Source organism: Oceanobacillus arenosus (assembly GCF_003369575.1).
In the GTDB taxonomy this organism is placed as follows: Bacteria; Bacillota; Bacilli; order Bacillales; family Amphibacillaceae; genus Oceanobacillus; species Oceanobacillus arenosus.
On the sequence record NZ_PIOC01000033.1, the window covers coordinates 115,343 to 156,379 of the forward strand.

General features: G+C 39.0%; 43 protein-coding genes, 2 tRNA genes, 1 other RNA gene, 1 pseudogene and 1 other annotated feature (1 of these 48 running past the window's edge). Of the genes and pseudogenes, 38 read left to right on the plus strand and 9 right to left on the minus strand.

Going from position 1 to position 41,037, the window contains the following annotated elements; translation table 11 throughout:
* Together gyrA and CWR48_RS19790 are read left to right on the plus strand one after the other, a co-directional pair.
* A protein-coding gene (gyrA, locus tag CWR48_RS19785) for a DNA gyrase subunit A (RefSeq protein ID WP_115775014.1) crosses the window boundary here: on the plus strand, positions 1 to 1,981 show its 3' portion. 527 nt of this gene lie to the left of the window's left edge; only the last 1,981 of its 2,508 coding nucleotides appear in the window; the start codon falls outside the window, past its left edge; its stop codon occupies positions 1,979 to 1,981.
* Between the two features lie 109 nt (positions 1,982 to 2,090).
* On the plus strand, positions 2,091 to 3,176 hold the full coding sequence (locus CWR48_RS19790) for an HD-GYP domain-containing protein (protein WP_115775015.1): 1,086 nt from the start codon (positions 2,091 to 2,093) through the stop codon (positions 3,174 to 3,176).
* Positions 3,177 to 3,486: 310 nt separating this feature from the next.
* Here the strand turns inward: CWR48_RS19790 and CWR48_RS19795 are convergent, their stop codons facing one another.
* Positions 3,487 to 4,458, minus strand: coding sequence for a YaaC family protein (locus tag CWR48_RS19795; RefSeq protein WP_115775016.1), 972 nt, complete (start codon positions 4,456 to 4,458; stop codon positions 3,487 to 3,489).
* 167 nt (positions 4,459 to 4,625) lie between these two features.
* Between CWR48_RS19795 and guaB the strand changes: the two genes are divergently transcribed.
* The 4 genes from guaB (at position 4,626) to CWR48_RS19815 (ending at position 9,912) form a co-directional block, all read left to right on the plus strand.
* Positions 4,626 to 6,098, plus strand: coding sequence for an IMP dehydrogenase (gene guaB, locus CWR48_RS19800; RefSeq protein WP_115775017.1), 1,473 nt, complete (start codon positions 4,626 to 4,628; stop codon positions 6,096 to 6,098).
* 235 nt (positions 6,099 to 6,333) lie between these two features.
* Positions 6,334 to 7,671, plus strand: coding sequence for a serine hydrolase (locus CWR48_RS19805; RefSeq protein WP_115775018.1), 1,338 nt, complete (start codon positions 6,334 to 6,336; stop codon positions 7,669 to 7,671).
* Positions 7,672 to 7,730: 59 nt separating this feature from the next.
* Positions 7,731 to 7,954: a binding site (T-box leader), on the plus strand.
* Between the two features lie 97 nt (positions 7,955 to 8,051).
* On the plus strand, positions 8,052 to 9,326 hold the full coding sequence (serS, locus tag CWR48_RS19810) for a serine--tRNA ligase (protein WP_115775019.1): 1,275 nt from the start codon (positions 8,052 to 8,054) through the stop codon (positions 9,324 to 9,326).
* A gap of 493 nt (positions 9,327 to 9,819) precedes the next feature.
* Positions 9,820 to 9,912, plus strand: a tRNA-Ser gene (locus CWR48_RS19815).
* A 59-nt stretch (positions 9,913 to 9,971) separates the two neighbouring features.
* On the opposite strand, the gene CWR48_RS19820 is transcribed toward CWR48_RS19815, so the two are convergent.
* Entirely contained in the window at positions 9,972 to 10,709 is a 738-nt protein-coding gene (locus CWR48_RS19820; protein WP_115775020.1) for a GTP pyrophosphokinase, read from the minus strand.
* Between the two features lie 226 nt (positions 10,710 to 10,935).
* Between CWR48_RS19820 and proC the strand changes: the two genes are divergently transcribed.
* Positions 10,936 to 11,748 (plus strand): pyrroline-5-carboxylate reductase, encoded by an 813-nt coding sequence (proC, locus tag CWR48_RS19825; protein ID WP_115775086.1) that lies wholly within the window; start codon positions 10,936 to 10,938, stop codon positions 11,746 to 11,748.
* A 33-nt stretch (positions 11,749 to 11,781) separates the two neighbouring features.
* On the opposite strand, the gene CWR48_RS19830 is transcribed toward proC, so the two are convergent.
* Both CWR48_RS19830 and CWR48_RS19835 read right to left on the minus strand, forming a co-directional pair.
* Entirely contained in the window at positions 11,782 to 12,456 is a 675-nt protein-coding gene (locus CWR48_RS19830; protein ID WP_115775021.1) for a deoxynucleoside kinase, read from the minus strand.
* A gap of 13 nt (positions 12,457 to 12,469) precedes the next feature.
* Positions 12,470 to 13,114: a deoxynucleoside kinase gene (locus CWR48_RS19835; RefSeq protein WP_115775022.1), complete on the minus strand. Its 645-nt coding sequence runs from the start codon at positions 13,112 to 13,114 to the stop codon at positions 12,470 to 12,472.
* A 141-nt stretch (positions 13,115 to 13,255) separates the two neighbouring features.
* On the opposite strand from CWR48_RS19835, the gene CWR48_RS19840 reads away from it, so the two are divergent.
* The 3 genes from CWR48_RS19840 to CWR48_RS19850 all read left to right on the plus strand — a co-directional run bounded on the left by CWR48_RS19840 (position 13,256) and on the right by CWR48_RS19850 (position 16,200).
* Positions 13,256 to 13,328 (plus strand) — tRNA-Arg (locus CWR48_RS19840).
* Positions 13,329 to 13,693: 365 nt separating this feature from the next.
* Positions 13,694 to 15,409 (plus strand): acetate--CoA ligase, encoded by a 1,716-nt coding sequence (acsA, locus tag CWR48_RS19845; RefSeq protein WP_115775023.1) that lies wholly within the window; start codon positions 13,694 to 13,696, stop codon positions 15,407 to 15,409.
* A 257-nt stretch (positions 15,410 to 15,666) separates the two neighbouring features.
* Positions 15,667 to 16,200: a hypothetical protein gene (locus CWR48_RS19850; protein WP_115775024.1), complete on the plus strand. Its 534-nt coding sequence runs from the start codon at positions 15,667 to 15,669 to the stop codon at positions 16,198 to 16,200.
* Between the two features lie 26 nt (positions 16,201 to 16,226).
* Here the strand turns inward: CWR48_RS19850 and CWR48_RS19855 are convergent, their stop codons facing one another.
* Positions 16,227 to 16,550, minus strand: a complete 324-nt coding sequence (locus CWR48_RS19855; protein WP_115775025.1) for a DUF4870 domain-containing protein — start codon at positions 16,548 to 16,550, stop codon at positions 16,227 to 16,229.
* Between the two features lie 172 nt (positions 16,551 to 16,722).
* A complete protein-coding gene (locus CWR48_RS19860) occupies positions 16,723 to 17,160 on the minus strand; it encodes an NO-inducible flavohemoprotein (RefSeq protein WP_342772485.1) in 438 nt (145 codons plus the stop codon).
* Here CWR48_RS19860 and CWR48_RS19865 point away from each other — a divergent pair.
* A pseudogene (locus CWR48_RS19865) lies at positions 17,128 to 17,373 on the plus strand (RrF2 family transcriptional regulator); the annotation flags it as partial. The gene CWR48_RS19860 and the pseudogene CWR48_RS19865 overlap by 33 nt on opposite strands.
* 72 nt (positions 17,374 to 17,445) lie before the next feature.
* Positions 17,446 to 17,961, plus strand: coding sequence for a type 1 glutamine amidotransferase domain-containing protein (locus CWR48_RS19870; RefSeq protein WP_115775027.1), 516 nt, complete (start codon positions 17,446 to 17,448; stop codon positions 17,959 to 17,961).
* A 45-nt stretch (positions 17,962 to 18,006) separates the two neighbouring features.
* On the opposite strand, the gene CWR48_RS19875 is transcribed toward CWR48_RS19870, so the two are convergent.
* Both CWR48_RS19875 and CWR48_RS19880 read right to left on the minus strand, forming a co-directional pair.
* Positions 18,007 to 19,293 (minus strand): glycoside hydrolase family 18 protein, encoded by a 1,287-nt coding sequence (locus tag CWR48_RS19875; protein WP_115775028.1) that lies wholly within the window; start codon positions 19,291 to 19,293, stop codon positions 18,007 to 18,009.
* A 68-nt stretch (positions 19,294 to 19,361) separates the two neighbouring features.
* Complete coding sequence (locus tag CWR48_RS19880; protein ID WP_115775029.1) at positions 19,362 to 19,895, minus strand: cysteine hydrolase family protein; 534 nt, start codon at positions 19,893 to 19,895, stop codon at positions 19,362 to 19,364.
* Positions 19,896 to 19,971: 76 nt separating this feature from the next.
* Here CWR48_RS19880 and tadA point away from each other — a divergent pair, with 76 nt between their 5' ends.
* The 18 genes from tadA (at position 19,972) to rsmI (ending at position 31,945) form a co-directional block, all read left to right on the plus strand.
* A complete protein-coding gene (gene tadA / locus CWR48_RS19885; protein WP_115775030.1) occupies positions 19,972 to 20,430 on the plus strand; it encodes a tRNA adenosine(34) deaminase TadA in 459 nt (152 codons plus the stop codon).
* Positions 20,431 to 20,487: 57 nt separating this feature from the next.
* An RNA gene (gene ffs / locus CWR48_RS19890) (signal recognition particle sRNA large type) lies at positions 20,488 to 20,753 on the plus strand.
* A 149-nt stretch (positions 20,754 to 20,902) separates the two neighbouring features.
* Positions 20,903 to 22,591, plus strand: a complete 1,689-nt coding sequence (dnaX, locus tag CWR48_RS19895) for a DNA polymerase III subunit gamma/tau (protein WP_115775031.1) — start codon at positions 20,903 to 20,905, stop codon at positions 22,589 to 22,591.
* Between the two features lie 104 nt (positions 22,592 to 22,695).
* The gene (locus CWR48_RS19900) at positions 22,696 to 23,010 is read left to right on the plus strand and encodes a YbaB/EbfC family nucleoid-associated protein (RefSeq protein ID WP_115775032.1); all 315 of its coding nucleotides are present in this window, start codon (positions 22,696 to 22,698) and stop codon (positions 23,008 to 23,010) included.
* 139 nt (positions 23,011 to 23,149) lie between these two features.
* Complete coding sequence (gene recR / locus CWR48_RS19905) at positions 23,150 to 23,746, plus strand: recombination mediator RecR (RefSeq protein ID WP_115775033.1); 597 nt, start codon at positions 23,150 to 23,152, stop codon at positions 23,744 to 23,746.
* 83 nt (positions 23,747 to 23,829) lie between these two features.
* A complete protein-coding gene (locus tag CWR48_RS19910) occupies positions 23,830 to 24,051 on the plus strand; it encodes a YaaL family protein (RefSeq protein ID WP_115775034.1) in 222 nt (73 codons plus the stop codon).
* Between the two features lie 123 nt (positions 24,052 to 24,174).
* The gene (locus CWR48_RS19915) at positions 24,175 to 24,438 is read left to right on the plus strand and encodes a pro-sigmaK processing inhibitor BofA family protein (RefSeq protein ID WP_115775035.1); all 264 of its coding nucleotides are present in this window, start codon (positions 24,175 to 24,177) and stop codon (positions 24,436 to 24,438) included.
* Between the two features lie 67 nt (positions 24,439 to 24,505).
* On the plus strand, positions 24,506 to 24,697 hold the full coding sequence (locus CWR48_RS19920) for a sigma factor G inhibitor Gin (RefSeq protein ID WP_115775036.1): 192 nt from the start codon (positions 24,506 to 24,508) through the stop codon (positions 24,695 to 24,697).
* 90 nt (positions 24,698 to 24,787) lie between these two features.
* The gene (locus tag CWR48_RS19925) at positions 24,788 to 26,290 is read left to right on the plus strand and encodes an aminotransferase class I/II-fold pyridoxal phosphate-dependent enzyme (RefSeq protein WP_115775037.1); all 1,503 of its coding nucleotides are present in this window, start codon (positions 24,788 to 24,790) and stop codon (positions 26,288 to 26,290) included.
* A gap of 13 nt (positions 26,291 to 26,303) precedes the next feature.
* Positions 26,304 to 26,939, plus strand: a complete 636-nt coding sequence (gene tmk, locus CWR48_RS19930) for a dTMP kinase (RefSeq protein WP_115775038.1) — start codon at positions 26,304 to 26,306, stop codon at positions 26,937 to 26,939.
* Positions 26,940 to 26,985: 46 nt separating this feature from the next.
* Positions 26,986 to 27,315 carry a cyclic-di-AMP receptor gene (locus CWR48_RS19935; RefSeq protein WP_115775039.1) on the plus strand — a complete coding sequence of 110 codons (330 nt, stop codon included), beginning with the start codon at positions 26,986 to 26,988 and terminating at the stop codon, positions 27,313 to 27,315.
* A 21-nt stretch (positions 27,316 to 27,336) separates the two neighbouring features.
* Positions 27,337 to 27,771, plus strand: a complete 435-nt coding sequence (locus CWR48_RS19940; protein WP_115775040.1) for a YaaR family protein — start codon at positions 27,337 to 27,339, stop codon at positions 27,769 to 27,771.
* A 44-nt stretch (positions 27,772 to 27,815) separates the two neighbouring features.
* The gene (gene holB / locus CWR48_RS19945) at positions 27,816 to 28,805 is read left to right on the plus strand and encodes a DNA polymerase III subunit delta' (RefSeq protein ID WP_115775041.1); all 990 of its coding nucleotides are present in this window, start codon (positions 27,816 to 27,818) and stop codon (positions 28,803 to 28,805) included.
* Positions 28,806 to 28,812: 7 nt separating this feature from the next.
* Positions 28,813 to 29,646: a PSP1 domain-containing protein gene (locus CWR48_RS19950; RefSeq protein ID WP_115775042.1), complete on the plus strand. Its 834-nt coding sequence runs from the start codon at positions 28,813 to 28,815 to the stop codon at positions 29,644 to 29,646.
* 6 nt (positions 29,647 to 29,652) lie between these two features.
* Positions 29,653 to 30,009 carry a DNA replication initiation control protein YabA gene (yabA, locus tag CWR48_RS19955; protein ID WP_115750588.1) on the plus strand — a complete coding sequence of 119 codons (357 nt, stop codon included), beginning with the start codon at positions 29,653 to 29,655 and terminating at the stop codon, positions 30,007 to 30,009.
* Between the two features lie 59 nt (positions 30,010 to 30,068).
* Complete coding sequence (locus CWR48_RS19960) at positions 30,069 to 30,815, plus strand: tRNA1(Val) (adenine(37)-N6)-methyltransferase (RefSeq protein WP_115775043.1); 747 nt, start codon at positions 30,069 to 30,071, stop codon at positions 30,813 to 30,815.
* Positions 30,802 to 31,095 (plus strand): GIY-YIG nuclease family protein, encoded by a 294-nt coding sequence (locus CWR48_RS19965; protein ID WP_115775044.1) that lies wholly within the window; start codon positions 30,802 to 30,804, stop codon positions 31,093 to 31,095. The genes CWR48_RS19960 and CWR48_RS19965 overlap by 14 nt, the downstream gene beginning before the upstream one ends.
* Positions 31,073 to 31,945: a 16S rRNA (cytidine(1402)-2'-O)-methyltransferase gene (gene rsmI, locus CWR48_RS19970; RefSeq protein WP_115775045.1), complete on the plus strand. Its 873-nt coding sequence runs from the start codon at positions 31,073 to 31,075 to the stop codon at positions 31,943 to 31,945. The genes CWR48_RS19965 and rsmI overlap by 23 nt, the downstream gene beginning before the upstream one ends.
* A 179-nt stretch (positions 31,946 to 32,124) precedes the next feature.
* On the opposite strand, the gene CWR48_RS19975 is transcribed toward rsmI, so the two are convergent.
* A complete protein-coding gene (locus CWR48_RS19975) occupies positions 32,125 to 32,400 on the minus strand; it encodes an AbrB/MazE/SpoVT family DNA-binding domain-containing protein (RefSeq protein ID WP_115775046.1) in 276 nt (91 codons plus the stop codon).
* Between the two features lie 417 nt (positions 32,401 to 32,817).
* Between CWR48_RS19975 and metG the strand changes: the two genes are divergently transcribed.
* The 8 genes from metG to CWR48_RS20015 all read left to right on the plus strand — a co-directional run bounded on the left by metG (position 32,818) and on the right by CWR48_RS20015 (position 40,991).
* Positions 32,818 to 34,845 (plus strand): methionine--tRNA ligase, encoded by a 2,028-nt coding sequence (gene metG, locus CWR48_RS19980; RefSeq protein ID WP_115775047.1) that lies wholly within the window; start codon positions 32,818 to 32,820, stop codon positions 34,843 to 34,845.
* Between the two features lie 89 nt (positions 34,846 to 34,934).
* Positions 34,935 to 35,717: a TatD family hydrolase gene (locus CWR48_RS19985; protein WP_115775048.1), complete on the plus strand. Its 783-nt coding sequence runs from the start codon at positions 34,935 to 34,937 to the stop codon at positions 35,715 to 35,717.
* 254 nt (positions 35,718 to 35,971) lie between these two features.
* Positions 35,972 to 37,201, plus strand: a complete 1,230-nt coding sequence (locus tag CWR48_RS19990) for a resuscitation-promoting factor (protein WP_115775049.1) — start codon at positions 35,972 to 35,974, stop codon at positions 37,199 to 37,201.
* Positions 37,202 to 37,731: 530 nt separating this feature from the next.
* The gene (rnmV, locus tag CWR48_RS19995; protein WP_115775050.1) at positions 37,732 to 38,301 is read left to right on the plus strand and encodes a ribonuclease M5; all 570 of its coding nucleotides are present in this window, start codon (positions 37,732 to 37,734) and stop codon (positions 38,299 to 38,301) included.
* Positions 38,291 to 39,172, plus strand: coding sequence for a 16S rRNA (adenine(1518)-N(6)/adenine(1519)-N(6))-dimethyltransferase RsmA (rsmA, locus tag CWR48_RS20000; protein WP_115775051.1), 882 nt, complete (start codon positions 38,291 to 38,293; stop codon positions 39,170 to 39,172). Before rnmV ends, rsmA begins: the two co-directional genes overlap by 11 nt.
* Positions 39,173 to 39,274: 102 nt before the next feature.
* A complete protein-coding gene (gene yabG, locus CWR48_RS20005; RefSeq protein ID WP_115775052.1) occupies positions 39,275 to 40,141 on the plus strand; it encodes a sporulation peptidase YabG in 867 nt (288 codons plus the stop codon).
* 232 nt (positions 40,142 to 40,373) lie between these two features.
* Positions 40,374 to 40,640, plus strand: a complete 267-nt coding sequence (gene veg, locus CWR48_RS20010; protein WP_114914833.1) for a biofilm formation stimulator Veg — start codon at positions 40,374 to 40,376, stop codon at positions 40,638 to 40,640.
* A 168-nt stretch (positions 40,641 to 40,808) separates the two neighbouring features.
* Complete coding sequence (locus CWR48_RS20015) at positions 40,809 to 40,991, plus strand: small, acid-soluble spore protein, alpha/beta type (protein ID WP_115775053.1); 183 nt, start codon at positions 40,809 to 40,811, stop codon at positions 40,989 to 40,991.
* Positions 40,992 to 41,037 lie beyond the last annotated feature (46 nt).

A 41,037-nucleotide genomic window follows, 5' to 3' on the forward strand; every position in this document is an offset into this window, starting at 1 on the left:
AGTTGGGATGGCAACGAATATCCCACCACATAATTTAAGCGAAACGATTGATGCAGTGCTAGCGGTTAGTAAAGACCCAGAAATAACAGTTGATGAGATAATGGAAAACCACATTCCTGGTCCTGACTTCCCAACTGCGGGAATCATCATCGGTAGAAGTGGTATTCGGAAGGCATATGAAACTGGTAAAGGATCGATTACGATTCGGGCAAAAGTAGAAATTGAAGAACATGCAAACGGTAAGTCAACGATTCTTGTTACGGAATTGCCTTATCAAGTCAATAAAGCAAGATTAATTGAAAAGATAGCGGAGCTCGTTCGTGACAAACGGATCGAGGGGATTACCGATTTACGTGATGAATCAGACCGTAATGGGATGCGTGTTGTGATGGAGTTACGCCGTGATGCCAATGCAAATGTCATATTAAATAATTTATATAAACATACGTCCATGCAAACAACATTCGGTATTAATATGCTTGCCCTTGTTGACGGAAGACCTAAAGTGTTAACAATCAAGCAATGTTTAGTACATTACCTAGATCATCAAAAGGAAATAATCCGTCGTCGTACGGAGTTTGAACTTCGAAAAGCAGAGGCACGTGCACATATTTTAGAAGGATTACGAATTGCCCTGGATCATCTTGATGAGGTAATTTCATTAATTCGTAATTCAAAAACAGCCGATATCGCAAGAACCGGGTTAACCGAGCGCTTTAATTTATCTGAGAAGCAAGCACAGGCTATCTTGGATATGCGTCTCCAACGATTAACTGGTTTAGAGCGTGAAAAGATAGAAAATGAATACAATGAGTTACAAGCTTTAATTTCAGAATTAAAGGCGATTTTAGCGGATGGAGAGAAGCTTTTGGAAATTATTCGTGAAGAGCTTCTTGAAATTAAAGAACGCTTTGGTGATGATCGTCGTACGGAAATTGTCGCTGGTGGAATTGGCTTCTTTGAAGATGAGGATTTAATTCCTGTAGAGGATATTATTGTTACCCTTACACATCAAGGCTATATTAAACGTCTTCCAGTATCGACCTACCGTACGCAAAAGCGTGGTGGCCGCGGAATTCAAGGAATGGGAACGAATGAAAATGACTTTGTGGAGCATTTATTATCCACTTCGACCCACGACACGATCCTTTTCTTTACGAATAAAGGGAAGGTGTATAAGGCGAAGGGATATGAAGTACCTGAATTTAGTCGTACTGCCAAAGGGCTCCCAATCATCAACATGCTGCAAATCGAAAAAGGAGAATGGATCAATGCGGTTATTTCTGTAAATGAATACAGAGATGATGCATACCTCTTCTTTACTACAAAAGAGGGAATTACAAAGCGTACCTCATTATCGATGTTTGCCAATATCCGCAAAGGTGGAATTATTGCTGTTGGCCTGCGCGAGGAAGATGAGCTTATTTCCGTAAAACTAACGGATGGTACGAAGGATATTATGATTGCAACACAGAATGGTTACCTCATTCGCTTTGAAGAAACACAAATTCGTTCAATGGGACGAACAGCTGCAGGGGTAAAAGGTATATCGTTACGCGGTGATGATGTCGTTGTCTCCATGGAAATTATCGAAAAGGATTCGAAGATATTACATGTTACAAGTAATGGATTTGGAAAACAAACGCCAGAATTAGAGTATCGCCGAATCAACCGAGGCGGTAAAGGTGTATTTACATGTAAATTAAATGAGAAAACCGGTCATGTTGTCGCAGTTAAAGCCGTAACAGGCGACGAAGACTTAATGCTTATTACGATTGCCGGTGTGTTGATTCGTATTCCAGTAGCAAGTATCTCAGAAACGGGACGCAGCACAATGGGTGTCCACCTTATTCGCTTGCAGGACGGCGAGGAAGTAGCAACCGTTGCGAAAATTGAGCATGAGGAAGAAGAAGAGGTCCTTGCTCCGAATACAGAAGAAACGTCAGATACAGTAGTAAATCAAGAAACAGAAGAAGAATAAGATTAATGGATAAGGTGGCTTACTGAAGGGTAGTCACCTTATCTAATTTTGTAATGAATGTTAGTTGAACAGAATCGGGATTATTCCGGGATAAACTGGGGGAAATAACATGTTAGTAGCACCATCACAACTTGTTCCAGGATGCGTTTTATTAAGAGACGTGAAGGGGAAGTCAAATCGACCAATCATACCAGAGAAGACAGTCTTAACGGAGGAACATATCATCATTTTGCAGAAATACTTAATTCCAATGGTAGACGTTGCTACAAAACTTACGACAGGCGATACATATGTACCAAAACAGGTTGTTGTAGAGGAAGTAATGAAGCAAGGAACGAAGCAGACGCTATCCTTTAGCAATCACTATAAAGAAGTTGTTGGAAAGTATAAGAAGCTATTTATGCAGTGGCAAAATGGGATGCCAATTGATATATCAGCTGTAAGAGAATTGATTATTCCACTGTTAGAAAGAATCGATGATATTAGTTCAGATGCATATTCACTCCATCATGAAGCAACGAAAACAGAATATCTTTATTATCATAGTGTGGCGGTTGGCATATTGTCCGCCTATATTGGGAGGAAGCTGAAGCATCCAAAGGGTGTATGGTTACAAATCGGTCTTGCTGGATTTCTAAGTGACTGCGGAATGGCAAAAGTAGATCCAGCGATAATTTCAAAAGCGGGCTCTTTGACCAATTCTGAGTTTGCAGAGATTAAAAAGCATCCAACATATTCATATCGCTTACTAGAGCATGTTCCAGCAATTACTCCTTCCGTTAAGCTCGCGGTTTTGCAGCATCACGAACGTTTAGATGGTAGCGGCTACCCACTCGGGATAGCACAGGATAAAATCCATCCATATGCAAGAATTATCGCAATTGCCGATACGTATTATGCGATGACGAGTGAACGATTATATCAAGAAAGAAAGTCTGCATTCCAAGTAATAGAGGAGTTACAAAAGGAACAATATTCGAAGTTAGACCATCAGATTGTTAACGTCTTTATTCATCACTTGGTTAATGTTTCGGTTGGCACAAGGGTTGTGTTGTCTAATGGGCAGGCTGGCAAAATTGTCTTTACTAATTCTGATAACCCGACACGACCAATGGTGCAATTAGACGCAAATGCTGAAATTATCGTCTTAAAGGATACACCAGATTTATATATTGATGAAATAACAAAGAACTAGCCTGATGGTTAGTTCTTTGTTATTTTGAGCTCTCTCTTATTGTTTGTTGCTATTTATATAAAGTGCGATGTAACTTAATTGGGAGCTTCCTCTCAGGCCAGTCGCTCTAGAAATACACTTCGCGCACCTTAGGGGAGCTGTCGAGCCTTCTTGTTCTATCGCATTTCGAAGTCTCGCCTAGGCTCTTCTTCCCGCAGGAGTCTCCGTGTATTTCTTCCGCTGGGGTTGTGAAGAACCGTATATAAAAGAGTGGCTTATCACTTACAAATGTTGTTAATTGAAGTAATACAATCTAACCTTTTGCATATGCTCAACTAATTATTTCCTTGCCGTTCGATTGATTTGTAAAGAGTTCATGCTCGAGCATCGTTGGTATTTTCTCTGCTGTTGTTTGCAGGAAATGTGTGATGAATGGATAATCCAGATCAGGCTTTAGTTGTAATAACTCTCCCCACCACTCTGTTTCATAGCGGCTTAACATACTTAGGTTGTATAAAAGCAAGTAGTGAATGGTGATCTCAGAAATTGGATAAAACGATTCCCGATGGATAGGAAAGTAAATGGTTTCATCGTACATATGCAGGAAAAAGGGTCCCATTTCTACTTGTTTAAGCAATTCCGTTAATTCGATTTGGATGGTCGTTCTATCATGTGTAATCTGTTTAATCAGAGGCAAATGGGACTGAATGCGCTGTACAAAGGCATTCAGCGTTAAATGGTATGTATCTAATAAATCCATTGGAAATTGTAGATATGGAGAATTGCAAGAGCCAACCCCCACCATTTTCTTGTGTTTTCCATAAGCAAATAGAGGTGTCATTTCAGGGATTAGTGCAAGCAGTTCCCCCATTTTAATTTTTTCAAATGGCAGCTTTTTCATAGCAAATAAATGCTCTGCAAAATATGGAAGCAGCCCGTGATGCTGAACCTTTACTTCATCCTCCATAAAGCTATAATTCCTTTTCTTCCGTTTTCTAGTTGTGACACCATGTGCTAGATGGCTCGTAGATTCAGGATAATTCGGTCGCTTTGTTAATAGGCATGCCTTCAGTAAATGAGTCATTCCATAAAAGTATAAAATTGGACGTGCAAAGAGATCGACCTTTTTCCCACTTTCAAAGAACTGATTCCCATGGTCAAGATAATATATAAATGGATTGCAATTTTCATAGCTCTTTGCTTCTGCATCGATGATTCCAATTTTTTTATAGCTTTGAAGCAGATATTTCTGTGCCGTTTGCTGTGATTGTAAATAGGTATAAAAACTATTTGATTTATTCATCAATTTACCTCAAGTTGAGATTTCTGAATCTATTTTCTATTTAGTTTCCACCAATCTCTAGTTGAAAAATAGGGTGTATTGGCGTATTGTATATAAAAATAGATATACCTACCTAGTTTAAGCTTTATACTTAATTTACATACATAAAAATAAAAGGAGGATGAATCATGCGTGAAGATAAGTTTACGAAAGAGGGATTAACTTTTGATGATGTGTTGTTATTACCTGCTGCATCAGAGGTATTGCCAAGGGATGTTGACCTTAGCACAGAGTTATCACCAAACCTGAAGTTAAAGACACCATTTATTAGCGCGGGGATGGATACTGTTACAGAAGCAGAAATGGCGATTGCGATGGCCCGTCAAGGTGGCCTTGGTGTGATTCATAAGAACATGACGATCGAGGAGCAAGTAGAACAGGTTGATCGTGTGAAACGTTCAGAGAGTGGAGTAATTACGAATCCATTTTTCCTAACTCCAGAGCATCAAGTGTATGACGCGGAACATTTAATGGGGAAATTCCGGATTTCCGGTGTGCCGATTGTAAATTCAATTGAGGAACAAAAATTAGTAGGTATTTTAACCAACCGGGATTTACGATTTATCCAAGATTATTCTATTTCCATTGCCGAAGTAATGACAAGTGAGAAACTTGTCACAGCCCCAGTAGGAACGACATTAGAAGAGGCTGAAAATCTTCTACAACAATATAAGATTGAAAAGCTTCCGTTAGTGGATGATAATAATATTCTTAAAGGGTTAATCACAATCAAGGATATTGAAAAGGTAATTGAATTCCCAAATGCAGCAAAGGATAAACAAGGGAGACTAATTGTTGCAGCAGCGGTTGGTGTTACAGGCGATTCGGTGAAACGAATTGAAAAGTTAGTTGCCGCTGGAGTAGATGCGATTGTTATTGATACTGCACATGGACATTCGAAGGGTGTATTGGATCAAATTAAAGCGATACGCAATACGTTCCCTGATTTGGATATTATTGCAGGAAACGTGGCTACTGCTGAAGGTACGAAGGCTTTAATTGAAGCTGGAACAACGATTGTAAAGGTAGGAATTGGACCTGGATCAATCTGTACGACACGTGTTGTTGCAGGTGTAGGAGTGCCGCAAATAACTGCTGTACATGATTGTGCTGTCGCTGCAAGTGAATATGGCGTTCCAGTCATTGCTGACGGGGGAATTAAATATTCAGGCGATATCGTGAAAGCATTAGCAGCCGGCGCACATGCGGTTATGTTGGGCAGCATGTTTGCAGGAACTACTGAAAGCCCTGGTGAAACGGAAATTTACCAAGGAAGAAAGTATAAAGTATATCGTGGAATGGGATCACTAGGAGCGATGAAGGCAGGCTCGAAGGACCGTTACTTCCAAGAGGAATCCGATAATAAGAAACTTGTTCCAGAGGGGATTGAAGGAAGAGTTCCATATAAAGGATCTATTGCCGATACGGTGCATCAATTGGTTGGTGGACTTCGCTCAGGAATGGGTTATTGTGGGACAGGTACAATCGAAGCATTACGTAATGATAGCCAATTTATTCGCATTACAAATGCTGGTTTACTTGAAAGCCATCCACATGATGTTCAAATTACGAAAGAAGCGCCAAACTATTCCATTCGATAGATTAACAAAAGCGCAAGCGCCCGTTTAGCGACGTACGGAGGTGAGGAAAGTCTCGCTAGTCGCTGGAGCTGGACGTGGCCTATCCTATCATAGGAATTATAAGTAAAAGTTTTTCTTAATTGTCATAAAGTAGATGGGGGATTTTCGACCTCCGTCTATTTTTTTGCACCTTTCTATGTTAAAATAACATGGTGCATATTTTTACTGTACAAAAAATTGTTGGAGGTACGGGAAGTTGAAACAAACTATCAAGAAGGGACTGTCATTGTTACTTATTTCTTTAGTTATAATGACGTCATTAATCATACCATCATTTTCTGCACAAGCAGCAGGAACGGTCGATTTGAATGCAGAATCGGCAATATTAGTAGATGCGAAAACAGGGAAGGTTTTATACTCTAAAAATGCAGATGTAGCTCTTCCTCCAGCGAGCATGACAAAAATGATGACAGAGTATCTTGTACTTGAAGCAATTAATAATGGGGATATTAGTTGGGAGACGACAACACAAATAAGTGACTATCCATTTAAAGTCTCTGCAAATCCATCCTTTTCAGGTATTGGATTAACGCAAGATAAGGACTATAAGGTTCGTGATTTATATAATGCCATGGCCGTTTTCTCTGATAATGGTACGACGGTGGCACTTGCAGAACTGGTTGCAGGCTCTGAAGCTGAATTTGTAAAATTAATGAATCAAAAAGGGAAAGAAATGGGTCTTCCTGAATATAAATTCGTCAATGCAACAGGGATCGATAATGCTGACCTTGTAGGCATTAACCCAAATTTAACAGATGAAAATGGCAGCAATTTGCTATCAGCTAAATCAGCTGCACTATTAGCATTCCACTTAATTAACGATTATCCTGAGGCATTGGACATATCGAAACAAACAACAGTAGAATTTGAAGGTTATACAGTAGAAAATCTTAATTGGATGCTTCCACATGATGCAACTAATTTTAAGCAATATTATTATGAAGGCATGGATGGTTTAAAAACGGGCCATACTATTTTAGCAGGATATACGTTTACAGGAACATCTGAACGAAATGGCAACAGGTTAATTTCAGTTGTCATGAAAACAGCTAGTGAAGATGAACGCTTTAAAGAAACAGCGAAATTGATGGATTATGGTTATACTGGTTTTCAATTAACAGAATTATTCCCGAAAGGCTATAAACTGGAAGGTGAATCCGCTATTCCAGTTGCAAAAGGGAAAAAAGATACGGTTCAAGTTTCCTTAAAGGAAGGCGTAACATTACCAATTAATCCGGATGATGCAGACAAGTATCACATCGTATACAATATCGATAAGGATAAACTGAATAAGGAAGGCGAATTGACGGCACCAATTGAAAAAGGTGCAGTAGTCGGTACAGCAACCCTTACATTTGATGGAGAAAATGACTTTGGTTATATTTTCCCGGAAAACGGATCTACAATCGATTTAGTAACAGATAATGCAGTAGAGAAATCAAATTGGTTCATGCTTACATTAGGTGCTATCGGAGACTTCTTTGCAAATCTATTTACGACATCTGTCGATTGGATTAAAGGTTTATTCAGCTAATATTAGAAACACACTTGCATTCGACTAGAAAAACAATTAAAATAGACTGTAATTATAGGTAAACAGTATTGATAGGAACTAGTAACAGCATCTCTATCATGAGAGAGTCGGTGGTTGGTGCAAATCGACGTTAGAATGTTGTGAATCCATCCTTGAACTGGTTTATGGAAAAGATCATATCTTAGTAAATAAACCCGGTGTTGTACCGTTAAAACAATTGAGCCGGAAGAGATAATCTCTTCAACAAGGGTGGCAACGCGGGAAATATACTCTCGTCCCTATTTTTAGGGACGGGAGTTTTTTGTATGCAAATTGAGAGGTAATCATGCGCTCACTTTATAAGTGCCACTAGTTTAAAAAATAGTTAAGGAGGAATTTCTATGTTAGACATGAAGTATTTACGTAATAATTTTGCTGAGGTAAAGGGCAAGCTCACACATCGTGGGGAGGATTTATCTGAGCTCGATCATTTCGAGGAACTAGATAGCAAACGAAGAGAATTGATAGTTCAAACGGAAGAGTTAAAGGCGAAGCGCAATGAAGCAACGAAGCAGATTTCGGCATTAAAGCGTGAGAAAAAAGATGCAGAGCCAGCAATTAAAGAAATGCGCGAAGTTGGTGACCAAATTTCCGTACTGGATCGCGAGTTAAATGAAATTGAAGAGCATCTTCAGCAAATCATGCTGTCTATTCCAAATATCCCGCATGAAAGTGTACCTGTTGGTGAGGATGAAGATGATAATATTGAAATCCGCAATTGGGGTGAAAAGCCTGCGTTTAATTTCGAGGAACAAGCGCACTGGGATATTGCGTCTAAGCTGGACATTCTAGATTTTGAACGAGCAGCAAAGGTAACCGGCAGTCGCTTTGTATTTTATAAAGGACTTGGTGCGAGACTTGAGCGCGCGCTGATTAACTTTATGATGGAATTGCATGCGGATCAACATGGTTATGTGGAGATGCTTCCACCAACGATCGTGAATCGCGCGTCGATGACTGGTACTGGGCAGCTTCCGAAATTTGAAGAAGATGCGTTCAAGCTAGAGGGTTGGGATTACTTTATGGTTCCGACAGCAGAGGTTCCAGTAACAAATTATCATCGCGATGAGATTTTGGCTGGTGAGAATCTACCGATAAAATATGTTGCATTTAGCAGCAGCTTCCGTTCTGAAGCAGGTTCTGCTGGACGCGACACACGCGGATTAATTCGCCAGCATCAATTCAATAAAGTAGAGCTTGTTCATTTTGTAAAACCAGAGGATTCTTATGAAACATTGGAAATTCTTACTGGTCACGCTGAAAGGGTATTGCAGCTTCTAAACTTACCATACCGTGTCATGAGCATGTGTACAGGTGATCTAGGCTTTACCGCAGCGAAGAAATATGACATTGAAGTTTGGATGCCAAGCCAGGATAAATACCGCGAAATATCTTCTTGCTCTAATTTCGAAGCCTTTCAAGCAAGACGTGCAGGCATTCGCTTTAGAAGAGAAGCAAATGGTAAACCAGAATACGTTCATACATTAAATGGATCAGGTCTTGCACTTGGTAGAACCGTTGCGGCCATCTTAGAAAATTACCAACAAGCGGACGGTTCTGTAATCGTTCCAGAAGCATTACGTCCATATATGTGTGGTAAAGAAGTCATTAAATAGTTTGAGACAAGGTAGAGAGCAGAAATTGCCCTTTACCTTTTTTTCTATACAGGGAAAAAGGTTTTATTCCTAATTAACTGGCTGTAAGACCCCCACTTAATGAAGTTTCACTTTATAAAAAAGTGTTGCTTTAGGCAGATAAGGCAAGACGTGCGAATGATTAGTTGATATATAGTGTGGACTATGGATAATTTGGTTTCAGATCTTTAGAGAAGTTGAAATCGCTCAAAAGGTTATATTGCTTTACTTCAATTAACATCGTTTGTAAGTGGTAAGCCGCGCTTTTATATTTGACTTTTTACAACCCCAGCGTAGTGTATTTCTGGAGCGACTAGTCCGAGAGCTTTAAGCACTAAACTTAGTCCGCACTTTATCTAAAATACCAACAAGTATAACAGAACAATCCATTCAGAAAGTGAATAATGACGGGAAATTTGTCGGAAATAACATTGACAATCGAAATTGAGAATGATATATTATAACTTGTCGCTACGGAGGTATACCCAAGTTCGGCTGAAGGGATCGGTCTTGAAAACCGACAGGCGGGTCAAACCGCGCGGGGGTTCGAATCCCTCTACCTCCTCCATTAAACGAATTTAATTAGTATATTATAGATGAAAAACCGCTACAATTGTAGCGGTTTTTTTACTGTCTATCTTTTAATAATGAGTCTAAAAAATGATCAGGTATTTGAAATCCCCCTTCGCCAATTCCTAGGGGATTTACAGCGTAATTTGACGTTTCTTGTTCTTTAATATAGGTTACTTCTTTATACAATCGCTCCATTTTCAAATCCAATTCATTTGCAGCAGTTGCTGCATTCGTTAATTCTTTCACTAGATGCTCGGGAATTGATTTATTGTATTTATAATAAATTTTATGCTCGAGGCTTGCCCAGAAGTCCATTGCAACCGTGCGAATTTGGATTTCAACATATACCTGTTCCTCCCTGTCAGACATAAACACAGGAATAGCCAACACTAAATGCAGGCTCTTATAACCATTTGATTTTGGATTTTTAATATAATCCTTGCATTCAATTAACGTAATATCCTTCTGCTTTAGGATCATGTCACTTATCTTATAAATATCTGCCGTAAATGAGCAGACAATTCGAATGCCAACGATGTCCCTTATATTCTCTTTAATCGAATCTAACGACATCTCAATATTTTTACGAAGCATTTTTTGCAAGATGCTTTCTGGTGATTTGATACGTGATTTTATATGTTCGATTGGATTATAATCGTGGAAAAGCTGGAATTCCTCTTTTAAAATCGTTAACTTTGTATCCATTTCGCGCAAGCCAAATTTATATGTCATCATGAATCGAGTAATTTGATCTCTGATTTCCTTCATTTGTTGTACCTGATCCTTTTCCATAGCAAGTATTCCTTTCTAACGACTAGTATCGAAACAAGTAAATTATAACAAAAATCCTAAATAAATGACTGGTTTATCCTCCTTTTCACCTTGACAAAAAGGTAACGAGATAATATAGTTCAAAATAATTCGTTGGATAAAACATTAGAATGGAATAATTTTTTTGGGACAATCGAGGTAATACCTATTGAGGAAAGTTTTACATATGGAAGAGGGATTATACTTAATGAATAAAATGATAGCCTTTTTAGGGGCTGGATCTGTTGCAGAAGCGGTTATTTCCGGAATGCTGCGGTCCGAAATGGTAAATAGAGAACAAATCATTGTTACAAATCGAAGCAATCAGGAACGACTAGAAAAAATGAAATCCAAGTACAATGTTCAATGTATGAAAGATAAAGAAAAGGCATTTAAACATGCTGATATTGTCGTGCTTGCTGTAAAACCAAATAATGTTGATGAATCGCTTGAATCGATTAAAGCATATTTGAATCCGAAACAATTAATCATTTCCATCATTGCCGGAGTGACAACAGAATCAATTACGAATAAAATTGGCATCGATGTCGCTGTTGTGCGCGTGATGCCTAATACATCAGCATCAATTGGCTATTCAGCAACAGCAATTACTGCTGGACAATTTGCCACGGATGAACAGGTTGCGCTCGTTGAGGCACTCTTTAAATCAATTGGCATTACATCGATTGTAGCCGAAGATGACATGCATATTGTGACCGCTGTATCTGGAAGTGGCCCAGCATATGTCTATTATTTAGTAGAAGCGATGGAGAAGGCTGCGACGGATGCAGGATTAGATAGTGCTATTGCGAATCAATTAATTACGCAAACGATAATTGGTGCTGGAGAAATGTTGAGGCAATCAGGGGAAACGGCAGTCGAATTACGGAAGAAAATTACAAGCGCTAAAGGTACAACTGAAGCGGGAATTAAGAGCCTAGAGGAAGCTAATTTTCAAACAATTGTAGTTGAATCGTTGAAGTGCGCACGTGACCGATCAATTGAATTAGGAAAAAATTGAGAAAAAAATAGGTATTCCTTGTTAAAGGAGCACCTATTTTTTCAATGTTAGCTTTCTTGATTGTTGAATTAAATGTCCAACCTTTTTTAATACGGGCTCAATTGAATTTTCTTCTTTTATTAAATCATAGTCAGAAATATTGATTCTTAGGACTGGACAAGCATTGAAATTATTAATCCAATTGTCATAACGTCCGTACATTTCCTCCCAATAGGCTGTTGGCGTTCCCTTCTCCATATCACGTCCACGTATTTGAATTCTGTTCAAGATATCATCGAGGGACCCTTCTAAGTATATTAGTAAATCAGGGTGTGGAAAATATGGGGTCATCACCATTGCATCAAATAAATTCGTATAGGTATCATAATCAGTTTGTGACATTGTCCCATTATCATAATGCATTTTTGCAAAGATTCCTGTATCTTCATAGATGGATCGGTCTTGAATGAACCCACCACCATATTCGAAGATTTTCTTCTGTTCCTTAAAACGTTCTGCTAAAAAGTATACTTGCAAATGAAAGCTCCAACGTTCAAAGTCAGCATAAAATTTTTCTAAATAAGGGTTCGTATCTACTTTTTCGAAAGAGGTTTTAAAGTTTAATGCTGTTGCTAATGCCTTTGTCATGGTCGACTTACCGACACCAACAGTACCAGCGATTGTAATCACGCTATCGCTTGGTATTTGATATTTCTCACGGAAATTCATTGTTATTGCTCCTTTATTCATAGTGGCTAGTTTTCTCGTCTAGTTTCTTGCTCACTGAGGATATAATTTGATTTAAATCTGTTTGATGTCGTATAAAGTCAACTTTGTCTCCATTAATTCGGATGATGGGAATGTTAGGATGGAGAATCTCAAATTCATTCATATACTGCTCATAGTCCCTCGATAGCTGCTCTAGGTAGCTAACTTCGATTTTCTGCTCAAATTCCCTTCCACGCTGCTGAATTCGATTTAAAATCGTATCTAAGCTAGCATGCAAGTAAATCATTATATTTGGTGTCGGCATATCTTCCGTTAAAATACGATAGATTTTCTCATACTTCTCAAATTTATCTTGATCCAATGTACGTTTTGCAAAGATCATGTTTTTGGATATATGATAATCGGCAATGACCGGCTTATTCATTTTCAAATATTGAGTCTCAATATCCTCTAATTGCTTAAATCGATTGCACAGAAAGAACATTTCCGTTTGGAAACTCCATGCTTCGATATCATCGTAAAACTTGCTAAGGAATGGATTCTCCTCGACAATTTCTTGTAATAAATGAAATTGGAAATGGTTAGAAAGCTTCGTTGCAAGTGAGGTCTTGCCAATCCCGATTGGACCTTCGATTGCAATAAAAGGAACTTCTACCATACCCGCACCTCCAATCAATTCGTCATCTGAAATCAACGCTAAATATCTTACCATAGTTCGACAAGATATTCTATGAGAAAAAATGACACTTTCCATTAAGCGACTTTTTCTGTATAATATAATCTATCGTTGGAAAAATATGGCCTCGTAGCTCAGGGGATAGAGCATTGGTTTCCTAAACCATGTGTCGCAGGTTCGAATCCTGCCGGGGCCACTCTTTTAGTGCACGACTATTTATGAAAAGGAAAGTACAGAACGCTTAAATAACTAGACAGACCAGCCCTAATCCAATGGCTGGTCTGTTTTGTATTGTAAGATTGTATCCTCTGCTACAGAAGTGAACGCCCCTAGTATTGCATATATATCGCTGTTGATTGAAGTGGAAATCAACATTGCAACTAGAGCGGTTGCCTAAAAGTATCGCTAAGCTAAAATTTTCTAGGCAAAAGGGTTTATCTTGAAAGCAAATACTTTGAATTTGTCACGGAATGTTCTAAAATAGATAATAGTTACCGAAATGTTTTTATTATTTCGGTTAATATGAATTGTAATCGATTTCAAATTGGATGGAGTGATTGGATGGATATGCAGGTCATACCAGCAAGAGAAGGAAATCATAATTTACAAGACTACGATAACACTAGAAAAGACTTTTCATGGGAAGATATGAAAAAGAATTTTAGCTGGAATGAAACAGGGAAGGTGAATATGGCGTATGAAGCATTGGACCGCCATGCAGAGGACCCAACTAAAAGGGATAAGGTTGCACTATTATATTCTTCACCAGAGCGTGAAGAAAAAGTAACATTTGGAGCGTTGAGCAAGGAAAGTAACAAGTTTGCTAATGTACTAAGGAAATATAATGTCAGTAAAGGTGATCGTATATTTTTATTTATGCAGAGAAGTCCAGAGTTCTATGCTGCCTTCTTCGGCATATTGAAAATCGGAGCGATTGCTGGTCCACTATTTGAGGCATTTATGGAGCAAGCGGTAAGAGATAGGTTACAAGACAGTGAAGCAAGTGTACTCATTACGACACCTGATTTGATTGACAGGGTGCCACAAGCAGAATTGCCCAATCTAGAAAAAATTATTATCGTGGGCGACAATGTTGAGAAAAATGACCGATATATCGATTATAAACGGGAAATGGAGTCCGCATCTGAAAAATTCGCAATTGAGTGGGTTGATTTGGAGGATGGAATGATCCTTCACTATACATCTGGATCAACTGGAAAGCCAAAAGGGGTGTATCACGTACATCATGCGATGATTCAGCATTATGCAACAGCCCAGTGGGTGCTTGATTTAAAAGAGGATGACGTTTATTGGTGCACGGCAGATCCAGGTTGGGTAACGGGCACAAGCTATGGAATATTTGCACCTTGGTTGCTCGGTGTAACAAATGTAGTCCGTGGCGGAAGGTTCACACCAGACGATTGGTATCAAACATTGGAGAATAATAAAGTAACGGTCTGGTATACTGCTCCAACCGCACTACGACGTTTAGTAAGCTATGGGCAAGAGGTACTGGATAAATATGATCTGTCATCATTACGACATCTGCTTAGTGTCGGGGAGCCACTTAACCCTGAAGTAATTTCGTGGGGAATGAAGGCATTACATTTGCGCATCCATGATACATGGTGGATGACGGAAACGGGTGCACAGCTTATCGTAAATCTCCCGGCACTCGAAATTCGCCCTGGATCAATGGGCAAACCAATTCCTGGTATCGAAGCATCGATTGTTGATAATGAAGGAAATGAGATTCCGCCAAATCAAATGGGGAATTTGGCGATTAAAGCACCATGGCCAGCAATGATGCGGAAAATCTGGAATAACCCGAGTAAATATGAAAGTTATTTTATTAATGGCTGGTATGTTTCAGGCGATAGTGCATATAAGGATGAGGATGGTTACTTCTGGTTCCAAGGGCGTTTGGATGATGTCATTAATACTTCTGGTGAGCGTGTTGGTCCATTTGAAGTTGAAAGTAAATTACTCGAACATCCTGCTGTTGCTGAGGCAGGTGTAATCGGGAAGCCAGATCCAGTGCGTGGGGAAATCATTAAGGCGTTCATTACGCTTAATGACGGCTATGAGAATTCAGAGGAATTACTGGAAGATATTCGTAAGTTTGTTAAAACGGGACTCAGTGCACATGCTGCACCGCGAGAAATTGAAGTGAAGGATTCTATACCGAAGACGCGTAGTGGCAAGATTATGCGTCGATTACTTAAATCTTGGGAGCTAGGATTACCGACAGGAGATACGTCCACACTCGAGGAATAGCATGGAGACAATTGACTTTCGCTTAAACGTAAGCGGGAGTCAATGTCTTTTTAGTAGTTAAGAAAGTATATAATTTGGCTGAAGTATTTCTTATGCTGAAACAACCACGTCCAGCTCCAGCGAGACTTCCCTCTAAAGTGAAGGGGCATGTTTCCTTTATCTCCTACAGCTAAAGGCCTGGAAGTACACAGCTCAAACGGGCGCTTGCGCTTTTGTTAGTATGATAGTAATGAGTAAGAAATTGAGGTGAATAGGGGATGACTGATACAAATAAGATGGAAAAATTGCTAAAAACAGGTGAACCTATTCCTCTCTATCCAGACACATCCATCCCGATGATTCCCGGTGATGTGCTCTATTCGCATAAAAGGGCACTTTCCTCTTTTCTTGTCGGTCATGTTGGGTTGATAGGCGAAGATTACCGGGTTTATCATGTAAATCGCTGGGGAAATAAAGGCCACGCAGACAGTATGCCGATTTATCTTAGCAGACATAAAAAGGGAGAAAAGCTCACGATTTTAAGGTTTTCTAACCAAATCATTGCGAGGGCAGCAGCGGATTGGTCAATGGCTAATATCAGTAGTATTGATGCATATAAATACACAAGGGATTTGACCGACATTAAAAATAATTACTGCTCAAAATATATTTGGCAGGCCTATTACTTTGGAACGACTCCGAATGTAGATCTACTGGCTAATGATCTGGATGCAGAAAAGAAGCGGTATATTATGCCCTCTGGAATCTTCCGGCGTTTAGAAGTAGTAGGGAGCTTCCGGACAAGTGAATAAAAGAAAAAAGCGCTGAGCCCAGCACTTTAGCTAAAAAAACGTATGGAAAGAGGAATTTGGTAATATTCTCCGTTATATGACTTTAGTGCGGCGAGTATCGTAAATACAAACCCCATAATTCCGAGAATTGGCAGTAATACGATTCCAATCAATACGAAGACCAATATCCATGCGATAACTCCATAAATTGCATACGAAATGAAAAAGTTAAAGTAAGCTTTTCCGTGGAAATTAATGAAATCAGACTCATCCTTTTTAATTAACCAAATAACGAGTGGTCCTATAATTGCAGATACAAAGCTAAGTAAATAAATGAGAAGTGTGAGCGTTCTTTCTTCACTTGATGGCATTTGTGCAATCCCTCCTTGATGAATTTGGTTTTTGTTGACCATGTATTCATTTTAGCAAAGATAGTTAGGTGCTTAAAGTAATTTTATGAGTATTAAGAGAAAACATGAAGAAGTTTTTTAATTATCAAGGAAAAAAAGGAGATCGATAATAATTTCGATCTCCTTTTGCCTTTTACGCTGTAATATCAGCTGCTGGTCCAAATACTTCGAAGTGTATATCTGTAGCTGCTACATTATATTCCTTCAAGTTTTGGTATGTTGCACGCATGAACCCTTGTGGTCCACAGAAATAATATACTGCATCATTTGTCGGAAGAATGGTTGCTAACCAATCATAATCAATATATCCAACTTTATCACATTGTACGCCAGCTTCTGCAATGTCATATACGGTGTAGCTTGTTACGTTTTTATGCTGTTGCACAATCTCTTGTACGCGGTCTTTCATCGCGTGGAATTTGCTTGATCTTGCTGCATGGATAAAGATTACGTCACGACTTGGTTGTTCTTTAATTACCGTTTCAAGCATGCTAATCATTGGTGTTAAGCCAACCCCACCGCTCAGTAATATTAATGGATTCGTTTGGCGAGGTCTGCAGAAGAAATAAATGTAGGATTAGTCGTTAGAAGTCTAGAGAATGATTTTAATGTATTGGAATGCTTTGATCGTGGGGCAAATCATTGTGTAATATCCCCTGCATGTACGTTAAAGCATGCATTTAATAAGGCATTACATGCGTTTTTCCAAGTGCTCGAGCAATATACGGTACAAGATTTAATTAATAATGAGGAAGAATTGCGAGCGTTAATGGGAATAGAATAAGCCTGTTTTATTTTTTCCTAAGAGGGAAGAATCACTAATATATCTACAATAAAAAAGGAGAGATTCTTACTAATGGGTAAAAAAATAGCAACGGTTATTACAAATATGTTTGAGGACGTCGAGTATACAAGCCCTGCGAAGGCCTTTGAGGATGCCGAACATGAAGTTATTACAATCGGGGACGAAAAGGGAAAACAAGTAGTAGGGAAGAATAAGGAAGCAACCGTTACAATTGATCAAGGAATTGGTGATGCAGATCCAAATGATTATGATGCATTGTTTATTCCAGGTGGTTTTTCACCGGATCAGCTACGTGCAGATGACCGATATGTAGCATTTGCAAAACATTTCATGGATGAGAAAAAACCTGTTTTCGCAATTTGCCACGGGCCACAGCTATTAATTACTGCGAAAACGTTAGAAGGTCGCGATGCAACAGGGTATAAATCAATCCAGGTTGATATGGAATATGCGGGCGCGAAGGTAGTAGACAAGGAAGTTGTTGTTTGTCAGAACCAGCTCGTTACAAGTCGCCAGCCAGATGACATCCCAGCATTTAACAGAGAATCATTAAATCTTTTGAAATAGATAAAAAATTGCGCTATGACTTATTGTCATAGCGCAATTTTTCTCTTATAATTTTGTGATCTCAAATTGATCATTCAATAATAGCCAATTTTGTGGAAAGGCTAATCCGAGCTTCCAATAGGCAATCCCGCGTAAATTTACTTCACGGATAAGGTCAAACTTAGCTTGAATGGAGCGCGCATCCTCAAACCAAACTTCATGAATCTTGCCATCGTTCGCTGTGTATTGAAAGAATGGTGCCTGTGCTCTGGTATTATACTCAATCGCCACGTGATGCTTCCTTGCAATAGCGATTGCTTGTTGTGGACTGACGGCACGCGCGGCAGCTCCTCCTTCGACAAAAGGAAGGGTCCAATCATATCCGTATAAGTTTTGCCCTAATAGAATCTTCTCTGCTGGCATTTCTGTCAGTGCATATTCGACGACCTTTTTCACTTCAGGTAGTGGTGATACAGCCATTGGCGGACCATAGCTATAGCCCCATTCATAGGTCATTAACACAACAAAATCGGCTATTTTGCCAATTGCTCCGTAATCATGTGCTTCATATAGTGTGCCAGTTTGTGTGGCGCTTGTTTTTGGTGCAAGTGCGACAGATAGGAGTAATCCAGCCTGTGAGAAACGCTCCTTTGTCTTACGTAGAAAAGTAATATAGGCCTCACGATCTGCAGGAGGAATGAATTCGAAGTCAAAGTGTACGTCGGTGAATCCCCCTTTTGTCGCTGTGTTGACAATATTATCGAGTAGCGTATTCTGGACTGCCTGAACGGTTAGGATGATATGCATCAAATCTGAGTTAAAGGAGCCATCCTCCAAGTTTGTCAACACCAACATTAGTGCCGTATTATTTCTATTAGCAATGGTCTTTAGGTTTCCAATCGGTGGCGCATTCAAACTGCCATCACGATTGACGCTATAACTAAAATGGGCGAGATAGGTTAAATATGGCGTCGTTTTCGTTGCTGCATTTTCCAATGTCGTCGAAACTGTTTCACCAGATGGCTCAATATATGCGTTGGATGTAATGGCACGTTTAGGTAAGGGTGGAATATATAATCGAAATCCGACTGAGAGCGGATTGTTAACCCCAATATTATTAATCCGTGCTAATTCCTGAACCGTCATACCGAAGCTGCTTGCAATGGAATACAATGTATCGCCAGGTTGAACAAAATAAAACTGACCCACAATCGGAATAACTAACGCTTGACCAACGACGAGCTCACTTGGGGTATCCAGTTCATTGGCAGCGATAATACTATTGACAGATGAATGATATGTATTGGCAATTTCAAATAACGTATCCCCCCGTGCTACAACATGAATTTGCAAGATTATCCCCCCTTTTTTTAGGAATCTTTTACTATCAACTTATGATGCAGGGGGATAAGATATACCAGTTAGAATGCGTCAATATTTGCCTTCATTACAGATTTCATTAAATTCAATGCGTAACGATTATTATCCTTGTCCTCCGATGCCATGCAATTCTCAGGAATCGACATCGTGAATTTATACATATAGGCATCCTTCGCTGTAAACAAAACACAGATATCACCTGCAATACCAGCAATAATTAAATGGGTTCTCCCCAAATCGGAAAGCAAGGATTGCAATGGCGTTTGGAAAAATGCAGAATGCTGTGGTTTAATTAGGAAATAATCATCATGATCAGGTCTGAGTGTTTCAATTATTTCCCGGCTTCGGTCATTTTTACAATGCTCAATGATTTTATGAAAGTCTGCTTGCCATATTCTATAATGATCATTAACATAAATGAGAGGGAGATTATTTTCCTTTGCAAACTTCTTTAGTTTCATGAGATTTGGTAAAATTTCTTTGGTATTACGTAGTAAATTATTGCCACCATCGAAGTCAAAGTCATTGATAATATCGATAAATAAGACGGCAGAATTTTCAAGTGAAGTATTCATATATTTCTCCTTTTATTAGAAAACTTATATCTATAACTATTTCCTATAAAAACTATAATGAAACGTTGGGATACAAATGAATGATGAAAAATTTATGCGGGCTGCAATCGAAGAAGCAATGAAAGCAGAAAAGATTGACGAGGTTCCAATTGGAGCCGTGATTGTGTATCAGGATGAAATCGTTGCGTCTGGATATAATATCCGCGAAACATCGCAAACAACCTTATCCCATGCAGAACTGATTGCAATCCAAGAAGCGAATCAAAAAATGGGCAGTTGGCGGTTAGAAGATTGCACTCTTTATGTGACCCTTGAACCTTGTCCAATGTGTGCAGGTGCGATTGTTCAGTCGCGGATCAAGCGTGTTGTGTTTGGAGCACCTGATCCTAAGGCTGGATGTGCAGGAACGTTGATGAATTTACTGGATGAGTCAAGATTTAATCACCAGGTTGAGCTTACGAGTGGAATACTTACGGAAGAGTGTGCAATGTTGTTAACGAATTTCTTCCGTGAACTAAGAAAAAGGAAAAAATAGTCGAAATCCGGTTATTTCCATTGCAATATTTTTTCAATATGGCTATAATGGAAACTACCGTGCTAAGCGGGGAGGTAGCGGTGCCCTGTACTCGCAATCCGCTATAGCGAGGCTGAATTCCCATCTTAGGTGAGGCGATTTTATGGTCTGCCTTAAGGAATTGGTGTTGACGCTCAGGTCCTGCGCAATGGGGACCCATGAATCCTGTCAGGTCCGGAAGGAAGCAGCAGTAAGTGGTCATCTCTGTGTGCCGCGGGATAGCCTAGGCCGAGCCATGAACTTAAGTAACGCATAGGATCGTCACATCGACGATGGGTGCACGGCATACATAGACTTTTAACCTCTTTGTCATTTCATACATTGACAAAGGGGTTTTATTTTACAAATAATTAATTGTTTTCATCTAGGCAGTTCACATTCATAGTAAAAATCGGGTATAATTAGAAATAGATCATAGAGGAGAATTTGTAAAATGAGCTATCAAGCTTTATACCGCGTATATCGCCCTAGACAGTTTAAGGATGTTGCAGGACAATCACATATAACACGTACATTACAGAACGCAATTGTGCAGGAGAAATTCTCGCATGCTTATATTTTTTCCGGTCCAAGAGGGACGGGAAAAACGAGTGCAGCGAAGATTTTTGCGAAGGCAATTAATTGTGAGCATGCACCGGTAAAAGAACCATGTAATGAATGTGATGCATGTCGTGGTATCCAGGATGGTTCTATTTCGGATGTTATCGAAATTGATGCTGCATCTAATACAAGTGTGGATGATATTCGTGAAATTCGTGAAAATGTTAAATATGCCTCAAGTGTCGTTCCTTATAAAGTATATATTATTGATGAGGTACACATGATCTCGAACAATGCATTTAATGCGTTGTTAAAAACGTTAGAGGAACCACCGAAGCATGTCGTATTTATACTAGCAACGACTGAGCCACATAAAATCCCACTGACAATTCTTTCGCGATGTCAGCGTTTTGACTTTAAACCAATCTCGAATCAAGCGATTGTTGACCGAATGCAAACTGTTATTGATGCGGAAGAGGTTTCGGTAACACCTGAAGCGTTAGAAACAATTGCGATAGCGGCCGAGGGTGGAATGCGTGATGCACTAAGTATTCTTGATCAGGCGATATCATATAGTGATGATACCGTTGAATTGGATGACGTATTAGCAGTAACAGGCGGCGTCTCCCAAGGTGTCTTAACAGATATTGTTAAAGCAATGTATGAGAAAGATGTCCAGCATTCAATTGAACTATTGAATAATATTATCCAAGGTGGGAAAGATCCGGGACGTTTTGTATATGATCTGATATACTTTATGCGTGATTTATTGTTATATAAAAGTGCTGCCTCTTTAGAAAGCTTACTTGAAAGAGCAAGAGCAGATGAGCATTTTCAAGCGTTAGCGGAATCAGTATCCATTAGCTGGATTCAGGATGCGATCATGCAATTGAATCATTGCCAGCAAGAAATTAAATGGACGAATAGCCCTAAGGTCTTTATCGAAATCACAATACTAACAATTACGAATCGTTATCATGAACAGGATCAATCCGATACAATCGTTCATTCTGATGTTGTAATGAAGCTTACACAGAAATTGACTCAGCTTGAAAAAGAACTAACCCAATTAAAGGAAAATCCAGTTGTTTCTGCACAACCAGTGGAAACACGGGAAAAGCGAAGAGCGCCAGCAAGATCCTCGAAAAACGGTTATAAGATTCCGTTTGAAAGAATCCGTGAAGTACTAAAAGATGCCGAAAAACCAGCATTGAAAGATGTGCAGTCCAACTGGGCAAACTTCTTAAGTAAATTAAAAACGATGAATGCACCTGCACACGCAACGATTCTCGATAGTAAACCTGCAGCGGCCTCGTCCAGTGCACTTGTCGTTTCTTTTAAATATGAAATCCACTGTTCCCTTTTCCTAGAACATCGGGAAACCGTTGAATCTGTACTAGCGAGTGTATTGGATAAGCAATTAACAATCATTCCAATTCCAGACAGGGAATGGACGGAGTTACGCAATGATTATATTAACAATCATGAGAAACCAACAGAACAAAAAGAAAATGAAGCCGACCCCGTAGTGGACGAAGCAAGAAAGCTGTTTGGTGAGGATTTAGTAGAAGTACATGAATAGAAGAAAAGTATAGCGGGCTTGCCCATGTGAAACTAGACAGGGAAAAGTAAACATGCTTAATAACAGAAATAAAATATATGTATATATAAAAGGAGGTATTTTCCATGAAGGGAAATATGAATAACATGATGAAGCAAATGCAAAAAATGCAAAAGAAAATGATGCAAGCACAGGATGAGCTTCATGAAATGGCATTTGAAGCATCTGCTGGCGGCGGAATGGTAACAATTTCTGCTAACGGAAAGAAGGAAATAACAGATATTCAAATTAAAGAAGAGGTTGTTGATCCAGACGATATCGAAATGTTGCAGGACCTTATTGTCGCAGCAGTAAATGATGTAATGAAGCAAGTAGATGACAAAACAAATGATACGATGGGACAATTCACAAAAGGACTAAATGTTCCTGGAATGTTCTAATCTAAGGATAGGATTGGGCTGATAGCTGTAGAGATACCATTATCAGCCACATATCGTGTTAGGCGCCAAGCGGCAAATGCATCTTGCATACATTTGCTGCTGTCCAGGCGTTTCTGCTTTACAAGTAGGAGGCATATGAATGTATTATCCAGAACCAATTTCAAAACTAATTGATAGTTTTACAAAGCTGCCAGGGATTGGACCAAAAACAGCCGTCCGTCTGGCATTTTTTGTAATAAACATGAAAGATGACGATGTGTTCGATTTTGCGAATGCATTGGTAAATGCAAAACGCGAACTAACACATTGCAGCGTATGTGGCAATATTACTGACCAGGATCCATGTTTGATTTGCCAGGATAATTCTAGGGACAATTCGATTATCTGTGTTGTTCAAGATCCGAAAGATGTGATCGCTATGGAGAGAATGAAGGAATTTCGTGGGAAATACCATGTGCTTCACGGTGCGATTTCACCGATGGATGGAATTGGACCAGAGGATATTAACGTTCCTTCATTGCTTAATCGCCTAAAAGATGAAGAAGTGAAGGAAATAATTTTGGCTACCAATCCGAACATCGAAGGGGAAGCGACTGCGATGTATATTTCCCGTCTCGTGAAACCATCTGGAATCAAGACAACAAGAATTGCCCATGGTTTACCAGTAGGTGGGGACTTGGAATATGCGGATGAAGTAACATTATCGAAGGCATTAGAGGGAAGACGAGATTTGTAGATGAATAGAAGTATCCGTACAATTTGGGCTGTCGCCTAAAGCTTTTAGACAGCTAAGTTTTTTAAAAGTTAGGTGAAGCTTACATGGCTAGGAAGAAAATAAAGAAAAAAGATGTCGATGGGGAATTATTAGATGCTATTGCTATGTTGGAAAAGGAATGGAAACATATCGAGTCCATCTTTGAAATGAGTATTGAACCAACACAGAGCGGTCTTCAAAGTGTAAAGCTTGCGCAGGCAAAATATTTATTCTTACTGCGTGAAGCTAGATATCGGAGAGTTAGTGCGTTTAGAACGCAGCAATAGTTTAGTAGAATCGTCTATATAAACAATCGGAACTAGGGCCAGCCTCGATGCTGGTTTTTAGTTCTTTTTTCTCCGTCTTGCTCATATGTACTAAGTAGGACAGGAAAAGGGAGTTGATATACGATGGTTTCTATGATTGTGATTGGTATAAGTATTGCATTAATTATGATTTTACTCTTTGTTGGTACACCTCTTAAACCAATGCGATTTATTGGACAAGCAATTGTAAAGCTGGGGATTGGTGTTTTACTATTATTTTTCTTTAATGTGGTTGGCGGTTACCTCGGTCTTCACATCCCTATCAATCTATTTACCGCAGTCGTTTCCGGATTCTTAGGGTTGTTCGGCGTCGCATCGCTTGCAGCAATTCATTTGTTTATTCTATAAATTCCCTTATTTTTTGTATAGATTCCGTTAGATTAGGAGATACTGTTTTCTAACGGAGGTGGGGAGAATGGAACAATTGAATTCCATTAAACGCTGTGGGATTTGCGAGGAAGAGAAGCGGGAAGGAATCCATTTATACAATTTTTTTATCTGTAGTGAATGTGAGCATAATATGATTCACACGGAGCCAAGAGAAGAGAAGTATAATTACTATCTGCAAAAATTAAAGAATATCAGTCAACCGACATTATTTTCATAGAATATCCGGGGTCTTTGCTTGCAAAGGCTTTTTTTCTTGCCTAGATAACGTTAATATAATGGTACATAAAATTGAAGGGGATTTTTTAAATTGCACTTGGATCAAAATAAAGTACCACTTTTTCATCGATTGAATCAATTTAAGGCAAGGAATCCAATTTCCTTCCATGTTCCAGGACATAAGAATGGGACGGTTTTTCCAGATTTTGCGCGAGCTTCATTTGACTCAATGTTAGCGATTGATTATACAGAGCTTTCAGGACTGGATGATTTACATGCACCAACAGAGGCGATTGCTGAGGCAGAGACGTTGGCCGCCGATTTCTTCCAAACAGATCAAACCTTTTTTCTTGTTGGTGGAAGTACCGCGGGAAACTTGGCGATGATATTAGCAACATGTACAGCAGGCGATAAAATCATCGTTCAACGTAATTGTCATAAATCCGTTATGAATGGGTTGGAATTAAGTGGTGCCAAACCAGTGTTCATTGCACCGATATATGACGAGGCAGCCCGCCGTTATACGAGTCCAAGCATTGCTACCTTAGAGGAAGCGCTGAGGCAGCACTCTGATGCAAAGGCAGTTGTGCTTACCTATCCAGACTACTTTGGGAAAACCTATGATTTAAAGCAAATGATTGACATGGCCCATCAGTATCAAATCCCAGTTTTGGTTGATGAAGCACATGGGGTTCATTTTTCATTGGGAGATCCATTTCCACAATCAGCACTAACACTTGGAGCAGATGTCGTTGTCCAGTCTGCACATAAAATGGCACCAGCAATGACGATGGCCTCTTTTTTGCAATTTCAATCATCGCTTGTTTCCAAGGAAAGAATCGCCCATTATTTACAAATCATCCAGTCTAGTAGCCCTTCCTATCCGTTGATGGCTTCTTTAGATGTTGCCCGATATTTTTTAGCGACGTTATCTGAGGAAATGATGGAAGCAACGATGCAAAGTGTCAAATTAGTAAGGGAGATTCTGAATGATTCTGAATACTGGGATATTTTACCAATTACGAAAAGTGACGATCCTTTGAAAATCACGTTCCACGTGAAACATTGGCAATCTGCAAAGGAAATTGCTACGTTTTTCGAAAAGGAACATATTTACCCAGAGCTTGTGACACATAATCAAATATTGTTTATTCACGGACTATCACCATTCAAGGAACTATCACGATTGAAGGAAGCGGTAAACCTTGTGAACGAGCAATTAATAGGAAATTCAAGTACAACTGATAACGTACAATATACAAATGAAGCCAATTGGTTTTTAAGTGGACCTCACTGCAAAAAAGTATCAAACCATGCTACAATAGATATAACAACAAAGAATATCCATTCGATTCAAGGGCTGGAATTATCTTATCAAGCAATGAATCAATTACAATATGTGCAGGTTCCTTTTATGAAAGGAATTGGCGAAATAGCTGCGGAGGCTGTTATTCCATATCCACCAGGGATACCTCTGATCCTTAAAGGGGAACGGATTACAGCAGAGCATGTAGAAATAATCGAGCAATTACAGAATCAGGGTGTCCGGATCCAGCAACGGGATCAAGGCATTAAGATATTTGGCAAGAGATAAGGAGATTTAATACGTGGACGGACACTTTATTACATTTGAAGGCGGCGAGGGTGCTGGGAAGACTACCATTCTTCACACCTTAAGCAACAAGCTACAGGAACAAGGACATGACGTAATTGCAACACGGGAGCCTGGTGGAATTGATATTTCCGAGCAAATTAGAAAAATCATTCTCGATCCGCAAAATACGAAGATGGAAGAGCGTACAGAAGCATTATTATATGCAGCCGCCCGCAGACAGCATTTAACGGAAAAGGTCCTTCCAGCATTAGAGCAAGGTAAGATTGTATTATGTGATCGATTTATCGATAGTAGCCTTGCATATCAGGGCTATGCAAGAGGGCTAGGCATTGATGAAGTATATGCAATCAATCAATTTGCGATTAAGGATTGTATGCCAACATTAACTTTATTTTTTGATATTGCACCAAAAAAGGGATTAGAGCGCATCGCGTCGAATAAAGATAGAGAAAGAAATCGATTGGATTTGGAGAATCTTGCATTTCATGAGCGAGTTTATGCAGGATATCAAATGCTTATCCGAAAATTTCCAAATCGAATTTCAACCATTAACGCTGATCAATCGTTGGAAGATGTGGAACGCGATACATTAGCAAGGATTGATGCATATCTTAAAAAAGTAAAATAGATTGAAGATATAGGTTTTACAACTATTCAAAGGGAGATGATGGAACGTGAAATTAATCATGGCAGTAGTCCAAGATAAAGATTCAAATCGCCTTGTGAACGCATTAGGGGAAGGGAATTTCAGAACAACGAAACTTGCAACAACAGGTGGGTTCTTAAAGGAAGGGAACACCACATTGATGGTTGGATGCGAAGATGAGAAATTGGACGATGCATTGAAAATTATCAAAGATAATTGCTCACAGCGTGAACAAATGGTTGCACCAATCTCACCAATGGGTGGCAATGCAGATTCCTACATTCCACAGCCTGTTAAAGTAGAAGTAGGCGGAGCAACAGTATTTGTTCTACCAATCGAATCATACTTTCAGTTCTAGAATAGAAAGGGGACTGTCCATATGAAAATCACGAGTGAAATGCAGACAAAGACAGAGCCAAAATATATTCGTCAGACTGCAACGGATACACAAGCATTTAACAAGATGGTACAGTCCCAAACAACGAATTTAAAGCAACAGGAATTAGAACGGTTAGTGAAGGATATAACCTTACAAGGAAACAAGCTCGCTCGCTTCCGTACATTTCGCGATTTAGCAAAATTTAAACGAATGATTAAGGATTTTCTAGGAGAGGCCGTATCAAATGGGTTAGAGCTTCAAAAAAAGCATAGCTTCGGTTTAACTGGACATAATCAAAAGTTAACAACTGTAAAAGAAATTGACGAAAAATTACTCGAACTAACGGAGCAAATAATGAATCAGGAAAGAAAGACAGTAGATATCCTTGGACTGATTGGTGAAATTAAAGGGTTACTGATTAATTTATATACGTAATAGACAATTGTTGAGATACATGGAAATATTGAGGACGGGTACTTATGAAAACATGGTCTGAAGTTGCTGAAGTCCAACCACTTGCAAGTAAAATTATTACGAATAGCATCAAGAAAGGCCGCATTTCTCATGCTTATCTACTCCAAGGAGAACGTGGAACAGGTAAGGAAGCAATTGGTTTATTGATTGCAAAGGGCCTCTTTTGTGAACATAAAGTTGGCGTTGAGCCTTGTAACGAATGTACAAACTGTAAACGAATCGACTCGCATAATCATCCAGATGTCCATTGGATTGAGCCAGATGGAGCATCAATCAAGAAGGAGCAGGTGGAGAACTTACAAAAGGAGTTTGCCTATTCCGGACTTGAATCCAATCAGAAGGCATATATCATCAAGGATGCAGATACTTTAACCGTCAATGCATCGAATCGAATTCTAAAGTTTTTGGAAGAGCCTAGTAAACAAACGACTGCCATCATGTTGACAGAGAATGGTCAATCGATTATTCCAACGATCAAGTCTCGTTGTCAGGTGATTGAATTAAAGCCTTTGAATCCTCGCTTATTTCAACAACAATTAATTGAAAAAGGGATGGCAAAGGAGACGGCAATTCTCATGAGTGCATTGACAAATAATTTGGATGAAGCCATCTCTTGGAATGAAGATGCATGGTTTGCAGAAGCAAGAAAGTTAATGGTACAATTGATTGAAATATTTACAGGAAAGCATGAAGATGTTTATCTATTTATCCATAGTCATCTACTGCCGCATTTTAAAGAGAGAGCGGAGCAGGAAAGAGGACTAGATTTATTGCTCTTAGCTTTAAAAGATATTCTTTACTTCCATATTGGAAATGAAGCAGCGATGGTGTTCTTTAGTCCGAATGATGATTTGCTTGAAAGGGCATCTATGACTTTTTCACAGGAGAAACTAATAGAAAGCTTAGATGCTGTCTTACATGCAAAGCGGAAATTGAAGCAAAATGTTCAGCCAACATTAGTAATGGAACAACTGATGCTTCAAATACAGGGGTGAAAAGTTAATGATAGAGGTTATTGGTGTCCGCTTTAAAAAGGCGGGTAAAATATATTATTTTGATCCAGGATCAGGCAATATTGCTTTAAATAGCTATGTAATTGTTGAAACCATCCGTGGTGTTGAGTTTGGGAAAGTTGTGGTTACGAATAAGCAAGTAGATGAAGAAGATGTCGTTCTTCCTTTAAAGAAGGTCTTACGAGTTGCCGATGATAAGGACAAACTTGTAGTTGTCGAGAATCAAGAGCAAGCAAAGAAGGCATTCCAGGTTTGTACCAATAAGATTGGCGAGCATAAGCTGGATATGAATCTAGTAGAAGTAGAATATACATTTGACCGCAATAAAATTATTTTCTATTTTACTGCAGATGGTCGTGTTGACTTCCGTAATTTAGTAAAAGACTTGGCATCAATGTTCAAAACACGTATCGAGCTTCGGCAAATTGGGGTTCGTGATGAAGCGAAGATGCTAGGCGGGATTGGTCCTTGTGGAAGAATGCTTTGTTGTTCCACGTTTTTGGGCGATTTCGAACCCGTATCAATTAAGATGGCGAAGGATCAAAATCTTTCCTTAAATCCAGCAAAAATTTCCGGATTATGTGGTCGTTTAATGTGTTGTTTGAAATACGAAAATGATGATTACGAGACAGCAAAACGAGAATTGCCAGACATTGGGGAAGCAATTAAGACTCCATATGGCAAAGGAAAAGTTGTTGGTCTCAATATTCTTGAAAGACTCATCCAAATTGAAGTGCCTGAAAAGGAACGGGTGATTGAATATACACTAGACGAACTAATTGAAGAAGGAATAGTAGCTCAGGGCCACAAAATGAAGAGGTGAGTGGGCGTGAACAACAGGCAAATATTTGACCAAGTATCTGATATGGAGAAGCAAATTGGTGAATTATATGAGCAGCTTGGGGATCTCAAGGGGAGACTTAGTGCTCTACTTGAGGAAAACCATCGATTAGCCATGGAGAACCATAATCTTAGAAATCACTTGGATCATATCGAGGAAAGTAAGATAGATACGGCGAATGATGATAAAGCGCCTGCGAAAAAGAATAAACTTCCGAGTGAGGGCTATGATAATTTAGCAAGATTATATGATGAAGGCTTTCATATTTGTAATCTGGAATTTGGTAGTCCACGTCGAAATGAAGATTGTATGTTTTGTCTTGAATTCTTTGATAAAACGAAATAGAATGTTTAGCTGTCTCATGGGTATGAGGCAGCTTTCTTTACATAGAACAGGAGAATCACATGGTACAGTTATATGATGATGAACGATTAGATTATTTATTAGCAGATGAAAGCATGCAAATCATCCAGAGTCCTACTGCATTTGCCTTTTCCCTTGATGCGGTGCTGCTTGCAGATTTTGCCTCCATACCGTTAAAGCGAGGCACCATTCTAGACCTGTGTACAGGTAATGGTGTTATTCCATTGCTATTATCCAGGAGGACGGTGGCAACTATCACCGGTGTTGAAATCCAGGAACGTATATTCAATATGGCAGAAAGAAATATTGAACTGAACGGGTTAAATGATCAATTACAGGTGATCCATGGTGATTTGAAAGAGATGCAAGCAGTGATTGGACAGAGCTCATTTGATGTCGTCACATGTAATCCACCTTATTTTCAGACGCCATCAGCAAATGAATATAACCATAATGAATATTTAACGATTGCACGACATGAAATCTATTGTACCCTTGATGACGTAGTAAAGGCATGTAAGCTCCATGTCAGGCCTGGTGGCAAGGTTGCTATGGTTCACCGACCAGGAAGACTCGTTGACATTATTAACGCTTTCAGGCAATATCGAATTGAACCGAAGCGGCTGCAGCTCATCTATCCGAAAAAGGGAAAAGAAGCGAATATGCTATTAATTGAGGGAATTCGCGATGGAAAGGCAGATTTGAAAATTCTCCCCCCATTATATATATATAATGAAGATGGAACATATACAAATGAGGCAAAGGAAATTATATATGGAAGAAAATAAACATATTGTCTATATGTTGCGATGCAAGGATAATACACTTTATACAGGATATACCAATGATTTAGAGCACCGGCTCAAGATGCATACAGAGGGGAAAGGTGCAAAGTATACTAGAGGACGTGGACCGTTTAAGGTTGTTTATATTGAGAAATACGACGAGAAGGAAAAGGCAATGCAACGGGAATACCAGATTAAACAATTAACCCGAAATGAAAAAATGCATCTCATTCGAAATTGGCTGAAAGAAGTGATACAAAATGAAAATACAAAAGAGCTTTGATGATGAAACATTGGGGACAATCTATGTTGTACCAACACCAATTGGAAATTTGGAGGATATCACTTTTCGTGCATTAAAAATATTAAAAAGTGTAACGATCATTGCTGCCGAGGATACAAGGAATACAAAGAAATTGCTAAATCACTTTGAGATTCAGACGCCACTTATTAGTTACCATGAGCATAATAAGCTATCAAGGGAAGATCAATTACTTGTCCGAGTTGAAAATGGCGAATCGATTGCGATTGTAAGCGATGCAGGAATGCCAGCTATTTCTGATCCTGGGTTTGAATTAGTTGAAGCAGCAATCAAACGGGATTTAAAGGTTGTTGTCTTACCTGGGGCAAATGCAGCATTATGTGCATTAGTCGGTTCGGGATTGCCAGCGAGTGAATTTTATTTTTATGGATTTTTACCACGGAAGAAGAAGGATAAGGAATCAGAATTAGAGCGATTAAAGCAATTAAAAGCAACCTTGTTATTTTATGAATCACCATATCGAATAAAGGATACATTGACGGCAATTAGTGATACGCTTGGCAATCGACAGGTCGTGCTTGCTCGTGAATTGACAAAGCGATTTGAAGAATTTGCACGTGGTACTGCAGGAGAACTCTTTACATGGGCAAGTGACCATGAATTAAAAGGGGAATTTTGCATTGTTGTCGAGGGCAATGATGCGGATACGGAGGAAGTGACGGACATTTGGTGGAGTCACTTATCTGTCTTGGATCATGTCAACTATTACATCGATGAGAAGCAATTATCGAGTAAAGATGCAATCAAGCAGGTTGCGGTAGATCGTAAAATGCATAAGCGTGAAGTTTATCAAACATATCATGTGGAATAAATTAAAATGAAAGAGAGCTGACGTGCTTGTGCAGGCGTCAGCTCTCCTTATGACTTAGTGTTATCTTATTCTAGCAGATACATTTCGTTCTGGGTAGTTAAGAAAGTGTAAAACTCTCTTACTACATAAGTGCAACCAAGTTTTCTAATAAATATAATACCCATTCTAAAAAAAGTTAATCATTTTAATTGTGATTCGATTTCTTCCATTAATATCTTTATACCTTTAGGGCTTAAAATGATCTTCCCATCAGCTAAGGAGATATTATCTTCGGAGACATCCCCAGTAATTTGGCAGATCATATTTGGTTTATATTTTTTGAGAATAATTTTGTCGTTTTCTACGTAAATTTCTACTTCATCTTTTACATTAATCTCTAGGGTGCGGCGTAGTTCGATTGGGATTACAACACGACCAAGTTCATCTACTCTACGAACAATTCCAATTGACTTCATTTCTGACCTCCCCCCAAATAAAGTTCCTCTATGTTGTCAGAAAAAATCAAAATTTCTATTTCCGCCTTGGTGGTTAAGAAAGTATACAAACTTTCTTACTAAATAAGTGCAACTAGGGCTGTCACCCAAAGGCTTGGCTAAACCTTAGTTTTCTAAAAATAGAATAGCAACATTGTTTTTTGATGTCAATCTATTAAGCTGAAATATTAATCTATTCTAGAGTTATTTTTATTTTTGGGAGTTTTCTAAAAATAGTCGCTTATTGGGGGAATAGATAGTAATGGGTAAAACATTGTTTAACCGTTATTCTCATTGGCAATCATTATTATAACGCAGTATTTGGCAAATTACGTTATAATAGCTACAATAGAGATAACATATTTATTAGGATTGGATTGGAATTTAGGAGGTAAAAGAATGTCAGAAGATAAGAAAACATTTTATATTACGACACCAATATACTATCCAAGTGGAAAATTACATATTGGAAATGCTTATTCTACAATTGCATGTGACGTAATGGCAAGATATAAACGGATGCAGGACTTCGATGTTTTCTACTTAACAGGTAGTGATGAACATGGACAAAAAATTGAAAATAAAGCGAATGAATTGAACATTACACCACAGCAATATGTTGATAATATGGCAGAGGGAATGCAAAGCCTATGGAAACTGCTTGAGATCAGTAATGATAAATTCATTCGTACGACAGACCCAGTTCACAAAAAGGTTGTAGCGGATATCTTTGAACGTTTCTTGGAGCAGGGTGATATTTATTTGGACCAGTATGAGGGCTGGTATTCTATTCCGGATGAAACCTTCTATACCGAGTCACAATTAGCTGATATCGAGCGTGACGATGCTGGAAATGTTATTGGTGGAAAATCACCTGATAGTGGACATCCAGTAGAATTAATCAAGGAAGAATCCTACTTCTTCAGAATGAGTAAGTATGCGGATCGTTTGTTGGAATACTACAATACACATCCAGACTTCATCCAGCCTGAATCTCGTAAAAATGAAATGATTAACAACTTCATTAAACCAGGGTTAGAGGACTTGGCTGTATCTCGTACGGTATTCTCTTGGGGAGTAAAGGTACCGAGTAATCCGAAACATGTTGTATACGTATGGATTGATGCATTATCTAACTATATTACGGCACTTGGATACGGCACAGATGATACAACATTATTCGATAAATACTGGCCAGCAGATGTGCATATGGTTGGAAAGGAAATTGTTCGTTTCCATACGATTTATTGGCCAATTATGTTAATGGCATTAGATCTTCCACTTCCGAATAAAGTCTTTGGCCATGGCTGGTTATTAATGAAAGATGGAAAAATGTCGAAGTCAAAAGGAAATGTTGTCTATCCAGAAATGCTAGTGGAACGCTATGGCTTAGATGCGCTTCGCTATTATTTGATGCGTGAAGTTTCCTTTGGTAGTGATGGGATCTTTACACCAGAAGACTTTGTTTCTCGAGTCAACTATGATTTAGCAAATGATCTAGGAAATCTATTAAATCGTACGGTTGCAATGATTAACAAATATTTAAATGGAGAGATTCCAGCGTATACTGGCAATATTACTGCATTTGATGAAGACCTGAAAGCTACCGCAGAGAAAGTAATTATGGACTATCAAGAAGAAATGGAGAAGATGCAATTTAGTAGTGCACTTAGCCATACTTGGACATTAATTTCGCGTGCAAATAAATATATAGATGAAACTGAGCCATGGAAATTGGCAAAAGAAGAGAGAAAAGAAACGGAACTAGCAAGTGTAATGGTTCATTTAGCGGAAAGCTTACGCATAGCTGCGATTCTTTTGCAACCATTCTTGACCCATGCACCGAAGGAAATCTTTGCACAGCTTGGTGTTGAAGGAGAAGCGGCGAGAGACTTCTCAACGGTTCATTTTGGAGAATTCCCATTGAATACGAAGGTTGTCGAAAAAGGCGTACCAATTTTCCCGCGTTTGGATATGGAGGAAGAGATTGCTTACATTAAAAAGCAAATGAATGGCGGTACTACTCCAAGCACAGCTTCGGATGAAGCTACGAATTCATGGGATCCAGCAGAAACGGAATTGGTTTCAGCGAAGGAAAAGCAAATTAAATACGATGATTTCGATAAAGTAGAATTGAAGGTTGCAGAAGTAATTGACTGTGGCAAGGTAGAAGGTGCTGACAAGTTGCTTAAATTCCGCTTAGATGCCGGTGATAAAGCACACAGGCAAATCCTATCTGGTATTGCAGAATGGTATCCAAATCCAGAAGCATTAATCGGTAAGAAGGTCGTAATCGTTGCTAATTTAAAACCACGTAAAATGCGTGGTGAAATTAGCCAAGGAATGATTTTGTCAGCTGAAAAAGACGGAAAACTGCAAGTAATTGAAGCACCAGCAGAAGCTGAAAATGGCAGTGAAATTGCCTAATAAAAAAATAGAAGAAAATACCCTGCTAGCATTTAGCAGGGTGTTTCCTGTTCATTTGGAACGGATCATACTAGAAGAGGATGTAGATCATGTTATTTGATACTCATACACACTTAAACGCAGAAGAATTTATAGATGAAATACCAGAGGCTGTTAAACGAGCAGAGGAAAATGGTGTTAGCCATATGGCTGTCGTTGGCTTTGATACGAAGACGATTGAAAAGTCACTAGAGCTTAGCAAATCCTATGATGGAATTTACAGCATTATCGGCTGGCATCCAACCGAAAGCTATTTATATACAGATGCAATCGAGGAGGTACTTTACCAACAATTACATCAGCCTAAGATCGTTGCGATGGGAGAAATGGGACTAGATTATCACTGGGATACGTCACCTAAAGATGTACAAAAGGATGTCTTCAGACGACAAATGCGAATTGCCAAGGAATTAAAGCTGCCGATTAGCATTCACATGCGCGATGCAATAGAAGACACCTACCGGATTTTAAAGGAAGAGCATGTAGAAGATATCGGCGGTATCATGCATAGCTTCAGTGGCGATGTAGAATGGATGAAGCGATTCCTCGACCTAGGGATGCATATTTCATTAAGTGGTGTCGTCACATTTAAAAATGCAAAAGAAGTGAAGGAAGTAGCAAAGTCTGTTCCATTGGATAAATTACTGATTGAAACGGATGCACCATATTTATCACCTGTCCCATATCGGGGAAAACGAAATGAACCTGCATATGTTAAATATGTTGCGGACGAAATTGCCAAATTGAGGGAAATACCAGTGGAGGAAATTGGCGAAATAACGACGAAAAATGCCTTTCAATTATTTAGGCTTAACGAAGATCTATTGAAATAAATCGTAATAATACTGGAATAAAAGAGGATAATAGTGGAATTTATTAGGGACTAGTGCATAGCTAGTCTTTCTCTTATTACAATCTTGTGACTAGGATAATTGTACTGGTGCCAACAGTTGTGGTGTTTTATTCTTTAAAAATTCACCCGTGGGATAAATTATGTAATATAATTGTAAAGAAAACGTAAATGGAATAGCTTTGACTTTGCATATGCCTCTTAATATAATCAAGAACGTCAGAGGAGGCAAGATGCATGCGAATTATTTCAAAGCTATTGCCGGCATCAAAATTGAAGCTGGTTATATCAGTAATTGGTATTTTAGCGCTTGTTTTGTTTTCATGGTTCATACTATTTGAAGCAACGAAGGCGGAAGTAGTAATCTCAGATAACGGGGAAAAACAAACAATCGACACACATATCAATACTGTAGGAGAGCTACTTAACGAAGTAGGGATTGTTGTTTCAGATCATGATGTATTGTCACATGATAAAAATGCGGCAATCGAAAATGGAATGACAATTAATTATGAAAGTGCAAAACAAATTACTGTAACAATCGATGGCAATAATCTTACATATTATACAACTGCAGATACGGTGGGAGACTTCCTTACAGAGCAGGATCTTTCATTTACAGCACATGATATTGTTTCACATAAAGCTACGGAATCAACAGCGGATGGCTTACAAATTGATGTTATCACTGCATACCAAGTAGCGGTTCATGACGGTGGTAAAGAACAGACCGTATGGACGACAGGCGGATCGGTGGCTGATTTACTAAATACAAACGAGATTAAGCTAAACGAGCATGATCGAATCGTGCCGAATGTAGAAGAAATGGTTAATAATAAGACGACGATTTCTATTGTCAGAGTCGATAAGATGGTAGATGAAGTGAATGAGAATGTTAGCTTTACTACTGAGAAGCAACAGGATAGCACCCTTTTTGAAGGAGAAGAAAGGGTAATTACCCAAGGTCAAGATGGGGTCGTTGTGAAGAAATATGAGATCACAACGGAAAATGGTATCGAGGTAAGTCGTGAGCTTGTAAACGAGGAAGTTAAAGAGGCAAGTATTAATCGCGTCATTGCAGTTGGTACGAAGAAACCGCAAGCAAATCAAGGAATCGTTACATTAGCGAGCACATCATCAAGTGGGGAGAATTTGGTACAAACAAGTACAGGTGGAAATACACTAACGATGACTGCTAGTGCGTTCACATCAAAATGTGATGGCTGTTCAGGTTATACTGCTACAGGGATTGATTTAAGTGCCAATCCACATATGAAAGTAATTGCAGTGGACCCAAACGTGATCCCACTTGGATCAAAGGTGTGGATTGAAGGATATGGCGTAGCAGTCGCTGGAGATACTGGTGGTGCTATTAATGGCAACCGAATCGATGTCCATGTCCCTACGAAGGCAGATGCATATAGTTGGGGAGTAAAGACAGTTCAAGTAAAGATTCTTGATTCTTAATGAATATAGGATATATGCTCTTACCATGATAATATGGTAAGAGCATATTTTTTCCGTAGACTCATTTTGTATCGTTTGTTTATATTTAGATAAACTGCCGATAACTTTAATTCAGAATTTCTTTGCCGAGGTCCGCAGCCCCCAAGAAACTCTACAGTTAAACTACCTATTTATAGATAGAGTTATGGTTTAATGATTTTTATATTGCATTAATTAATATTAACATCAGAAAGCTATATCAGTCCGGGTGAGCGAAGGGCGGTGACTCCTGCGGGAACAGCAAGAGTCCGAAGACCCCGTAGGAAGTGCTTTTCTTCCGAGGAGGCTGAGGCCGTGCCCGCGGAAAGCATCCGCCCGTAGCGAACTCGGACGGCGGATTAGCACATACTATTTGTAATTCAGTTAGTCCGCAATTTACATCAACTGTTAATTAGTATTTATCACGTGGGTGATAATATCATGGGAGTTGTGTAAAGGAAATTATTATACTTTCATAATCAAATAGGAAGTAACCCGATGGAGGGAAAGTATTGAAGATCAAAGAAGTTATTGTCGTTGAAGGTAGAGATGATACGGCTAAGATACGATTGGCGGTAAATGCGGATACGATTGAGACGAATGGATCTGCAGTAAATAAAGAGACGCTAATGAAGATAAAACATGCAAAAGAAAAAAGAGGTGTGATTATTTTTACAGACCCTGACTATCCTGGTGAAAGGATTCGTCACATTGTTGACCAAGCTGTTCCCGGATGTAAGCATGCATTTCTCACTCAGGATCAAGCAAGGGCAAAGCATCCGAAAAATAAAAGCCTTGGCATTGAACATGCATCCATAGAGGCAATTCAAAATGCATTAGCAGATGTTTATGAATTGGCAGATATGAAGGAAAGTGAAATTACAAAAGAAGAACTGATTCGGCATGGGCTGATTGGTGGGAGTAAATCTAGCTCACGTAGGGAAAAACTAGGAGAATTATTGCAAATTGGTCATACGAATGGAAAGCAGCTTTTAAAAAGGTTATCGGTATTTCAAATCACAAGGGAACAATTTGAAGCAGCAATGATAAGGGTTGAACAGGAGGAAGAAGATGGCGAATAAATATATTGCAACACCAACACAAACCAAAGAAATTTTAAAAAAGCATAAGTTTTCTTTTAAGAAGAGTCTCGGACAGAACTTCTTAGTTGATGTCAATGTACTGGAGAATATTGTCCGGAACGCAGGTGTTGATAAGGAATCTGCGGCGATTGAGATTGGGCCTGGTATTGGAGCACTGACAGAGCAGCTAGCAATCCATGCAGACAAGGTCGTAGCCTTTGAAATCGATGGGCGATTAATCCCGATTCTAGAGGATACACTTAGTGCTTATGAAAATGTGCAACTGATTCATCAGGATATTTTGAAAGCGGATGTTGCACAAGTAGTTAAGGAAAACTTTAATACGGGTCAGGAAGTGCATATTGTTGCCAACCTGCCATACTATATTACCACGCCGATATTAATGAAATTGATTCGCGATAAATTGCCGGTAACGAGCATTACCGTCATGATTCAAAAAGAAGTTGCGGATCGTATGGCTGCCAAACCAAATACGAAGAGCTACGGATCCTTAACGATTGCCATTCAATATTATACACATGCAGAAGTAGTCATGAATGTTCCGAAGACTGTCTTCATGCCACAGCCGAATGTTGATTCAAGTATTTTGAAATTAGTGTTACGCGACGAACCACCAGTCCATGTAGAGAACGAAGACTTCTTTTTTAGAATTGTCCAAGCAAGCTTTGCACAACGGAGAAAAACGTTACGAAATAATTTGACGAGCCATTTCGGTGATCAATATGATAAAGAAAAGATTACGGAAATATTGGAGGGAATTGGAATTGATGGCGGGCGCCGTGGGGAGTCATTAGATATGGAAGAATTCGCAGCATTGGCCAATGGATTTTGGCAAGCGGAGGAGAACTGATTCATTCTCTACACAATCTCTCTTTTTTTCGCACAGTTAGGCAGTCACCCTCATAATCTATAGGAGATGCTTTCAAATGAATGAAGGCAGTGAGGTGAATGTATGGATGCTAGTACAGGTACTTTGGTCACGCGTAAATCATATAATCATGATTTAATATTTCGGATAGCGTACGTAAAAGACGGGATTGCCAATTTGTATGGAGAGGCAATTCGATTAGAGGCAGATGCACCGATTGAGGATTTAGTTGTCGTGGAGACACGAGAGTTAGAAAGAAGACGGCGAAATGGAAAAGAAAAGGAAGAGAATTCCTATCGTTTATTTCGCCAAGATTATCAATTAATGAAAGAGAAACGAGAATATCAGGCAACAGATGGGTATCAGGATTATGCAAAATATTTCCAATTGCCTACGAAAGTTCTTCATTTAGATGGGGATCCGATGTACTTAAGAAAGTGTATTTCCTTATATCAGCGTATGGGCTTGCAGGTGCACGGGGTACATTTGAATGAGAAGGATATGCCGACAGAGATTGGTTTGTTAATCGAGCGAATCCAGCCTAATATTATTGTTATTACGGGTCATGATTCCTTTTCAAAAAACAAGGGTGCAAAGGAAGATCTTCGTGCATATCGGCATTCGAAGTATTTTGTGGAAACAGTAAGGGAAGCAAGACGCGTTAATCCACATCTTGACCAAATGGTAATTTTTGCAGGTGCATGTCAATCCCATTTTGAGTCCCTTATTCGCGCCGGAGCGAATTTTGCTAGTTCCCCTTTCCGAATTAATATTCATGCGCTAGATCCTGTTTATATTGCAGCAAAAGTGGCTTATACCCCATTCATGGAAAGTGTCAGTGTGTGGGATGCATTAAAAAATACAATGACAGGTGAAAAAGGTATGGGCGGTATTGAGACAAGAGGGCTCCTTCGTACAGGAATGCCTTATTTAGAGGAAAATACAGAGTAAAGGGTATAACCCGCTTCTAATGGCTTAGATGCGGGTTATATCTTTTTAGATATCCTATAAGATGGCAAAAAAAGTGGGAAAAAGGATACATAAAATGTTAACATTTACAAATAATATCATTAATAGGCAAATTTTATTGTTGACACGAAAATTGAACTCCTGTTATAATATAAAGTTTCATTTGACTATTGACCAAGCATATGCTATAATTGCTTTAGTGAGGTGGAGTGTATTGGCTAAAACATTATTCGAAATTAAGCAAGGTCTTGAAGGTTATGTCGGAAAGCGGTTGGAACTTACAGCCAACGGTGGAAGAAGAAAGACAATTGTACGATCGGGAGTATTGGCGGAAACATATCCTTCCGTATTTATTGTTGAGCTTGACCAAGACGAGAATGCATTCGAGCGTGTTTCATACAGCTATGCAGACGTTTTAACAGAAACAGTAGAATTAAATTTCCTAGATGAACGAAATAAAGGATTATTAGTTGAGCAGTAGGCAGATAGTAGCCTATTGCTTTTTTATATAAGCTGTTACGACTTAATTGTATTTTGCATTTCCCTAAACTTTCCCTGATTTACATATATCTAACTCGTGTTGATTTCCACCTCTTACGCAAACTATGGATGTCGTAATCATTTGAATTGCGAAAGGGGTTGTTCTTTCATGGCTAGACGTAGAGGGATTATGTCAGACCAATTGAAAGAAGAAATTGCCAAGGAATTAGGTTTTTACGACACGGTACAACAAGAAGGATGGGGCGGAATCAAAGCTAGGGATGCCGGTAATATGGTGAAACGCGCGATTGAAATCGCTCAGGAAAGCATGAATCAGGACAGTAACCATTAGATAAGCTGTGCCGCCAAATTTTAGATAAAACTAAAATTTGGCGGCA

Bases quoted from the DNA above. Each gene is read 5' to 3' on its own strand.
- CWR48_RS19790 (WP_115775015.1), top strand. From the start codon at position 2,091: ATGTTAGTAGCACCATCACAACTTGTTCCAGGATGCGTTTTATTAAGA.
- CWR48_RS19795 (WP_115775016.1), bottom strand. From the start codon at position 4,458: ATGAATAAATCAAATAGTTTTTATACCTATTTACAATCACAGCAAACG.
- guaB (WP_115775017.1), top strand. From the start codon at position 4,626: ATGCGTGAAGATAAGTTTACGAAAGAGGGATTAACTTTTGATGATGTG.
- serS (WP_115775019.1), top strand. From the start codon at position 8,052: ATGTTAGACATGAAGTATTTACGTAATAATTTTGCTGAGGTAAAGGGC.
- CWR48_RS19820 (WP_115775020.1), bottom strand. From the start codon at position 10,709: ATGGAAAAGGATCAGGTACAACAAATGAAGGAAATCAGAGATCAAATT.
- proC (WP_115775086.1), top strand. From the start codon at position 10,936: ATGAATAAAATGATAGCCTTTTTAGGGGCTGGATCTGTTGCAGAAGCG.
- CWR48_RS19830 (WP_115775021.1), bottom strand. From the start codon at position 12,456: ATGAATTTCCGTGAGAAATATCAAATACCAAGCGATAGCGTGATTACA.
- CWR48_RS19835 (WP_115775022.1), bottom strand. From the start codon at position 13,114: ATGGTAGAAGTTCCTTTTATTGCAATCGAAGGTCCAATCGGGATTGGC.
- acsA (WP_115775023.1), top strand. From the start codon at position 13,694: ATGGATATGCAGGTCATACCAGCAAGAGAAGGAAATCATAATTTACAA.
- CWR48_RS19850 (WP_115775024.1), top strand. From the start codon at position 15,667: ATGACTGATACAAATAAGATGGAAAAATTGCTAAAAACAGGTGAACCT.
- CWR48_RS19855 (WP_115775025.1), bottom strand. From the start codon at position 16,550: ATGCCATCAAGTGAAGAAAGAACGCTCACACTTCTCATTTATTTACTT.
- CWR48_RS19870 (WP_115775027.1), top strand. From the start codon at position 17,446: ATGGGTAAAAAAATAGCAACGGTTATTACAAATATGTTTGAGGACGTC.
- CWR48_RS19880 (WP_115775029.1), bottom strand. From the start codon at position 19,895: ATGAATACTTCACTTGAAAATTCTGCCGTCTTATTTATCGATATTATC.
- tadA (WP_115775030.1), top strand. From the start codon at position 19,972: ATGAATGATGAAAAATTTATGCGGGCTGCAATCGAAGAAGCAATGAAA.
- dnaX (WP_115775031.1), top strand. From the start codon at position 20,903: ATGAGCTATCAAGCTTTATACCGCGTATATCGCCCTAGACAGTTTAAG.
- CWR48_RS19900 (WP_115775032.1), top strand. From the start codon at position 22,696: ATGAAGGGAAATATGAATAACATGATGAAGCAAATGCAAAAAATGCAA.
- recR (WP_115775033.1), top strand. From the start codon at position 23,150: ATGTATTATCCAGAACCAATTTCAAAACTAATTGATAGTTTTACAAAG.
- CWR48_RS19910 (WP_115775034.1), top strand. From the start codon at position 23,830: ATGGCTAGGAAGAAAATAAAGAAAAAAGATGTCGATGGGGAATTATTA.
- CWR48_RS19915 (WP_115775035.1), top strand. From the start codon at position 24,175: ATGGTTTCTATGATTGTGATTGGTATAAGTATTGCATTAATTATGATT.
- CWR48_RS19920 (WP_115775036.1), top strand. From the start codon at position 24,506: ATGGAACAATTGAATTCCATTAAACGCTGTGGGATTTGCGAGGAAGAG.
- CWR48_RS19940 (WP_115775040.1), top strand. From the start codon at position 27,337: ATGAAAATCACGAGTGAAATGCAGACAAAGACAGAGCCAAAATATATT.
- holB (WP_115775041.1), top strand. From the start codon at position 27,816: ATGAAAACATGGTCTGAAGTTGCTGAAGTCCAACCACTTGCAAGTAAA.
- CWR48_RS19950 (WP_115775042.1), top strand. From the start codon at position 28,813: ATGATAGAGGTTATTGGTGTCCGCTTTAAAAAGGCGGGTAAAATATAT.
- CWR48_RS19960 (WP_115775043.1), top strand. From the start codon at position 30,069: ATGGTACAGTTATATGATGATGAACGATTAGATTATTTATTAGCAGAT.
- CWR48_RS19965 (WP_115775044.1), top strand. From the start codon at position 30,802: ATGGAAGAAAATAAACATATTGTCTATATGTTGCGATGCAAGGATAAT.
- rsmI (WP_115775045.1), top strand. From the start codon at position 31,073: ATGAAAATACAAAAGAGCTTTGATGATGAAACATTGGGGACAATCTAT.
- CWR48_RS19975 (WP_115775046.1), bottom strand. From the start codon at position 32,400: ATGAAGTCAATTGGAATTGTTCGTAGAGTAGATGAACTTGGTCGTGTT.
- metG (WP_115775047.1), top strand. From the start codon at position 32,818: ATGTCAGAAGATAAGAAAACATTTTATATTACGACACCAATATACTAT.
- CWR48_RS19985 (WP_115775048.1), top strand. From the start codon at position 34,935: ATGTTATTTGATACTCATACACACTTAAACGCAGAAGAATTTATAGAT.
- CWR48_RS19990 (WP_115775049.1), top strand. From the start codon at position 35,972: ATGCGAATTATTTCAAAGCTATTGCCGGCATCAAAATTGAAGCTGGTT.
- rsmA (WP_115775051.1), top strand. From the start codon at position 38,291: ATGGCGAATAAATATATTGCAACACCAACACAAACCAAAGAAATTTTA.
- yabG (WP_115775052.1), top strand. From the start codon at position 39,275: ATGGATGCTAGTACAGGTACTTTGGTCACGCGTAAATCATATAATCAT.
- CWR48_RS20015 (WP_115775053.1), top strand. From the start codon at position 40,809: ATGGCTAGACGTAGAGGGATTATGTCAGACCAATTGAAAGAAGAAATT.